The organism is Pseudomonas sp. B5(2017) (genome assembly GCF_002112825.1).
GTDB classification, from domain to species: domain Bacteria; phylum Pseudomonadota; class Gammaproteobacteria; order Pseudomonadales; family Pseudomonadaceae; genus Aquipseudomonas; species Aquipseudomonas putida_Z.
Genome location: NZ_NEIR01000017.1, coordinates 1 through 57,476 on the forward strand (window position 1 = coordinate 1; position 57,476 = coordinate 57,476).

The following is a 57,476-nucleotide window of genomic DNA, read 5'->3' on the forward strand; positions in this document are numbered from 1 at the left end:
ACCATGACCGCATCAGGCTGAAACTCAATGGCCTGAGCCCTGTCAGCTACAGGACTCAGGCCACGGGCTAAAACTGTCCAACTTTTCGGGGGCAGTCCAGGTACTGCACCGCCCTCAAGGCAGGTGCTATCCCTGTGGGAGCGGGCAAGCCCGCGAAGCAGGCGACGCGATTATTCCGAGTTGGTGTTCCACACCCGGAACAACGGCTCTGCCAGAAACAGCACGAACAACAAGCGCATCACCTGCAGCGCCGTCACCAGCGGCACCGACAGTTGCAGGGTCTCTGCCGTCAGGCTCATCTCGGCAATTCCGCCCGGCATCATCCCCAATGTCAGCGAGCGCAGATCCAGTGCGGTCATCACGCTCAATACCCAAGCGGCGCTGCCGGCAATCGCCATGCACAACGCCGTGGCCACCAGGGTACGCCCCAGGAACGACGGTGCGCGGCGGAAGAACGCGCGGTTGAAGTGGCAGGCCAGGCCACTGCCGATCAACCACTGGCCGATCTGGCTGGCGCCATTGGGCAGGGTTATCTGCAGGTTGCCCGCCAGGCTCACGGTGGCTGCCACCAGCAATGGCCCGAACAGCCACGGGTTGGGCTGGCGCAAGCGCTGCCAGAGCAGGGCGACGGCAACGCCCAGCGGCGCAATCAGCGCCAGCCAGCCCCAGCTCACACTGCCGGTGTGATTCAGCGGTACCCCGTCACCCAGCAGGAACTTGAACAGCGCCGGCACGCACAGTACTACCGCCAGCACGCGCAGGCTCTGCGCCGCCGCTACCTGGCTGAGCACCGCGCCGTTGCGCGCGCCAAGGTTGACCATCTCCCCCGAACCGCCCGGCATGCTGGCAAAGAACGCCGTGGCACGGTCTTCACCGGTGCGCCGCAACAGCCATACGCTGATCACGCTGGACAGGGTGGTGAACAGCGCGCCGAAGAAGATCAGCGCGAAATGGCTGGCCACCTGCTCGATCACCGCCGGGGTGAAGTGCAGGCCGATACCGATGCCGATGATCCACTGCCCGCATTTGCGACCATTGGGGATTTCCGGCAGCTGCCAGGGTGTCAGGCAGCGTACCAGGATGATCGCCAGCAACGAGCCGACCATCCACGGCAAAGGCCAGCCGACCTTGCTGGCGGCAAAACCGCCAGCGAGGCCGACCAGCCCGGTCGCGACAAACAACGGCAACGAGCGATCAGGCATCGGCCATCGCCCGGCGCTGCTGGCTGCGTTTGCGCCAGATGCGCAGCAGCGGCAGGGTCAGCATGCAAATGGTCAGTATCCATACCGACATGCTGATCGGGCTCGACCAGAGGATGCCCAGTTCGCCGTTGGAGATCGACAGCGCCCGGCGCAGGTTCTGCTCCATCAGCCCACCGAGGATGAAGCCGAGCAGGATCGGCGACAGCGGGAAGTCCAGCTTGCGCAGGATATAGCCCATGATGCCGATGCCGACCATCAGGAACAGGTCGAAGGTGGTGGCATGCACGGCGTACACCCCGATCCCCGTGATGATGGCGATCACCGGCACCAGCGCCCAGTTCGGCACGGCGAGGATGCGGGTGAAGATGCGGATCATCGGGATGTTGAGGATCACCAGCATGATGTTGGCGATGAACAGCGAGGCGATCAGGCCCCAGACGATGTCTGGCTGCTGTTCGAACAGCAGTGGGCCCGGGGTGATGTTGTACAAGGTCAGTGCGCCGATCATAACCGCGGTGGTGCCCGAGCCGGGTACGCCCAGGGTCAGCATCGGTACCAGGGCGCCACAGCAGGAGGCGCCGATGGCGGTTTCCGGGGCGGCCAGGCCGCGGGCGTCGCCCTTGCCGAACTTGCCCTTGTCACCTGCCAGGCGTTTTTCGGTCATGTAGGCCACGGCGCTGGCCAGTGTTGCACCGGCGCCAGGCAGCACACCCATGATGAAGCCCAGCAGGCCGCAGCGGATGTTGACCACGAATACAGAGGCCGCTTCCTTGAAGTTGAACAGCATGCGCCCGGTGGCCTTGATCGCCTGGTGGCCATGGTGGGTCTTTTCCAGCAGCAGGAGGATTTCGCTGATGGAGAACAGGCCCAGCACCAGCACCACGAACTGGATGCCGTCGGCCAGATGCACGCTGTCGCCGGTGAAGCGGTACACGCCACTGTTGGCATCGATGCCGACTGCCGACAGGAACAGGCCGATCAGTGCGGCAATGAAGGTTTTCAGCGGCTTGTCGCCGGCCATGCCACCGAGGGCGACGATGGCGAACACCATCAGCACGAAGTACTCCGCCGGGCCGAAGGCGATTGCCCATTTCGCCAGCAGCGGGGCGAACAGCACCATGCCGCAGGTGGCGATCAGCGCACCGATGAACGAACTCCAGGCCGACAGCGACAGCGCTACGCCAGCCAGGCCATTGCGGGCCATCGGGTAGCCATCGAGGGTGGTCATCACGGTCGAGGCTTCGCCGGGGATGTTCAGCAGGATCGAACTGATGCGCCCACCGTACTCACAGCCCAGGTACACCGCCGCCAGCAGAATCAGCGCCGACTCCGGCGGCAGGCCGAGGGCGAAGGCAATGGGGATCAGCAAGGCCACGCCGTTGATCGGGCCCAGGCCCGGCAGCAGGCCGACCACGGTGCCGATCAGCGTGCCGGAGAGGGCGGTGACCAGGTTGTAGGGGGACAGGGCGACGCCGAAGCCCTGGCCCAGGTAGCTCAAGGTATCCATGTGTCAGTTCTCCAGTACGCTCAGCAGGCCAAGGGGCAGGGGCACGTCCATCACGCGGTCGAACAGCCAGTAGAGGAACAGGCTCATGCCCACCACCACGATGGCGCTGTGCAGCCAGCGGCCGCCGTACAGGCGGGCCATGGGCACGCCGACCAGGATGGCGCTGAGGATGAAGCCCAGGGCTTCGAAGGTGCTGGCGAAAACGATCAGCAGGCCGACGCAGGCGGTGATCTTGATCAGGGTTTCGCGGTCCAGTTCCGGTTCGTCGTCCTTGCGCACGATGGGCGTGGGGCGGAACACCAGGTACAGCAGGCCCAGGCCAAGCAGGCCGAGCATCAACAGCGGGTAGGCGCGCGGGCCCACCGGTTCATAGGAAAACGCCGCCTGGTAAGGCCAGGCCATCACGGCCAGGGCGGCGCACACCGCCAGCAGGGCCAGGGCGAAGATGCGTTGCAGGATCATGAAGGAATCCTCGTTGTTCATCGGCAAGACGCAGATCCTTTGTAGGAGCGAACGGCGGTGGCGGCTTACTGGATCAGGCCAAACTCCCTGGCCAGTGCCTTGTAGTCAGCCACTTGCTTCTTCACATAGCCGTCCAGCTCTGCACCGGTCATGGCGAAGGGGAACAGTTCGCGCTGGTCACGCAGCTTGGCGAAGTCTTCCGAGGCCAGCATCTTGTCGAATGACTGTTTCCACCAGGCGTAGTCCTCGTCGCTCACCTTTGGCCCCAGGTAGAAACCGCGTACCACCGGCCAGACGATGTCGTAGCCCTGCTCCTTGGCGGTGGGGATGTCTTTCATCTCGGGCTCGTCCAGGCGCTTTTCCGAGAACACCGCGAGGATGCGCATGTTCCCGCTCTGAATGTGCGGCATGGAGTCGGAGATGTCGGTCGAGCCTACCTGGATATGCCCGCCCAGCAACGCCGTGGCGATTTCGCCGCCGCCTTCCAGGGCCACGTAGCGCAGGTCACGCGGGTTGATGCCGGCGGCCCTGGCGATCAGGGCGGTCTGCATCCAGTCCTGGCTGCCGACGGTACCGCCGGAGCCGATCACCACCTTGCTCGGGTCTTTCTTCAACGCCGCGACCAGATCGTCGAGGGTCTTGTAGGGCGAGTCGCTTTTCACTGCGATGGCGCCGTAGCTGGTGCCGACGGCGGCCAGCCATTTCACCGCGTTTTCGTCGAAGCGGCCGAATTTGCCCTGGGCCAGGTTCAGCAGCGAGCCGCTGGACCAGGCCACCAGGGTGCCGGCATCGGCCGGGCGCTGGGCGACCACGGCGTTGTAGGCCACCGCGCCGACACCGCCGGGCATGTAGGTGACGCGCATCGGCTTGGTGAGGATCTTTTCCTGCACCAGGGCGCTCTGCACCAGTTTGCAGGTCAGGTCGAAGCCGCCGCCGGGCGAGGCGGGGGCAATGCATTCGGGGCGTTTCGGTTCGGCAGCGAGGGCGTTGCCGGCCAGCAGCAGGCAGCCGGTAGCGAGGACGAGGCGGCGCAGTGAAAAGGTCATCGTCTATCTCCGTGAGCGTTGTTGTTATCAAGTTATCGCTATGGGGTTACCACAGCGCCACGCTGTAGCTCACCAGCAGCCGCACCTCGTCCGCGTCGCGGGCGAAGTTGGAGCGGAAGGTGGCGTTGCGCAGGCGCACGGCGACGTTCTTCAACGGGCCGCTTTGTACCACGTACTTCAGTTCGGTGTTGCGCTCCCACTCCTTGCCCTCGCCACCGGCCGCGCGGCTGACGTTGTCGCCACTGATGTAGCGAGTCATGAAGGTCAGGCCGGGCACGCCGAGTGCGGCGAAGTTGTAGTCGTAGCGTGCCTGCCAAGAGCGCTCGTCGGCGCCGGCGAAGTCGTTGATCTGGACGAAGTTGACCAGGTACGGGTCGGCACCATCGACGTACGGGAAGGCGCTGTCGCCGGACAGCTGCTGCCAGGCGGCGCTGACCTTGTGCCCGCCCAGGGCGTAGCTGAGCATGCCGTTGACGGTGGTGTTGTCGATGTTGCCGGCCTTGGCGGCGCCGGCGTCGTCACTCACTGCCAGGCGCAGGTCGGCGCCGAAGGTGCCCGGGCCCCATGGCTGGGTGGCGACCATGCCGATGAAGTGCTGGCGGTAGATATCGTCGAGCTGGGCAAAGTGGTAGCTGCCGGTGATGCGATCGGTGAACTGGTAGTCGAGGCCGGCCAGGTCCAGGTTGTCGGCGCTGAACGAGCCACCGAAGCGGCCGTTCTTGTTGTTCAGGGCCAGGTCTTCCCAGTTGGTATCGTTGCGGTCCTTGGCCTTGTCCAGTCGGCCGCCGGTGAAGGTCAGGCCCTTGACCTCCTTCGAGGTGAGCAGGCCGCCTTCGAAGGTTTGCGGCAGGATGCGCCCATCGTTGGGCTGCAGGGTCGGCAGTTCGGGGATCAGCGTGCCGATCTTCAGTTCGGTCTGCGACACCTTCACCTTGCCGGTCAGGCCGAGCTTGGAGTACTCGTCGGCGGCCTTGCCGTCATCGTGGGTCGGCAGCAGGCCGGTGTCGGTGCGGTCGGGGCTGGAGTCGAGCTTGATGCCGAGCATGCCCAGCGCATCCAGGCCGAAGCCCACGGTGCCATCGGTGTAGCCAGACTCGAAGTTGAGCATGAAGCCCTGGGCCCACTCGTCGCGCTTGGATTGCTGCGCACTGGTGCCGTCGCGGAAGTCGCGGTTGAAGTACATGTTGCGGGTTTCGAAGGTGGCCGTGCTGTCTTCGAAGAAGGCGGCCTGGCTCATCGGGGCGACACCGGCAAGCGCAAGGGCGCTGGCGATGGCGGAGGGGCGTGCGGCAAAGGAACGGGTAGGCGCGAACGCCTGCGGCTGCGATGACAGCATCACTGATGGCTCCGTTTATTGTTCTTATTCGTTGCACCTTGCTGGTGCTTTTTTCGGCGCGAAGGGCGACCGTGGTGCGATGCTAGGTAACCAACCTTTCGCTAACCTTTCAGCGTGAAAGGTTTGTCGACAGGGCTTCACAGGCCTGCCGACAGCGGTACACTCCGCGCCACCGTCCCACCCGAGCAGGGAGAATCCGATGCGTGTGCTGCTGGTCGAAGACCACCTGCAACTGGCCGAAAGCGTGGCCCAGGCCTTGAAAAGCCATGGCCTGACCGTGGATGTGCTGCATGACGGCGTGGCCGCCGACCTGGCCCTGGCCAGCGAGGAATACGCCGTGGCCGTGCTGGATGTCGGCTTGCCGCGCATGGACGGCTTCGAGGTGCTGGCGCGCCTGCGCGGCCGTGGCAAGACCCTGCCGGTGCTGATGCTGACCGCGCGCAGCGACGTCAAGGACCGGGTCCACGGCCTGAACCTGGGCGCCGACGACTACCTGGCCAAGCCGTTCGAGCTGACCGAACTGGAAGCACGGGTCAAGGCCCTGCTGCGGCGCAGCGTGCTCGGTGGCGAGCGCCAGCAACGCTGCGGGCCGCTGGTGTACGACCTGGACACCCGGCGCTTCGCCCTGGGTGGCGAAAACCTGACCCTGACCTCGCGCGAGCAGAGCGTACTGGAAGCGCTGATCGCCCGCCCGGGCCGGGTGATGAGCAAGGAGCAACTGGCCGCCCAGGTGTTCGGCCTGGACGAAGAAGCCAGCCCCGACGCCATCGAAATCTACATCCACCGCCTGCGCAAGAAGCTCGACGGCCACCCGGTGGCCATCGTCACCTTCCGTGGCCTGGGCTACCTGCTCGAGCACCGCGATGCGTGACAACGGCAGCCTGCGTGGGCGCTTGCTCGGCAACCTGGCCTTGTTGCTGGTGGTGTTGATGCTGGCGAGTGGCCTGAGCGCTTATTGGAATGGCCGCGAGGCCGCCGACACCGCCTACGACCGGACCCTGCTGGCCTCGGCGCGGACCATTGCCGCAGGCCTGTCCCAGCGTGACGGCTCGCTGAGCGCAGATGTGCCCTACGTGGCCCTGGACACCTTCGCCTACGACAGTGCCGGGCGCATCTACTACCAGGTGCTGGACATCCAGCAGCGGCTGATTTCCGGCTACGAGAACCTGCCAGCGCCGCCGCCGGGCACACCGCGTACCGACGATTACCCGGCGCTGGCGCGGTTCTACAACGCCACCTACCTGGGCCAGGACGTGCGCGTTGTCAGCCTGCTGAAGCCGGTGAGCGAGCCGAACATGAACGGCATGGCGGAAATCCGTGTGGCCGAGACCGAGGAAGCGCGGGTGCGCATGGCCCGTGGCCTGATGGCCGATACCCTGCTGCGCCTGGGGATGCTGGCGCTGGGCGCGCTGGTGATGGTGTGGTTTGCCGTGAGTGCCGCTTTGCGGCCGCTGGAGCGCCTGCGCACGGCGGTGGAAGAACGCCAGCCGGACGACCTGCGGGCCTTGCCGGTGGTGCAGGTGCAGCGTGAGCTGGGCCCACTGGTGCGGGCTTTGAACCATTTCACCGAGCGTTTGCGCGGCCAGTTCGAGCGCCAGGCGCAGTTCATCGCCGACGCTGCCCACGAGTTGCGTACCCCGCTGGCCGCGCTGAAGGCGCGGGTCGAGCTGGGCTTGCGTTCGGCCGAGCCGCAGGAGTGGCGGCAGACGCTGGAGTCCGCGGCCCAGGGCACTGACCGTCTGACCCACCTGGCCAACCAACTGCTGTCGCTGGCGCGGGTCGAGAACGGTGCGCGGGCGATTGCCGAAGGCGGCGCACAGCGCCTGGACCTGAGCCAGTTGGCTCGTGAGCTGGGCATGGCCATGGCGCCACTGGCGCACAAGCGTGGGGTGGCGCTGGCCCTGGAGGCCGAGGCGCCGGTGTGGCTGAAGGGGGAGCCGACGCTGCTCAACGAGCTGTTGAGCAACCTGGTGGACAATGCCTTGGCGCATACGCCGGCTGGCGGCAACGTGATCTTGCGGGTGCTGGCGCCGGCGGTGCTTGAGGTGGAGGACGACGGGCCGGGGATTCCCGAGGCCGAGCGTGAGCGGGTATTCGAGCGCTTCTACCGGCGCAGTGCGCAGGGCAGTGGGCTTGGCTTGGCGATTGTCGGCGAGATCTGCCGGGCGCACCTGGCGCAGGTGAGCCTGCATGACGGTGCGAAGGGCGGGTTGCGGGTGCGGGTGAGTTTTATCGCGGATTGATGTGTGGCCTCTACCAGCCCTTTCGCGGGTGAACCCGCTCCCACAGTGACCGCGCCGCTGCTGAAGGCTGCGCTATCCCTGTGGGAGCGGGTTTACCCGCGAAGAGGCCGGCACAGGCTGACACCGGTCAGCGCAACATGCTCCGCGCCTCGATCAGTTCACCTACTTCAAGCTCGGTGCCGTACGGCAGGCCCAGGTGGCGGTATGCCGGTAGTGCCGCCAGTGGCCGGTGGCGCCCGCGCTGGCTGATGCAGCGGGCGATCTGCACGATGTCGATGTAGTCGATCTTGTCAGTCTGCCGGTCCAGGTCCTGCACCTGGCTCGGCAGGTTGACCAGTTGCTCCGGAAACTCCCAGGCCTTGAGGATCTTGTCGCCCAGCACCGGCTGGATCTGCTCGATCACATAGTGCAGGCACACCGGATCGGACAGCAGTTCGTTGTGCTCTTCGGCATAGATCAGCACCGGCAGTGCGCCAATCTGGTTGACCAGCCCGCCGAGGGTGGCCTGGTCGGGCTTGAGTTGTGTAAAGCGGCGGCAAATTTCGTAGCTGATGCCCGCCACATCCAGGCTGTTGGCCCAGATATCACGTAACTTCTGCTCCACCGCCGGCGCCCGGGCGTGGAAAATCTGCTCGATCACCAGGCCAATGGCCAGGTTGCAGCTGTAGTTGATGCCCAGCCGCGTGATGGCGGTGTGCAGGTCGGTGACCTCGACCGCCGCGCGCAGCAGCGGGCTGTTGACGACCTTGATCAGGCGCGCTGAAAGGGCCGCATCGCGACCGATCACCTTGCTCAGGGCCGCTACGCTGATTTCGCTGTCTTCCGCCGCCTCGCGGATGCTCAAGGCAACCTCGGGCAGGGTCGGCAGGACCAGGTCATCCTTTTCGATGGCATCGAGCAACTGTGCTTGAACCATCTCGGCCAGCTTGTTCATGGGCGTGTCTACCGCAGTGGTGGTGCGGCCCCGCCACGTAGGCGGGGCAGGCTGGTCAACGCTGGATTTCCCGGTCGCGGTCCAGTTCGTAGGGCAGGGTCAGCACCTGCAGGCGTGGGCCTTCCAGGCTGCCCAGGTGCAGGTTGTCGTCTTCCACCGCTTCGGCGCTGAGCACGGCGAGCAGTTCGCAGCCTGTGCCGTTGCTGGCAGCGATGACCACTTCACCGACCGACGAACCATGGGTGGGCGAGAAGATCTCGGCGCCCGGGGCCGGAATGGCCTGCTGGTCCAGTGCCAGGCGGTACTGGCGGCGCTTGAGCTTGCCCAGGTACTGCATGCGGGCAACGATTTCCTGACCGGTGTAACAGCCCTTCTTGAAGCTGACGCCGTCGACGGCCTGCAGGTTGATCATCTGCGGGATGAACAGCTCGCGGGTCGGCCCCATTACCTGGCCGATCCCGGCGCGAATCTGCCCCAGCAGCCAGTCGCCGAGGCTACCTTCGGGCAGTGCGGCGGCCAGCGCCTGGCGAACGCTGTCGGCTTTGTCTGCCGGTACCCACAGCTCCACGCGGCCAGCGGACACGGCAATGGCGATCAACCCGTCGTGGCGCACGGTGCTGCCAGCTGCCGCAGGCACATCGAGCCCCAGGGCCTGCAGCGCCGCATCGCCGCCTTGCAGGCCGAAGCGTGCCCAGGCAGCGCTTTCATCGGTCAGCGTCGCCTTGGAGAACACGGCGTACTTCTTGAGGTCGGCCAGCTGGGCGTCGAGCAGCTCGCTGGCCATGGCCAGCAGGTAGCCGTTGCCTTCGGGCAGGATGCGGAAACTCGACTGCATGCGCCCCTTGACCATGCAGCGGGCGCCGAGGCTGGCGTGTTCCGGGCTGAGGTAGTTGATGTTGCAGGTCAGCTGGCCTTGCAGGAACTTGCCTGCATCGGAGCCGCGGACGGCGAGGATGCCCTCGTGGGACAGGGGGCAGAAGAAAGCGGAATCGGCCATGGGTCATCGCGGTGGCTAAAGACTGGCGGCCATCATAGAACGCCGGTAACAAAATAGGTAGGTGACTAGACCAACGCCCGGTGTCGCTTCGCTCGCCTGGCTGTATACTGGCGGGCCATTCGAGGAGGGCCCCATGGTCGAACAAACTGAACTCAACCGGCTTTTCTGGCACAGCCGCCGCGGCATGCTGGAACTGGACGTACTGCTGGTGCCTTTCACCCAGGAAGTCTACCCCACGCTCAACGAAACCGACCGCGAACTCTACGTGCGTCTGTTGAGCTGCGAGGATCAGGACATGTTCGGCTGGTTCATGGAGCGCACCGAGTCCGAAGACCCGGAGCTGCAGCGCATGGTTCGCATCATCCTGGACCGTGTCCAGCCCAAGTGAGTGCTTCGAGTGCCGCTGGCAAGGCTCGCGCCTGCTGGTGGCGGCCTACCTGGGGTGCCAGGTACTGGCGTGGTTCGCCGTATGGGCGAGCCCGCTGCCCGGGTGGTCGGCCCTTGCTGTTGTCGCCGCCTGTATTGCCCACGCTGGCTGGGCCATTCCCCGACGTATTCTGCTGACGCATGAGCATGCCGTTGTTGGCCTGCGCCGTGATGTGCGCGGCTGGCAGGTGTTCAGCCGTGCCCGTGGCTGGCAGCCGGTGCGCTTGTGCCGGGACAGCGTGGCGTTGCCGGCGCTGGTGGTGTTGCGCTTTGTGCGGGCGGGGCGCTGGTTGGGGGAGAGCCAATGCGTGCCACGGGATGCGCTGGGGGCTGATGAGCACCGGCGCTTGCGGGTGCGGTTGAAATTCAGCCGGCGCAGGTGGGCAGGGGTGAGCCGGGCATAACACCATACCGAGTTGGCTTCTTCGCGGGCCTGCCCGCTCCCACAGGTACTGCGCAAGCCTGCAAGGCAGTGGGATTCCTGTGGGAGCGGGCGCGCCCGCGAAGGCCGCGACACCGATTTCAGATCGGGCTGAGAATGGTGTCCTTGGCCTCGTCCAGCATCCCCGGGTAATCCAGGGTGTAATGCAGTCCGCGGCTTTCCTTGCGCTGCATGGCCGACAGGATCATCAACTCGGCCACCTGCGCCAGGTTGCGCAATTCGATCAGGTCGCGGCTGACCTTGTAGTTGCTGTAGAACTCGTCGATTTCGTCCAGCAGCAGGCGAATGCGGTGCTGCGCTCGCTGCAGGCGCTTGCTGGTGCGCACGATGCCGACGTAGTCCCACATGAAGCGCCGCAGTTCGTCCCAGTTGTGCGCAATGATCACGTCCTCGTCCGAGTCGGTGACCTGGCTGGCGTCCCAGCCGGGCAGGGCCTTGGGCATGACCACTTCATCCAGGTGCGCCTGGATGTCGGCCGCGGCGGCACGGCCATAGACGAAGCACTCCAGCAGCGAATTGCTGGCCATGCGGTTGGCACCGTGCAGGCCGGTGAAGCTGGTTTCACCTATGGCATACAGGCCCGGCACATCGGTGTGGCCGCGGTCGTCGACCATCACTCCGCCGCATGTGTAGTGCGCCGCAGGTACTACCGGGATCGGCTGGCGGGTGATGTCGATACCGAAGGCCAGGCAGCGCTCGTACACGGTGGGGAAGTGGCTCTTGATGAAGTCGGCCGGCTTGTGGGTGATGTCCAGGTACACGCAGTCCACACCCAGGCGCTTCATCTCGTGGTCGATGGCGCGGGCCACGATGTCGCGCGGGGCCAGTTCTTCGCGGGGGTCGAAGCGTGGCATGAAGCGCTCGCCATTGGGCAGGCGCAGCAGGGCACCTTCGCCGCGCAGGGCTTCGGTGACCAGGAAACTCTTGGCCTGCGGGTGGTACAGGCAAGTCGGGTGGAACTGGTTGAACTCCAGGTTCGCCACCCGACAACCGGCCCGCCAGGCCATGGCGATGCCGTCGCCGCAGGCACCATCGGGGTTGCTGGTATACAGGTAGACCTTGGCCGCGCCGCCAGTCGCCAGCACGGTGAAGCGCGCACCGAAGGTGTCCACCTCGCCGGTGTTGCGGTCGAGCACATAGGCACCCAGGCAGCGCTCGCCGGGCAGGCCGAGGCGACGTTCGGTAATCAGGTCGACCGCCACGCGCTGCTCCAGCAGCTGGATGTTCGAGCGCAGACGGGCCTGCTCCAGCAGCGTGGTGAAGATGGCTGCGCCGGTGGCGTCGGCGGCATGGATGATGCGCCGGTGGCTATGGCCGCCTTCGCGGGTCAGGTGGAACTCGAAGCCACCGTCGTCGACGCTGTAGTGCTCGTCGCGGGTAAAGGGCACGCCTTGCTCGATCAGCCACTCGATGGCTTCGCGGCTGTGCTCGACGGTAAAGCGCACAGCTTCTTCGTGGCACAGGCCGCCGCCGGCATTGAGGGTGTCCTCGACATGCGACTGCACGGTATCGGTATTGTCCAGCACTGCCGCGACACCGCCCTGGGCCCAGAAGGTCGAGCCGTTGGCCAGGTCGCCCTTGCTGAGCACGGCGACTCGCAGGTGGCTGGGGAGGTTCAGTGCCAGGCTGAGACCGGCGGCACCGCTGCCGATCACCAGGACATCATGTTGGAATTGTTGGCTCATGTCGGGACACTAGTATTCTTTGGAAGGGGCGCGGCACAATAGTCACGCGCCGATGGCATTGTGAAACTATCGTTAAAGCTGGCCGGGTTGCCTTTATAGCAGCCCCGGGTGGCCAATTTCCATGCCACTTGCCTGGTCGCGACAACCTTTGTGGGAACTTTCCGACATGGCCGGAAATCCTATGAAGGCTGCCCACGCGCCACAACTTTGCCGCGGCGACGCAGGGCGGCAGGCCTGTCCGGGCTGTCCCTGCGTACTCGAAACCTGATTATCGACGTAGCCGGCCGTGACCGTGCCGCGTCTTCCGTGCAACCCGACCAAGGGCTGCAGGAAACTTGCTTGGAGGGGAGAACTTTTGCGCAAAGCCCGAGTCTATGGTTGCAAGCCTGAACGATGGCTGTTGCAACGCTCCTTCGAGTTCACTGAGGAGTGTTCATGCTAACCCAGGAAGAGGATCAGCAGCTTGTCGAGCGCGTTCAGCGCGGTGACAGGCGAGCTTTCGATCTGTTGGTGCTGAAGTATCAGCACAAGATTCTCGGGTTGATCGTGCGGTTCGTTCACGATACCCACGAGGCCCAGGATGTAGCACAGGAAGCCTTCATCAAGGCCTACCGTGCGCTTGGCAACTTCCGCGGAGACAGTGCGTTCTATACGTGGCTGTACCGCATCGCCATCAACACGGCGAAGAACTACCTGGTGTCCCGTGGAAGACGGCCGCCAGACAGTGATGTGAGCTCCGAGGATGCGGAGTTTTACGACGGCGATCATGGTCTCAAGGATCTCGAGTCCCCAGAACGCTCGTTGTTGCGGGATGAAATCGAAGGCACTGTCCATCGCACCATCCAGCAACTGCCTGAAGACCTGCGCACGGCATTGACCCTGCGTGAGTTCGACGGGCTGAGTTACGAAGACATTGCCAGTGTCATGCAATGTCCGGTGGGTACCGTGCGCTCTCGAATCTTCCGCGCTCGGGAGGCCATAGACAAAGCCCTGCAACCTTTGCTGCAGGAAACCTGAGACAGCGGCGACAGCCAAGAGAGGAACCGCCATGAGTCGTGAAGCTTTGCAGGAATCGCTGTCCGCGGTGATGGATAACGAAGCGGACGAGCTTGAACTGCGTCGTGTGTTGAACGCCGTAGACGATGCTGAAACCCGTGCCACCTGGTCGCGTTACCAGGTTGCCCGCGCAGCCATGCACAAGGAGCTGCTGCTGCCCAACCTGGATATCGCCTCGGCGGTGTCTGCAGCGCTGGCTGACGAAGCCGTGCCGGCCAAGGCCAAGAAAGGGCCATGGCGCAGCATTGGCCGCCTGGCGGTAGCTGCCTCGGTCACCGTAGCGGTGCTGGCCGGTGTGCGCATGTACAACCAGGACGAGATCACTGGCGCCGAGCTTGCTGCCCAGCAACCTGCCCAGCAAGGCCTGACTGTGCCACAAGCACAAGGCCCGGCCGTTTTGGCAGGCTATAGTGAGAGCAGTGAGCAACCGACCGGGCCGATGGCCAACGGCGTGCTGCAGAACCAGGCCGGCTGGGACCAGCGTCTGCCAGGCTACCTGCGCCAGCATGCCCAGGAATCTGCGCTCAAGGGCACTGAAACCGCATTGCCGTATGCCCGCGCCGCCAGCCTGGAAAACCGTTAAGTAAGGAGGATCATGCGCGCGCTACCTCTCCTGTCGCTGCTGATTGGCAGCTGCATGACGGTGCCAGCATTGGCGGCCAATTCCTCGCCCGAGGCGAGCGAGTGGCTGAGCAAGCTGGCACAGGCCGAGCAAAAGCAGAGCTACCAAGGCTCTTTTGTCTACGAACGCAATGGCAGCTTCTCTTCCCACGAGATCTGGCACAGGGTCGACGACGGCAAGGTCAGCGAGCGGCTGTTGCAGCTCGATGGCGCCGCCCAGGAGATCGTGCGCGTGGATGGCAAGGTAGAGTGCGTCAGCGGGGCCTTGGCCAGTGGTGTGACAACGCCACCGGACACCGCGCAGCGTGTGCTTGATCCGCTGAAACTGATGGGCTGGTATGACTTGAGCGTGGCGGGCAAGTCACGGGTCGCCGGGCGCGATGCCGTGATCGTGACGCTCACCCCGCGCGACCAGCACCGTTATGCCTTCGAATTGCACCTGGACCGTGCTACCGGCCTGCCGCTGCGCTCGTTGATGGTCAACGACAAGGGGCAGTTGCTGGAGCGCTTCCAGATGACCCGTCTCGATACCGAAGCACCTAGCGACGACGACCTGCGCGCCAGCGCTGCGTGCAAGCCGGTGCAGCATGTGGCCGCTACCGCCAATGACACGGTCGCCGGCTGGCGTTCGGACTGGCTGCCGCCTGGCTTCGAACTGGTCAACAGCTCGGTACGCCGCGACCCCAAGAATGACAGCACGGTCAGCAGCCTGATGTACGACGATGGCCTGGCGCGCTTCTCGGTGTTCCTCGAGCTGGTAAAGGATGAGGGCGGGACCGACATGCGTACCCAGCTTGGCCCGACTTCGGCGGTCTCGCGTCGGCTGAACACGCCCAAGGGCAAGGTGATGGTCACTGTGGTCGGCGAGATCCCGCTGGGTACCGCAGAGCGTGTGGCGCTGTCGATGCGCCCCCAGGATGGCCAGGCGCGCCAGTGATGGCGAGCATTTGCGGGCCTGGCGTGCGGGCCATGCCAAGGCGTGCGGACATGCGTCTGAAATGAAATTAAAGCATTGTCATTTGCAATCCATCGGCAAATTTTCTATAGGTCAGGCTTCTTGGAGCCTGGCCTTTCCTGCTTTGTGCAGGGGCCTTTCTAAACTACCGCTCGTTGTGACGGGAGCCGTATGTCAATACCACGCTTGAAATCCTACCTATCGATGTTCGCCGCCGTGCTGATGCTCGGCCAGGTGCTCAGCGCCCAGGCCGAGGAAGCCCTGCCGGACTTCACTACCCTGGTCGAGCAGGCCTCGCCAGCCGTGGTCAACATCAGTACCAAGCAGAAGCTGCCGGACCGCCGCATGGCCGCCGGGCAGATGCCCGACCTGGAAGGCCTGCCGCCGATGTTCCGCGAGTTCTTCGAGCGCAACATGCCGCAGCAGCCGCGCTCGCCGCGTGGCGACCGCCAGCGCGAGGCCCAGTCGCTGGGTTCGGGCTTCATCATTTCCAGCGATGGCTACGTGCTGACCAACAACCACGTGGTAGCTGATGCCGACGAGATCATCGTCCGCCTGTCGGACCGCAGCGAGCTGCAGGCCAAGCTGGTCGGCACCGATCCGCGCACCGACGTGGCCCTGCTCAAGGTCGAGGGCAAGAACCTGCCGACCGTCAAGCTGGGTGATTCCGAGAAGCTCAAGGTGGGCGAGTGGGTACTGGCCATCGGTTCGCCGTTCGGCTTCGACCATTCGGTGACCAAAGGTATCGTCAGCGCCAAGGGGCGCACCCTGCCCAACGACACCTACGTACCGTTCATCCAGACGGACGTTGCCATCAACCCGGGCAACTCCGGCGGCCCGCTGTTCAACATGAACGGCGAAGTGGTGGGTATCAACTCGCAGATCTTCACCCGTTCCGGCGGTTTCATGGGCCTGTCGTTCGCCATCCCGATCGATGTGGCGATCGATGTCTCCAACCAGCTGAAGAAAGACGGCAAGGTCAGTCGCGGCTGGCTGGGCGTGGTGATCCAGGAGGTCAACAAGGACCTGGCTGAGTCGTTCGGCCTGGACAAGCCGGCCGGTGCCCTGGTGGCCCAGGTGCTGGAAAACGGCCCGGCAGCCAAGGGCGGCCTGCAGGTGGGTGACGTGATCCTGAGCATGAACGGCCAGCCGATCGTCATGTCGGCCGACCTGCCGCACCTGGTCGGCAGCCTCAAGGACGGCGAAAAGGCCAAGCTGGAGATCATCCGCAACGGCAAGCGCCAGAACCTCGACATCAGCGTTGGCGCACTGCCGGACGACGATGCCGACATCGGTACCGGCGCCGAAGGCAGCGCCGAGCGCAGCAGCAACCGCCTGGGCGTCTCGGTGGCCGACCTGACCGCCGAGCAGAAGAAAGCCCTGGAGCTCAAGGGTGGCGTGGTCATCAAGGAAGTCCAGGATGGCCCGGCCGCGATGATCGGCCTGCGCCCGGGTGACGTGATCAGCCACCTGAACAACCAGGCCATCGGTTCGGCCAAGGAATTCACCGAAATCGCCAAGGAACTGCCGAAGAACCGTTCGGTGTCGATGCGCGTGCTGCGTCAGGGCCGTGCCAGCTTCATTACCTTCAAGCTGGCTGAATAAGCGGCTTGGCAAGGAGAAAAGGGCAGCTTCGGCTGCCCTTTTTCATGAAAGTTCACAATTGCAGGGGCGAATGCTGTGTACAGCCCGATAGAGGAATCTCCCATATCCCGGCAGCTTAAGGTACAATTCCCGGCTATTTTTCGGCGGGCGTCCGGCTCGCAGCCTTTTCGAGTGTTGACCCGTGAGTGATTTGAGTCATATCCGCAATTTCTCCATCATCGCCCACATCGACCATGGCAAGTCGACGCTGGCCGACCGTTTCATCCAGATGTGCGGTGGCCTGTCGGCACGCGAGATGGAAGCCCAGGTGCTCGATTCCATGGACCTGGAGCGTGAGCGCGGTATCACCATCAAGGCCCACAGCGTCACGCTCAACTACAAGGCGCAGGACGGCAAGGTCTACCAGCTGAACTTCATCGATACCCCCGGCCACGTCGACTTCACCTACGAAGTCTCGCGTTCGCTGGCGGCCTGTGAAGGCGCGCTGCTGGTGGTGGATGCTGGCCAGGGCGTCGAGGCCCAGTCCGTAGCCAACTGCTACACCGCCATCGAGCAGGGCCTTGAGGTCATGCCGGTACTGAACAAGATGGACCTGCCCCAGGCCGATCCGGATCGCGTCAAGGACGAGATCGAGAAGATCATCGGCATCGACGCCACCGACGCCGTGGCCTGCAGTGCCAAGAGCGGCATGGGCGTGGACGAGGTGCTCGAGCGCCTGGTGCAGACCATCCCCGCGCCGGAAGGCGATATCGAGGCGCCGCTGCAGGCACTGATCATCGACTCCTGGTTCGACAACTACCTGGGCGTGGTCTCGCTGGTGCGCGTACGCCACGGCCGCGTCAAGAAAGGCGACAAGATCCTGGTCAAGTCCACCGGCAAGGTGCACCTGGTCGACAGCGTGGGCGTGTTCACCCCGAAACACACCCAGACCGCCGACCTGAAGGCCGGCGAAGTGGGCTTCATCATTGCCAGCATCAAGGACATCCACGGTGCCCCGGTCGGTGACACCCTGACCCTGTCCGCGACCCCTGAGGTCGAAGTGCTGCCAGGCTTCAAGAAGATCCAGCCGCAGGTCTACGCCGGCCTGTTCCCGGTCAGCTCCGACGACTTCGAGGACTTCCGCGATGCGCTGCAGAAGCTGACCCTGAACGACTCGTCGCTGCAGTACATGCCGGAAAGCTCCGACGCCCTGGGCTTCGGCTTCCGTTGCGGCTTCCTCGGCATGCTGCACATGGAGATCATCCAGGAGCGCCTGGAGCGCGAATACGACCTGGACCTGATCACCACGGCGCCAAGCGTGATCTACGAGCTGGAACTGAAAACCGGCGAGACCATCACCGTCGACAACCCGTCGAAGCTGCCAGACGTCTCGGCGGTCGCCGATTTCCGCGAGCCGATCGTCACTGCCACCATCCTGGTACCGCAGGAACACCTGGGCAACGTCATCACCCTGTGCATCGAGAAGCGTGGCGTGCAGCGCGACATGCAGTTCCTCGGCAGCCAGGTGCAGGTGCGCTACGACCTGCCGATGAACGAAGTGGTGCTGGACTTCTTCGACCGCCTCAAGTCCACCAGCCGCGGCTATGCTTCGCTGGACTATCATTTCGATCGCTACCAGTCGGCCAACCTGGTCAAGCTGGATGTACTGATCAACGGCGACAAGGTCGATGCCCTGGCATTGATCGTGCACCGCGACAACGCGGCCTACAAAGGCCGTGCGTTGACCGAGAAGATGAAGGAACTGATCCCTCGGCAGATGTTCGATGTGGCGATCCAGGCAGCTATCGGCGGCCAGATCATCGCGCGGACAACCGTCAAGGCGCTCAGAAAGAACGTACTGGCCAAGTGCTACGGTGGTGACGTCAGCCGTAAGAAGAAGCTGCTGGAGAAGCAGAAGGCCGGTAAGAAACGCATGAAACAGGTGGGTAACGTGGAGATTCCACAGGAAGCCTTCCTCGCCGTGCTCAGGTTGGATAGCTAGGTCCTATGTCGCTAAATTTCCCGCTGTTGCTAGTCATCGCCGTCTTCGTCTGCGGCCTGCTGGGCTTGATCGACCTGCTGTTCCTGGCCCCGCGCCGGCGTGCGGCAATCGCCAACTACCAGGGCAGCGTCAGCCAGCCCGAGATGGCGGTGGTCGAGCGCCTGGGCAAGGAGCCGTTGCTGGTCGAGTACGGTAAGTCGTTCTTCCCGGTGCTGTTCATCGTGCTGGTGCTGCGTTCGTTCCTGGTCGAGCCGTTCCAGATCCCTTCGGGGTCGATGAAGCCGACCCTGGAAGTGGGCGACTTCATCCTGGTGAACAAGTTCTCGTACGGCATTCGCCTGCCGGTGATCGACAAGAAGGTCATCGAGGTGGGTGACCCGCAACGCGGTGATGTGATGGTGTTCCGCTACCCGAGCGACCCGAACGTCAACTACATCAAGCGTGTGGTCGGCCTGCCGGGTGACCAGGTGCGCTACACCAGCGACAAGCGGTTGTTCGTCAACGGCCAGCCGATTGCCGAACAACTGGTGGGCACCGAGCCGGGCACCCTGGGCAGCGCCGAGCTGTACAAGGAAAAGCTCGGCGAGGCCGAACACCTGATCCGCAAGGAAATGAGCCGTTACCGCATGCCGCCGGACCAGCAATGGACCGTGCCGGCAGGCCATTACTTCATGATGGGCGACAACCGCGACAACTCCAACGACAGCCGTTACTGGGATGACCCGAACATCCCGAAGGAACTGCACGGCATGGTTCCGGACCGGAACATCGTCGGCAAGGCCTTCGCGGTGTGGATGAGCTGGCCAGAGCCCAAGCTCAGCCACCTGCCCAACCTGTCGCGGGTCGGTCTGATCCATTGATACCCATCGGCGCTGGCCAGCAGGCAGCGCCGAATGCATTTCTGACATAGGCTGTGTTCTCAGGGATCGGGAGATTCGCCGCACATCGCGGCGGGCCACAGCCAAACAGTCTTTCAGGATGTTGATTTGAACAACGCGTTGAACAACGAACGGGTGGCTGCATGAGTGCTCCCCTTGCCCGTCTGGAGCGAAAGCTCGGTTATACCTTCAAGAACCAGGACCAGATGCTCCTGGCACTGACCCATCGCAGTTACGCCGGGCGCAACAATGAGCGCCTGGAGTTTCTCGGTGACGCCATTCTCAACTTCGTCGCCGGCGAAGCGCTGTTCGAGCGCTTCCCGCAGGCCCGCGAAGGCCAGCTGTCGCGCCTGCGCGCGCGCCTGGTCAAGGGTGAGACCCTGGCCCGCCTGGCCCGTGGTTTCGACCTGGGCGATCACCTGCGCCTGGGTTCGGGTGAGCTCAAGAGCGGTGGCTTCCGCCGCGAGTCGATCCTGGCCGATGCCCTGGAGGCGCTGATTGGCGCTATCTACCTGGACGCCGACATGGAAACGGCCCGGGAGCGCGTGCTGGCCTGGCTGGCCGATGAGTTCGAAGGCCTGACCCTGGTCGATACCAACAAGGACCCGAAAACCCGCCTGCAGGAGTTCCTGCAGTCGCGCAGCTGCGAGCTGCCGCGTTACGAAGTGGTGGATATCCAGGGCGAACCGCACTGCCGGACCTTCTTCGTCGAATGCGAAGTGGTGCTGCTGAACAACAAGAGCCGTGGCCAGGGCGTTAGCCGGCGTATCGCCGAGCAAGTCGCTGCCGCGTCTGCACTGATCGCCCTGGGCGTGGAGAATGGCAATGACTGATAGCAACCCGACCCGCTGCGGCTACGTAGCCATTGTCGGCCGCCCGAACGTGGGCAAGTCGACCTTGCTCAACCACATCCTCGGCCAGAAGCTGGCGATCACCTCGCGCAAGCCGCAGACCACCCGCCACAACATGCTCGGCATCAAGACCGAGGGTGACGTGCAGGCGATCTACGTCGATACCCCCGGTATGCACAAGGCCAACGACAAGGCCTTGAACCGCTACATGAACCGCAACGCCTCGGCGGCCCTGAAGGACGTCGACGTGGTGATCTTCGTGGTCGACCGCACCAAATGGACCGATGAGGACCAACTGGTGCTGGAGCGCGTGCAGTACGTGACGGGCCCACTGATCATCGCGGTCAACAAGACCGACCGCATGGAAGAAAAGGCCGAACTGATCCCGCACCTGCAATGGCTGCAGGAGCAGTTGCCGAACGCCGAAGTGATGCCTATTTCCGCGCAGCAGGGGCACAACCTGCAGGCGCTGGAAGCACAGATCGCCAAGCACCTGCCCGAGAACGAGCACTTCTTCCCCGAAGACCAGATCACCGACCGCAGCAGCCGCTTCCTGGCCGCCGAACTGGTGCGCGAGAAGATCATGCGCCAGCTGGGTGCGGAATTGCCGTACCAGATCACCGTGGAAATTGAAGAATTCAAGCAGCAGGGCCATGTGCTGCACATCCATGCGCTGATCCTGGTCGAGCGCGACGGCCAGAAAAAGATCATCATTGGCGACAAGGGCGAGCGCATCAAGCGCATCGGCTCCGAGGCGCGCAAGGACATGGAGGTGCTGTTCGACTCCAAGGTCATGCTCAACCTGTGGGTCAAGGTGAAAGGCGGCTGGTCCGATGACGAGCGCGCCCTGCGCTCGCTGGGCTACGGCGACCTCTGAGCCTCGCACGGCCGGTCTCTGTAGGAGCGGCCTTGTGTCGCGACAGGGCCGCAAAGCGGCCCCGGATTTTCAGCTTCGCAGCATAAATTGCTGGGGCTGCTGCGCAGCCCTATCGCGACACAAGGCCGCTCCTACAAGGGCCAGTGCAACCCCTGGGGCACGTATTTTCCATGGAACAACCTGTCGGCCAGCCAGCCTACGTGCTGCACAGCCGTGCCTACAAGGAAACCAGCGCGCTGGTGGACTTCTTCACCCCGCAGGGCCGCATGCGCGCCGTGCTGCGCCGTGCGCGTGGCAAGGGTGGCAGCCTGGTGCGGCCGTTCGTGCCGCTGGAGCTGGAACTGCGTGGGCGTGGCGAGCTGAAGAATGTCGGGCGCATGGACAGTGCCGGCATCGCCGCCTGGCTGCATGGCGATGCCCTGTTCAGCGGGTTGTACCTCAACGAACTGCTCATGCGCCTGCTGCCCGCCGAAGCGCCTTTCCCGGCGCTGTTCGAGCACTACACCCTGACCTTGCAAGCCTTGGCCGCCGGTCGCCCGCTGGAGCCGCTGCTGCGCTCCTTCGAATGGCGGCTGCTGGACGAACTCGGTTACGCGTTTTCGTTGCACCACGACGTCAATGACCAGGCGATCGCGGTCGATGGCCTGTACCGCTTGCGTGTGGATGCCGGCCTGGAACGGGTCGAGCTGGTGCAACCCGGGCTGTTCCGCGGCACCGAACTGCTGGCCCTGGCCGAAGCCGACTGGGATGCCCCAGGTGCCTTGCTCGCCGCCAAGCGCCTGATGCGCCAGGCACTGGCGGTTCACCTCGGGGCAAAACCGCTGGTCAGCCGGGAACTGTTTCGCAAGCGCTGATCACGACGTATGCTGTGGGGCTAAATCTTCAGGAGAGCCTTTCGTGACTCACAGCAACCGCATGCTTCTCGGCGTAAACATCGACCACGTGGCGACCCTGCGCCAGGCCCGGGGCACGCGTTACCCTGATCCGGTCAAGGCTGCCCTGGATGCCGAGGAAGCAGGCGCCGATGGCATCACCGTGCACCTGCGTGAAGACCGCCGGCACATCCAGGAGCGTGACGTGGTGCTGCTCAAGGACGTGCTGCAGACCCGCATGAACTTCGAGATGGGCGTCACCGAAGAGATGATGGCCTTTGCCGAGAAGATCCGCCCGGCGCATATCTGCCTGGTACCCGAAACCCGTCAGGAGCTGACCACCGAAGGCGGCCTTGACGTGGCGGGCCAGGAAGCACGGATCAAGGCTGCGGTTGAGCGCCTGTCGCGTACCGGTGCCGAAGTGTCGCTGTTCATCGATGCCGACGAGCGGCAGATCGAGGCTTCGCGTCGCGTTGGCGCGCCTGCCATCGAGCTGCACACCGGGCGTTACGCCGATGCCGAAACCCCGACCGAAGTGGCCGAGGAGCTCAAGCGTATCGTCGATGGCGTGGCGTTTGGCGTGGGGCAGGGGCTGATCGTCAATGCCGGCCACGGCTTGCATTACCACAACGTCGAGGCGGTGGCGGCAATCAAAGGCATCAATGAGCTGAACATCGGCCATGCGCTGGTGGCGCATGCGCTGTTCGTCGGCTTCAAGGCCGCTGTGGCCGAGATGAAGGCGCTGATCGTGGCCGCGTCGCGCTAATCGTTGGTCGCCTGTACCGGCCTCTTCGCGGGTAAACCCGCTCCCACAGGTACCCCACAGGCCTTGAGGCTTGTGCAATCCCTGTGGGAGCGGGTTTACCCGCGAAGAGGCCGACACAAGCGATGTATTACTCGGCTGGAAACACCAGGGTAAACCGGGTAGGCCCAAAGGGGCTGCTGCTGACCTCGACCCGCCCGCCATGCAACTGCATGATCGATTTCACGATCGCCAGCCCCAACCCGGTCCCTCCCTCCAGCCGTGAGCGCCCGGAGCCCACCCGGTAAAACCGCTCGAACAAGCGCGACTGGTGTTCTTCAGCAATACCAGGCCCCTGGTTTTCCACCGAAAGCCGAACTTCGCTGCCCACGCGCTCGATACGCAGTTCCACAGGCTTGTCATCGGGGCAGTGCCGAATGGCATTGCTCAACAGGTTCGACAGTGCCCGCTGAAACATCAGCCGATCACCCTGCGCCGTCCCCCAGCCTTGCACACGCAACTCAACCCCTTTCAGCTCGGCACTGAACGCAAACAGCTCGACAACCCGCGCCGTCTCGTCGGCCAATGCCATGGGCTTGAGCGCGACCTGGGCCTGGGGTTGGCTGACCTGGGCGAGAAACAGCATGTCATTGATGATGCGGTTGAGCCGGGTCAGTTCTTCGATGCTGTCTTCCAGCACTTCCCGGTAATTCGCGTTGTCCCGTTCGCGGGCCAGCGTCACTTGCGCCTTGCCCATCAGGTTGCTCAACGGTGTGCGCAGTTCATGGGCCAGATCATCGGAGAACTGCGACAACTGGCTGACGCCCTGATCGAGGCGGTCGAGCATCACGTTGATGCTGCTGGCCAGCTCTGCCAGCTCCAGCGGCAGGCCGGTAGCGGGAAGACGATGTTGCATGTCCTGGGCCGACACCCGCCCGGCAATGCGCCGGAAGTGCCGCAGTGGTCTCAGGCCGCGCTGCATCAGCCACCAGGCACCGGCCCCGATCAGCAACAGCAGCAACGGCAGCGCGAGCAAGGTGGAGTGCAGGTAGGCCTGCAGCAGGGCGTTGTCGTCGGCGCGGTTGAGCGACATCATCACCTTGACCGGGGTGTCGTCGCGCAGGCGCATCAGCCGGGTCACGGTGAGTATCTGGTTGCCATTGCTGTCGCGCCACGCATGAAAGGCCAGACGGGCATCGGTGCGCAGATCGCCTACCTGCGATTCCAGCGCTGGCCCCAGGCTGAGCAGGTGCGGATGGCGGCCTTCGAGGGCCAGCACGCTGAGGCTGAGGTTGTCGTGCCCCATCACCAGGTCGAGCAAGGGATGGGCGCGGCTGCCCAGGTCTTCGCTACGCAGGTCGACCCGCAGGTTGTGCTCGACCTGCAGCATCTTGCGCGCCAGGTCCTTGCGTGCGCGGCTGTCCAGTTCGTGATCGAGGGCGAACACGGCCAGGCAGGCCAGCAGCAGCACCAGTGCAGCGCCCATCAGCGTCACGCTCAAGCCCAGGCGCAGTGACAGGCTGGCGTTTTTCAAAAGCGTGCCTCGAGCACGTAGCCGACGCCACGCAGGGTATGGATCAGCTTGTTGTCGAACGGGTCGTCGATCTTTGCCCGCAGGCGCCGTATCGAAACCTCGACCACATTGGTGTCGCAGTCGAAGTTCATGTCCCACACCAGCGAGATGATCTGGGTGCGTGACAGCACCTCGCCGGTCTGGCGCATCAGCAGGTGCAGCAGGGCGAATTCCTTGGCGGTCAGGTCTATACGCTGGCCGGCGCGGTAGGCGCGGTGGCGGCCAGGGTCCAGCTCCAGATCGGCGACGCGCAGGGTGCTGGGCTGCAGTTGCTGGTCGTTGCGGCGCAGCAGGCTGCGGATACGGGCCAGCAGTTCCGGGAACTCGAAAGGTTTGAGCAGGTAATCGTCGGCCCCCAGATCCAGGCCCTTGACCCGGTCGGCCAGGCGGCCGTGGGCGGTAAGCATCATGATGCGCGTGGCCGATTCGGCGCGCAGCCGCTGCAGCACGGTCCAGCCATCGAGTTCGGGCAGGTTGACGTCGAGGATGACCAGGTCGTAGGGCTGCTGGCGGGCCAGGTGCAGGCCATCGGTGCCGGTGTGGGCGCAGTCGACCACGTAGCCGTTCTCGCGCAGGCCCTGCTGCAGGTAGTCGGCGGTACGCAGTTCGTCCTCGATGATCAGTAGACGCATGGGTGGGCTCGGTGTGATGAAAGGGGGCGATTCTCGACCCTGTAGTGGCATCAGGGTCAAGGCGTGGGATGTTACGGCATGAGTAAGGACGCGCGGCGCAGATAACGGATTTGTAATCCTGGTGTTATCTGGCTGTCTGTTCGGGCCCTATCGCCGGCAAGCCAGCTCCCACAGGATCACCACAAGTCTTGAAAACTGTGCAGTACCTGTGGGAGCTGGCTTGCCGGCGATAGGGCCCGAACAGGCAAAACAGGGCCACATTGCAAGACTGTAATCCCCGCCTCACCTTGCCGTTAGCTAGCCCTCGCTAGGATGGCCCTGTCTGATCGGTTATCACGAGGCAACCACGATGAACCTGACCAAATACCTGCTGTTGGCCACCCTTGCCCTGGGCAGCGCCAGTGTTTACGCCGAGGGCGGTGCGGAACGTTCCAAACAATTCTGGCAAGCGTTCCGCGAAGACCAGCAGCGGCTGCACGGCGACAAGCAACAGGCCGTTGCCGAGCGTGAGCGCAAGGCACAGGAGAAGGCCCGCGAGTTGGCCAAGGATTGAGTGACAGCACCTGCGCCGTGACAGCTCCTCGGCGCAGGTGTATTCGGGCGCCCATCCGGGCGCCTTTTTTATTTGCGCGCCAGCAGGGTGGCGCGGCGTGGGGCCGGCAGGCCTTCGATGGTCTTGCTGTGGTCGTTCGGGTCAAGGAAGTCGCCCAGTGACTGGTAGCGCATCCACTCGGTGCTGCGCTGTTCCTCGACGCTGGTCACGCTTACGTCGACGCAACGCACATCGCTGAAACCGGCACGGCGTAACCAGCGCTCCAGGGCCGGTACCGACGGCAGGTACCAGACGTTGCGCATCTGTGCATAGCGGTCCTCAGGTACCAGCACCTGGTTTTCGTCACCCTCGATCACCAGGGTTTCCAGCACCAGTTCCCCGCCTTTGACCAGGCAGTCCTTGAGCGCCAGCAGGTGCTCGATGGGCGAGCGGCGGTGGTAGAACACCCCCATGGAAAACACCGTGTCGAAACCTTCGAGGTTGGCCGGCAGGTCTTCCAGGGCGAAAGGCAGGTGCCAGGCGGGCAGCTCTGGCAGGTATTGCTGAACGGCCTGGAACTGGCAGAAGAACAGCCAGTTGGGATCGACGCCAATCACCATGTCGGCGCCGGCACCGAGCATGCGCCACTGGTAGTAGCCGTTACCGCAGCCCACGTCGAGCACGCGCTTGCCCTTGAGGTCCAGGTGCGGGCCGACCCGGGACCATTTCCAGTCCGAACGCCATTCGGTGTCCACATGCACGCCGAACAGGTCGAATGGCCCTTTGCGCCAAGGGGACAGGCCCATCAGTGCCTGGCGCATCTGCGCGCGGGTGGCGTCGTCGCAATCGCAGTCCAGGCGCAGCCCGTTGACCAGGTCGATTTCGCTCGGTTGCAGGGCGGGCAAGGCTTCCAGAGCACCTCGCCAGCGGTCGAGGTCACCGTGACCCTTCTCCAGCTTGGCTTCCAGTTGCGCTTGCAGGCCTTGCGACCAGGAAGCCAGGGGCGTGCCCGCCAGGCGGCGGACGAGGGGGGACAGATCGATCATGGCAGGGCAATCAAAGAGGCGAAGTTAAGGCATTGGAACCAGGGCACCACCTTCGAGAAACCGGCTGCGCGCAGGCGCGCCTGGTGGGCTTCGAGGGTGTCGGGCCTCATCACGTTCTCGATGGCGCTGCGCTTCTGGGCAATTTCCAGTTCGCTGTAGCCATTGGCACGTTTGAAGTCCAGGTGCAGTTCATTGAGCAGGTCCTGCTGTTCATCATCGGCGAAGCGCAGTTTTTCCGAGAGGATCAGCGCACCACCGGGCAACAGCGCCTGGCGGATGCGGCCGAGCAGCTCCAGGCGCTGGTCGGGGGCGATGAACTGCAGGGTGAAATTCATCGCCACCACCGAGGCGGGCTCGAAGGGCAGGGCCAGGATGTCGGCTTCCAGCACCTGCACCGGCAGCAGTTCCTGGAACATCGAGTCCTGGGCGGTGAGGTACTGGCGGCAACGCTCGACCATCGCCGCGGAGTTGTCCACGGCGATTACCCGGCAGCCGTCACTGCGCACATGGCGGCGCAGCGATTGAGTAACGGCACCCAACGACGCACCCAGGTCGTACAGCGCGGTATGCGGCTGGGCGAAGCGCGCGGCCAGCACGCCGAGGTTCTCGACAATGGTCGGGTAGCCCGGAACCGAGCGCTTGATCATGTCCGGGAACACACGCACCACATCCTCGTTGAAGACGAAGTCGGGCACTTGCTCCAAGGGCTGGGCGAAAAGGCGGTCGGGTTGTTTGCTCACGGCGGGCTCGATACAGGGTGAAACGGAGGCGCATTTTAGCCAAAGGCCGCGATTCTTGCCATGGCAGCGCTTCAGGGGCGGGCGCTGAGGGACCTCTGCGCCTGCCTGGTGGGTGTGCAGGTTGCCTATGAGCGAAGCTGCGGACTTTAGCGGACGATGATCTTGCAGTCGAAGGTTTGCACGGGGGCGATATCTGCGGCCCACGGCTGCTGGTACACCAGCACCAACTGACCATCGCCGGTATCGCTGGCCTGGTAGCGCCAGGTGGAGACACCGGCGCTGCCGACCACGTCTTCCTCCTCGGGAGCGCTATACACCTCCGGGCCAAGGCTGCGCAGTACGTTGGAGGCAGGTGCTTCGACGCGCCAGCGGTAGCCGGTGGACGGGTTGCTGGGCAAGCTCAGGATCAGCGCCTGGCCAACCTGCAGGCGCGTCGGGCATTCGCTTTCGGCGTCCAGTTCGACGGGTTGCGTGGGCTGTTGGGCACAGGCGGAAATCAGGGCGAAGCTCAGGGGAACGAGCAGACGAGGGGCGGTCATGTTGGCTCCGGAGGCTGACGATGGCCTGAGGATAACCGATGATCGAGGAGATTTGTGTTGCCTGTGCCGGCCCTTTCGCGGGTAAACCCGCTCCCACAGTGATCTCACTGGGCTCAAGCCCTGCGCTATCCCTGTGGGAGCGGGTTTACCCGCGAAGAGGCCGGTGTTGGCTAGAACAGCACTTTGGCCACGTCGGCGAAGCGCTTGGCGAAATGCACGGTCAGACCTTCGCGCAGGTAGTCCGGCAGCTCCTCATAGTCCCCACGGTTAGGCTCCGGCAAGATCAGCTCGAAGATCTTCTGCCGCCGCGCCGCAATCACCTTCTCGCGCACACCGCCAATCGGTAGTACCTGCCCGGTCAGGGTCAGCTCGCCGGTCATGGCCACGCCCTTCTTCGGCGCCTGGTCTCGGGCCAGCGACAGCAGGGCGCTGGCCATGGTGATGCCGGCACTCGGGCCGTCCTTGGGCGTGGCGCCTTCGGGCACGTGCAGGTGAATGAACGCTTCGTTGAAGAAGCCAGGGTCACCACCAAACTGCTTGAGGTTGGAGCTGACGTAGCTGTAGGCAATTTCGGCCGACTCTTTCATCACATCACCCAGCTTGCCGGTCAGCTTGAAGCCGCGGTTGAGGGTGTGGATGCGGGTGGCTTCGATCGGCAGCGTGGCGCCGCCCATGCTGGTCCAGGCCAGGCCGGTGATCACGCCTTTGCCAGCCAGCACCTGCTCGCTGCGGAACACCGGCATGCCAAGCGCGGCTTCCAGGTCCTTGGTGCCGATCTTCAGTTTGGCCTCGGGGTTTTCCAGCAGCTTGACCACGGCCTTGCGCACCAGCTTGCCCAGTTGTTTCTCCAGCTGGCGTACCCCGGCTTCGCGGGCATAGCCTTCGATCACCGCGCGCAGGGCGCTGTCGCTGATGCCGAGGCTGGTCTTGGCCACACCGGCCTTTTCCAGCTGCTTGGGCCACAGGTGGCGCTTGGCGATGGCCAGTTTCTCTTCGGTGATGTAGCCGGACAGGCGGATCACTTCCATGCGGTCGAGCAATGGCCCGGGGATCGAATCCAGGGTGTTGGCGGTGCACACGAACAGCACCTTGGACAGGTCCAGGCGCAGGTCCAGGTAGTGGTCGAGGAAGTCGACGTTTTGCTCCGGGTCCAGGGTTTCCAGCAGCGCTGAAGCCGGGTCGCCCTGGTAGCTCTGGCCCATCTTGTCGATCTCGTCGAGCATGATCACCGGGTTCATCACTTCGACGTCTTTCAGGGCCTGCACCAGCTTGCCGGGCTGGGCGCCGATGTAGGTGCGGCGGTGGCCCTTGATCTCGGCCTCGTCGCGCATGCCGCCGACACTGAAGCGGTAGAACGGCCGGCCGAGCGATTCGGCGATGGATTTGCCGATGCTGGTCTTGCCTACCCCGGGCGGGCCCACCAGCAGCACGATCGAGCCGCTGATCTCGCCTTTCCAGGCGCCCACGGCGAGGAATTCGAGTATGCGCTCCTTGATGTCGTCGAGGCCGGCGTGGTGCTGGTCGAGGACCTTGCGTGCGTGCTTGAGGTCGAGCTTGTCCTTGCCGTACACGCCCCAGGGCAGGGCGGTGGCCCAGTCCAGGTAGTTGCGGGTGACGGCGTATTCGGGCGAGCCGGTTTCGAGGATGGCCAGCTTGCCCATCTCTTCGTCGATGCGCTTGCGTGCCTGGTCCGGCAGGGTCTTGCCTTCGAGGCGCTGCTCGAACTGCTCGAGGTCGGCGCTGCGGTCGTCCTTGGTCAGGCCCAGCTCCTGCTGGATGACCTTGAGCTGTTCCTTGAGGAAGAACTCGCGCTGGTGCTCGCCGATCTGCCGGTTGACCTCGGCCGAGATTTCGTTCTGCAGGCGCGCCACCTCGACTTCCTTGCGCAGCATCGGCAGGACCTTTTCCATGCGCTTGAGCATGGGTACGCAGTCGAGCACTTCCTGCAACTGGTTGCCGGTGGCCGAGGTGAGGGCGGCGGCGAAGTCGGTGAGCGGCGACGGGTCGTTGGGGCTGAAGCGGTTGAGGTAGTTCTTCAGCTCTTCGCTGTACAGCGGGTTGAGCGGCAGCAGCTCCTTGATCGCATTGATCAGCGCCATGCCGTAGGCCTTGACCTCGTCGGTCGGCTCGGCTGGCTGGCGCGGGTATTCCACCTCGACGAGGTACGGCGGGCGGTGGTGCTTGAGCCAGGTACGGATGCGTACCCGGGTCAGGCCCTGGGCGACGAACTGCAGCTTGCCGTTTTCGCGGCTGGCGTGGTGCACCTTCACCAGCGTGCCGTACTGCGGCAGCGCCGAGGTGTCGAAGTGGCGGTGGTCTTCTGGCGGGGTATCCATGAAGAACAGGGCCAGGCTGTGGTCTGGCGACTGGGCCACCAGGTCGAGGGTTTCTGCCCAAGGGTCTTCATTGACGATGACCGGCAGCACCTGGGCCGGGAAGAACGGACGGTTGTGAATCGGGATCACATAGACCTTGTCCGGCAGCTGCTGGCCGGGCAGGGCGAGGGCGTGGCCGGTTTCGGCCTGGGGAGTGGTGTGTTCGACTTCGCTGTGTTCGTCGGGATGTTCCGGGAAATCCTGCTGGTCGCTCATGGGGCACCTGCGTGAATGACTATGGTGCTTAGATGGGGCGGGGGGGGATGGGTTTCAATGGTAGATGAAGGGTGCAGAGAGGAGTGATGCCTGTACCGGCCTCTTCGCGGGTAAACCCGCTCCCACAGGTACGGCGCCGAGCTTGGGGGCAGCGCCGTACCTGTGGGAGCGGGTTTACCCGCGAATGCGGCAGCAGGTTCACTGCCGCATCTCTGGATTACTCAGCCAGTTTGTAAGCGATGATGTAGTCGCCCATCCTGGTGCCCAGCGAGCCATGCCCGCCGGCAGTCACCAGCACGTACTGCTTGCCATCCTTGCCGCTGTAGCTCATCGGCGTGGCCTGGCCACCCGCTGGCAGGCGGGCTTTCCACAGTTCCTTGCCGTTGTTCACGTCATAGGCGCGCAGGTACTGGTCCAGGGTGCCGCTGAGGAAGCCGACGCCACCGGCGGTGACGATCGAACCACCCATGCTCGGCACGCCAACCGGCATGCCGATCGGCACCGGGGTGCTGTCGCGGGTGGTGCCGTTCTTGTGCTTCCACACCACCTTGTTGGTGAACAGGTCGATGGCGGCGACATAGCCCCAGGCCGGGGCCTGGCACGGTACGCCCAGTGGCGACATGAACGGGTGCATGGTCACCGCGTACGGCGCACCGGTGTTCGGCTGCACGCCGCTGGTCTCGCTTTCGCGCTTGCTGCCCTCGGCCACCTGCTCACGCGGGATCATTTTCGACACGAAGGCCATGTAGTTGGGCGAGGTGAACAGCAGTTGGCGCACCGGGTCGACCGACACGCTACCCCAGTTGAACACACCGACGTTGCCCGGGTAGATCAGCGAGCCTTGCTCGGACGGCGGGGTGTACTGGCCTTCGTAACGCAGCTCGCGGAACTGGATGCGGCACAGCATCTGGTCGAACGGCGTGGCGCCCCACATGGCCTGTTCGGTCAGTTCAGGGCCGAGCAGGTTGAGGTCGGAGCGGGCCTGGGTCGGCGAGGTGTGGTCGCCCTTCACCGCACCTTGCGGGGTGGGGATCTCGCGGATCGGCACGATCGGCGTACCGTCGCGGCGGTCGAGCACGTACAGGCTGCCTTGCTTGGTCGGCACGATGATTGCCGGCTTCACGCCATCGTCGGTCTTCAGGTGGACCAAGGTCGGCTGGCTGCCGACGTCCATGTCCCACAGGTCGTGGTGGGTGAACTGGTAGTTCCAGCGAGCCTTGCCGGTGGCAAGGTCCAGGGCGACCACGCCGGCGCTGTACTTCTCGGCGCCTGGGGTGCGGTTGGCGCCCCACTGGTCCGGGGTCTGGTTGCCCAGTGGCAGGTAGATCATGCCGAGGTCTTCGTCGACGCTGGCGATCGACCACATGTTGGCCGAGTTGCGGCTGTACATCTTGCCGGGAGCCAGTGGCTGGGTGTCGTCCGGGTTGTTGCTGTCCCAGTTCCACACCAGGTGGCCATCGTGCACATCGTAGGCGCGGATCACGCCGGATGGCTCGTTGGTCGACTCGTTGTCGGTGACATGGCCACCGATGATCACCAGGTCACGGGTGACCGCGGCTGGCGAGGTGGAGTAGTAGCCGCCAGCGGTGAACGGGCCGATGCCGGTGGTGAGGTCGATCACGCCCTGGTTGGCGAAGCCTTCGCAGACCTTGCCGTTGTCGGCATTGATGGCGATCAGGCGGGCGTCCGCAGTCGGCAGGTAGAGGCGGCGAGGGCAGGCCTGGGCCACGGCCTGGCCGGCGTCGGTAATTTTCGGTGCCGGGCTGCCGTCGCGGCTGACGTAACGGTTTTCGTCATAGTACGAAACGCCACGGCAGGTCATGTGGGCGAAGCCCTTGAAGGTGCCGACCGGGCTCTTGACCTGCGGGTCGTAGCGCCAGATTTCCGCGCCGGTGTCCGGGTCCAGGGCCAGCACGCGGCTGTGCGCGGTGCAGGCATAGAGCATGCCGTTGACCTTCAGCGGGGTGTTCTGGTTGGTCAGCTCCACCGGGTCGTTTTCGGTCGGCAGGTCACCGGTGCGGATGCGCCAGGCCTCTTCCAGGCGGTAGGCGTTCTGCGGGGTGATCTGGCGCAGCGGCGAATAGCGGTCGCCGTGCTCGGTGCGGCCGTAGGCCTGCCATTCGCCGTCGGGCATGGCCGGGGCGGCGCTGGCCATTTCGCTGCTGTCGCGGCCCAGTTCGCCGAACACTTCACCGGGGTGGGTGAACTGGCTGCCCAGGGCGCAAGCGCCCGAAGCGACCACTGCAATGCCGAGCAGCGCAGTGTTGGCCTTGTTGGCCGGGCCGATCAGCGGGCGACGCGCCCAGGGCAGCAGCAGGACCACACCGATGGCAAACCAGATGGCCAGGCGCGGTACCAGTTGCCACCAGTCCAGGCCCACTTCGAGCAGGGCCCACACGGTGCTGCCCAGCAGTACCAGGCCGTACAGGCCCAGGGCGATGCGGCGCTGGGCCAGCAGCAGGATGCCCGACAGGGCAAAGCCGATACCGGCGATCAGGTAGTACAGCGATCCGCCCAGCTGGCTCAGCTTGATGCCGCCGGCCAGCAGGGCCAGGCCCATCAGCAACAGCAGCGCGCCGATCAGGCGCGGTAGCCAGCGGCTTCCATTGTTGGCACCTTCAGTGCTCATCGTAGGTTCTCCGTCAGGTCAAAAAGGGGGTTAGAAACTGCTCTGGATCTTCAGGCCGCCGATCAGGGCGCCATCGACCTGCGACACCCCGCCCGGATGGCGGATGTACTGCAGGTTGGGGCGGACCGTGAGCCAGTTGGCCAGATGGATGCCGTAGTACAGCTCGGCGCTGTACTCGGTGTCCTGCACCGGCAGGAAACCGGGGTTGTCGTAGTCGTAGAGGCCGGCGGCCTGGTTGGCCAGGCGCGCGTTCTTGCGATAGGCAGGGTTGACGTGCACACGGGCCAGGGCGAAACCGATGTCGTCCTTGGCGCGGGCGTCGAAGGGCCCTTTGTATACCAGTCCTGCCTGCACATAGTTGTCGATGGCATTGGTCTTCTTGTCGTGCACCGTGGCGTTGGCGAACAGGCTCAGGCCACGCGACTGGTCGGACGCCAGCGAAGTCACCTGCTGCTGGGCGCCGAGCCACAAGCCGTGCTTGCTCGAACTGCTGCGGTAGGCGGCGCCGCTGAGGGCTGCCGGCTGGCCGTTGCTGTCCTTGAGAACATCCTGTGCCTTGGCATTACTGTAGTAGTAGCCGGCGCGATATTCCCCTTTCAGGCCATTGATCTGTGGGCTCCACACCAATTCCACCGGCATTACCGCGCCTTGGGTGCCGCTGCCGCTGAGCTTGAAGCCGTTGCCCGACTCCAGGTTCGAGGGGTTCTGCTGGAACACGCCGACCTGGGCGTAGAGCGCGTCGCTGAGGTTGTAGCGCACGCGCAGGGCCCACTGGCTGACCGGCCAGTTGTACCAGATGCCACCCACCCAGTTGCCTACCTGCGAGCCGCAGAAGGCCAGGTTCTGGAAGTCGCAGGGGAAGCTGTTGAAGTCCTCGCCTTCGCCGAAACGGCCGAATTTCACGTCCAGTGCGCCGTCGAAGTACTTCTGCTTGATCCACATCTGCGTCAGCCGCCAGGTTTCGCCACGGCCCCAGACCTCCTGGGCCGAGGTGAAGCCGCCGACACGCGGGTCGTTGATGCGGTCGTTGCTGATGTTGTCGCCGTGGCGCTCGGTGATGGTCAGCTGGAATTCGGTGTCGTGCCAGCCAAGGATCTTCTCCAGGTCCAGGTGGCTGCCGAAGGTGAACTGGTCGCTGTAGCGCGCGGTGCGGTCGTGGTCGTAGCCACCATGCAGGTTGCTGCCCATCTCGCCGGTGTAGCCGAGGGTGAAGTCGTAGCCTTTTTCCAGCAGTTCGCTGCGGGTGCCACCCCAGTCGCCGAGCATCCAGGGGGAGTCGCTGGCGAACATCTCGCTGGCGCCGGTGGGGGCCGCCAGGGCGCTGAGGGCAAGGCCGATGTAACAGGTTTTGGGCAGTTGGAGCATGAGATAGCGCTATCTTTTGATTATTGAATAAACGGCAAGCGCATCGAAGGGCGGGCCCTTCAATGGATAAGGCGACAAGATGGTTTCGATGAAGCGATTCAGCTTGCGGCGGGGAGGATATAGGGGAAGTTGTAAGAAAAAAAGACAAATTGTCGCAGTGGATTGTTGCTTGTCTGGTAACAGTACAGATGAAGTTAGGTTAATACGGGATCTTGTGGGAGCGGGTTCACCCGCGAATGCGATGGTGGTCCTGGCATCGCATTCGCGGGTGAACCCGCTCCCACAGGAATCTCGTCAGCTTCAAGTCTTAAGTAAAACGGTTGATCCCAAAGGACCCGGTAGATCAGAAGGTGGTACGCAGACCCACTTCCACACTACGCCCCGGCGCCGGGGCGATATCGCGCAGGATCGAGCTGGCATAGCGCACGGTCTGGTCAGTCAAGTTCTCGCCGCGCACAAACGCTAGCCACTGGCTCTGGCCAACTTCAAAGCGGTAGCCAACACTGGCCCCCAGCGTGGTATAGCCATCGGTGCTGGTTTCGTTGGCCGGTTTGCGATGCTGCGACGCAGCATGCTGCACGTCGACCCGCGCCTGCCAGCGGTCCAGCTCCCAGACCAGGCCGCTGTTCAGGCGCAGTGGGGCGATGCGTGGCAGCGGCTCGCCACTGTCGAGGTTTTTCGCCCGGGTGTAGTCACCGGAGAGCTCCAGGGCAAAGCTGCCATAGCGGTTCTCGGCCAGTTGCCAGCGGTCCTGGGCCTCGATGCCATAGAAGCGCGCCCGCACGCCCTGGTACTGGTATTCCGGGAAACCGTCATGGTCGTGATCGTGGTCATGGTCATCCTCGCCATGGTCGTGGTCATGCCCCTCGCGGATGTTGCCGGTGCCGATCAGGCCGATGTAGTTGCGGAAGTGGCTGTAGAACACCCCGACACTGCCCTTGTGGGTGCCGTTGTCGAAACGCAAGGCCAGGTCGGTAGAAATGGCTTTTTCCTTGTTCAGGCTGGCATCGCCGACTTCAAAGGCTCCGGTGGCCACGTGGGCACCATTGGCATACAGCTCGTAGAAGGTCGGGGCGCGCTCGGTGTAGCCGAGGTTGGCGGCCAGCGACCAGATCGGGTCGAGCTGGTACACCGCCCCGGAAGACAGGCTGAAAGCGTTGAAAGTGCTGGCGCTGTCGGCGTCGGCGAAGTTCTCGTTGCCTTTGGCATCCGGGTCGACCCGGGTGTGCTCCATGCGTGCGCCCAGGCTCAGGTTCAGGCGCTCGGTGGCTTGCCACTGCTCCAGCATGAACAGCGCCAGGCTGTCGGTGTCGGTGTGCGGGACGAAGGCTTCCTCGCCCAAGGCGGAGAATTCGTTGCGGCTGACCTGGGCGCCGATCACGCCTTCTACCGGCCCGAGCGGTTGGTGGCGGGCTTCGATACGTGCCTCATAGCCCTTGTTCCTGAAGGTGGTGTGGACTTCGCCTTCTTCTATTTCACGGTGCTCGTAGTCGGTGTAGCCGGCATCGACCTTGACCGAAGTGAACGGGCCGTCCAGGTCACGCAGTTCGGAGGCGAAGGCGTAGTGGTCCTGCTTCATGTCCAGGCGCACACCTGGCTCGGCCACCGAGCCATAGTTGCTGTCGTAGCGGCTGTACGACAGGCCGGCGTAACCGTGGTCCCAATGGTAGGCGCCACCCACGGCGCCACCGTCCTGGCGGCCGTCGCTGTTTTCCAGGCGGTGCTTGCCGCCGGGTTCGTCGGCGTCGCGCACCTTGGAACTGCGCGCGTAACCGGGGATGCGCAGGTCGTTGAACTGGCGGCTGTTGGCATCCAGGTGCAGGGCGAAGGCACCGTTGCCGGCCTCCAGCTTGCCAGCGCTGCTGCGGGTGGTATCGGCGCCGCCGTAGCGCAGTTCACCGGCACCTTGGATGCCCTCGATGGGGGTATCCGGGATGCGATTGTCGAAGGTATTGACCACACCTCCGATGGCGTTGCCGCCGTAGAGCAGGGCAGCCGGGCCACGGACGATCTCGACACGGTCGACGGTCACCGGGTCCAGCGGCACGGCGTGGTCGTAGGACAGCGATGAAGCATCCAGGGCGCCGACGCCATTGCGCAGGATGCGAATGCGGTCGCCATCCAGGCCACGAATTACCGGGCGACTGGCGCCTGGGCCGAACCAGGTGGAGGCGACCCCGGGCTGCTTGTTCAGGGTTTCACCGAGGCTGCCGTGCTGCTGTTGCAGCAGGTTGTCGCCTTCGAGCACGGTGCTGGGTGCGGCCAGCTGGCTGTTGCCCAAAGGGTTGGCGGTGATGACCTGGGGTTCGAGTTCCACGGCGTGGCTGGGTGATGCGGCCAGCCACAGCGCGACGGCGAGGGGAGAGAGGCGAAGCGGTGTGTACAGCATGGGGATGGGGCGTTCCTTGGCAGATGCTTTTGTATTGTTACAATATAACATCTCTATTTCAGCACAGAGGTTTTGCGCCTGGCCAGCGGTTTTTCTGTCGACTCACCTGATCCCACCCACCACTACACTCGTGTAAGGTGCGCATCTTTCCTACGGAGCACTGGCATGAGCACGGCCCAACACAACGCGCTGCACGGCAAGACCCTCGAACAGATCCTCACCGAGTTGGTGGCGCACTACCAATGGCAGGGCCTGGCCGAGCGCATCGATGTGCGCTGCTTCAAAAGCAACCCGACCATCAAGTCGAGCCTGACCTTCCTGCGCAAGACGCCGTGGGCACGGGAAAAGGTCGAGCAGCTGTACGTGAAGCTGCAGCGCCAGGCCTGACATGCCGCGCCGTCCCTGGCTGACCGGCATGGCCGTGCTGGGTTGGTTCGGCCTGACCGTGCAGGTGTACCTGGTGCTGTTGGCGCGTTGGCAGGAACAGGCCAGTCTGGTGGGTGGCCTGATCAATGTGTTCGGGTATTTCACCGTGTTGACCAATACCCTGGTGGCAACGGTGCTCAGTTATGCGGCGTTCGGCCGGGAAGGCCGTGCCAAGCGCTTTTTCCTGTCGCCTGCGGTGAGTTCCGCGGTGGCCGCCAGCATCGTGCTGGTGGCATTGGCCTACAGCGTGCTGTTGCGTCACTTGTGGCAACCGCAGGGCTGGCAATGGCTGGCGGACGAGTTGCTGCACGATGTGATGCCCGTGCTATATGCCTTGTACTGGTGGTGCGAGGTGCCCAAGGGCAGGTTGCGGCTATGGCATCTGCTGGTCTGGGCGGTGTACCCGGCGATGTATTTTGCCTACGCGCTGTGGCGGGGGAGCGAGATTGGCGTGTATGCCTACCCGTTCATCGATGTGGCGAGCCTGGGGTATGGGCAGGTATTGCTCAATGCCCTGGGGGTGTTGGCTGGGTTCTGGGGGATTGGGCTGGTGTTGCTGGGGCTGGACAGGTGGCGGGGGCTGCACAGATTGGCTTGACCTGCACTGGCCCTATCGCCGGCAAGCCAGCTCCCACAGGAATTGCGCAGCCCTTGAACGCTGCGGGGTACCTGTGGGAGCTGGCTTGCCGGCGATAGGGCCGGGGCAGCAATAATCAATCATTCGTCGTCCGCAGTCCCGTCGGCACGCCAGTAGGCCACAGCCTTGAGCGCATCCTCAGGCAAACCTTTCTCCAGCAACAGTGCCTTGGCCTGGCGGGTCAGGGCTTTTTCCAGTGCCACCCAGCCATACAACCGGCCTTGCGGCAAGGTCAGGTTGTTCACCAGCGCCAGCAGGTCTTCCTGTTGGCGACGTACCCAGATCACTTCCACCTGTGCCTTGCTCGGCAGTGGCTGGCGTTCCTGCTCGTCTTCGATCTGGATAACCGCCAGTACCTGGCGGCCCGCTGGCAATTCCTCCAGGCGGCGGCCAATGGCCGGAATGGCGGTTTCGTCGCCGATCAGCAGGTAGCTGTCGAAGATGTCCGGCACCACCATCGAAGCCCGCGGCCCGGCAATGTCCAGGGTTTGCCCGGGTGCCGCCTGGGCTGCCCAGGTAGAGGCAGGGCCATCGCCGTGAAGCACGAAGTCGATGTCCAGCTCATTGGTCACCAGGTCGATGCGCCGTGGCGTGTATTCGCGCATGGTAGGCCGCGCGCCACCTTCTCGGCCCAGGTTACGAGCCTCTATGGCCCGCTGTTGCTCCGGCGTCTCGGCGAACAGCAGCTTGATATGGTCGTCGCTGCCCACGCTGGTGAAGCCTTGCAGCTCGGCTCCCCCAAGGGTGATGCGGCGCATGCGCGGGGTCAGTTCGGTGACCCGCAGCACCTGCAGGCGGCGTTGGCGGATTTCGTGGTTGACGCGGTGAATGGTGTCACTCATGGGGTGTCTCCCTGACAGGTTCGGCCGGCCCGGAGGCGATGGCCTTGGCGGTGTGGTTGAGCAGGTCGCGGACCCGCTCGATTTCTTCCGGTGTCCAGCGGCCACTGTGCATGTGCAGTGCGTGGCGCAGGTTGCCGACCGCTTCATGAATCTCTGGTGGGCGGTCGTGGCCGCGCAGGGCGCGCTTGCTGACTTCGATGCGCATGCGCACGCCGTCCAGTGCGACGGCCTGTTCGGCCAGGGCGGTGCGGCCGGCTTCGGTAATGGCGTAGAGGCGTTTGCTGCCCTGCACCTGGCCGCTGATCAGCTCGGCCTCCTCGAGGAAGTTGAGGGTGGGGTAGATCACCCCGGGGCTTGGGCTGTAGCTGCCGTCGAACAGGTTTTCGATCTGGCGGATCAGGTCGTAGCCGTGGCCTGGCTGCTCGGCGAGCAGGGCCAGCATCAGCAGCTTGAGGTCGCCGGGGGCGAAGACGCGCGGGCCGCGTTCGCCACGACCTGGGCGCCGCTCGAAGGGGTCATGGGGGGTATGTTCGCGCATGGGGGCAGGGCTCCGTCGTTTGCGATATATCGTAAGATATTACTCAAGATATATCTAAAGACAAGCCCTTAATTGCAGATGATTATCATCTAGTTGTTCGATGTATCCCCTTGCGGCGCGGCTGTGTGCATGGCCACCTGCGGCGCTTTGCACTCATTCGGATTGCCCGGTTGCAGGTATGGCATGAGGATCGGAGCCATGCCCTTGAGTACCTGCACCGGCAGCGCCGAGGTGAACTTGAAGGCCTCTGCCGAGCGCCCCGGCACGAACGCGGTCAAGGTGCCGAAGTGGTTGTCGCCCAGGAAGAACACGAAGGTGGCGGTACGGTTCAGCGAGCGCGAGCCGATCAGCCGGCCGCCAGTACCAAAGCTTTCGATGCGGTTGTCACCGGTACCGGTCTTGCCGCCCATCACCAATGGCGTGCCGTCCTGCAGCTTGAAACTGCCGGAAATACGCCGCGCGGTGCCCGCATCCACCACCTGCGACATGGCGCCTTTGAGGGCGCGCGCCACTTCGACCGGCAGAATCCGCACCCCCCGGTCCGGGTCGGTGACCAGCTTGGTCTCATAAGGCGTGTTGGCAGCGAAGTGCAGGGTGTCGATCCGCAAGGTCGGCAGGCGCACGCCGTCGTTCTGGATGATGCCGACCAGTTCGGAGAGGGCGGCGGGGCGGTCGCCCGAGCTGCCGATGGCGGTGGCCAGCGAGGGTACCAGGTGGTCGAATGGATAGCCCACGCGCTTCCAGCGCTGGTGAATGTCGAGGAACGCTTCGATCTCGACCATGGTGCGAATGCGGCTGTCACGGGCACCCTGATGGCGGCTCTTGAACAGCCAGCCGTATACCTCCTGGCGCTCGAAGCGGCTGGCATTGACCATTTCGGTCAAGGTAGAGCCGGGGTTCTTCAGCAGGTAACCCAACAGCCACAAGTCCAGCGGGTGCACCTTGGCGATATAGCCCTGGTCGGGCAGGTCGTACTTGCCCGGGCCGTAGGCGTCGTACATCTCCGACAGGCGGCCATCGGTCAGTTTGCCCAGGACGATCTTGTCACCCTTGAGGTGGGCGCGGACGAAGGCGTTGAAAGTTTCCTGGCCAGCCTCGGGGAACAGGTAGCGGTGCACGGCCGCCAACCGTTGCGGGGTTACGCGCATGCTGTCGAGGAAGGTGTCCAGGCGCTGCTGCGAGGTCTTGCGCTGGTATTTCTTCCAGAAGCGCATCAGGTAGTTGGTGCCTTCCTTGTCGGCGAAACGGGCCAGGTATTCCTGGCGGCGCGGGTCGGAGTCGTCCTTGAGCAGCGGCACGCGGTTGTATGGCTGCTGGTAGGTCACGTAGCGCACCAGGTCGCGCATCAGGCGGATGAACGGCAGGTTGATCGACTCGCGCAATGCATCCTTGAGGGTTGGGTTGCGGCTGTTGTCTTCCTTGCGGAAGTTGTTGAACACATGCATGCCGCCGCCGGTGAAGAAAGCTTCGCCGGTGTTGGCCGAATACTTGCGTTCCAGCGCCGCATCGAGCATGGCGTCCAGGCTCTGGTTCTTGCTGTTCTGCGCCAGCCATTCCAGCGACCACTGGCTGATGCGGTCGAGTTCGGCGACTTCGACTTTCTTCAACTCGGCGGCTGGCTTGCCGGCGTACTTGTCGTGCAGTTCGGCGATGATCTCCAGGTAGGTGGTGAGTACCCGCAACTTGGCGGTTGAACCCAACTCCAGCTTGCTGCCTTCGTTGATGTCGAAGGGCTGGTCGGTGCTGTCGGTCTGCACCCGCACCCGCGAGCCGTCAGCGGTGCGCTCGAACAAGGTGAAGCTGTAGCTCACCTGGTCGGTGGTCTTGGCGGTGAGCAGGCGTTCGCCGATCAGGCCGATCTGCGCTGCGAATTCAGGGTCGGCAAGGTTTTTCAGGTACTGGCTGACCTGCAGCTGCAGGTCGGACTGAAGGGTACTGGTGGCCGACACGTCGAGCCGGTCGAGGTCGTACAGCGGGCGGTTGAGCATGGCCGCCAGGCGGTTGCGTGCCAGGCTGATGCCCTTGTTGGTGACGATCGGCACGATGGTCGGTTGCGCCACCCAGTCGCGGTATACCGCCTTGCTGGCCAGTGCGGCGTCGGCCAGTGGCTGCTCGATGACCTTGTTGGCGGCCAGCACGCGGATGTGCGCGTCGGTCAGTTCGGCCAGTTCGAGCCGCCCCTTGGACAGGTAGTGCGACGGCCGGCGCTGGGCAATCATCAGTGACAGCACCTGGCGCAGGGCCAGGCCGCGTGCGGCCATGCTCTCGGGGTCGCTGGCGGTGGAATTCAGGGCCTGGTTGACTTGGTCGAAGTCGGCGCCGTACCAGACCCGCAGGCCTTCGGCCATGCCATGCACTTCGCCATGCCCAGGCACTGCCGACAGCGGCACGCTGTTGAGGTAGTCCCGCACGATGCGCTGGCGCGCCTCGGTGGTGTCAGGGCCGCCCTGGTAGGCGCGCACGCTGGCGGAAATCATCTGGCGGATCTTCTCGGCGCCGGAAACGGTCAGGCCGTCCGGTGAATGGCGGTACTTTTCCAGCTGCGTGGCCAGGGTGCTGCCGCCAGCGGACTGGCCGGGCAGGGCCAGGTACTTGGCCACCTGGCTGTAGGCGGCCTTGGCGAAGCGCGGCCAGTCCACGGCCGGGTTGTTGCGTGGGTCCTTGGTGTCGAGCAGGTCGCGGTTCTCGATGAACAGCAGGCTGTTGACGATCACCGGCGGGATCGCCGCAAAGTCCGGGTACAGGTGTTGCGGGTAGTTGTACTGGTACAGCATGTCGCCGCGGCAGTCGGTGATCGACAGGCCAGCCTGGATTTTCTCGATATAGGGGGCGAACAGCCCATGATCGACGTAGTTCATCAACGCCGGCGAGAACTTCACCTGCTCGCTGATCAGGTAGTCGCGCTTGAGCAGGCGCGGCAGGAATTCGCCCAGGGCGCTGTAGCCCAGGCGTTTGTCGAACGGCCCTTCGCCGGGGTAGACGATGGCATCGCTGGGGCCTGGTTGCAGCGAATAGGTGAGGGTGCTGGCCAGCTTGCTGAATTCCCGCGACTGCAGGTTGGAGGTGCGGAATTCGTCATACGCAGCGAAGCCGATGGCCACCAGCGCCACCAGCAGGATGAGGATGATCAGCCGCCACCATAGCCGACGCTGACGGGGGGACTTGGGTTGTGGCGTCTCGGCCGGAGGTATCTCGGGTGCTTCCGTTCTGCTTGGTTCCGATTGCCACAGTGCGCCCATAGTCTTCTATCCGGCCAGGTATTTTCGTCTTGCTTGTCTGAAGCTTAGACGTTGAGCGGGTCAGGTGAAAAATTTGTAAGAGACGGAGAAAGTGGCGTAGGGCTATGCGGCTTTGGTGTGGGTTTTTTCGTAAGGCGATATTGCTATGGTGGCCGGGCGATTTTGGGGCTGCTTTGCAGCCCTTTCGCGACACAAGGCCGCTCCTACAGGAGACCGAGCACGCTTGTAGGAGCGGCCTTGTGTCGCGAAAGGGGCGCGAAGCGGCCCCAGAGATCTTGCTGAATTTTCCTGTTTATACAGCGAAAAACCCTGCAACGGTCTTCCTATACTGCTCGCCCCCTTCGCCTTGCCGGGCGCTCTATTCCGGCACACGGGCCGGCCCACAAGGCCAGCTCGGCAAGCCAACGCCACGCCTATCGGCCTGGCCGGTGCTGCACGAAGGTCAAATCCAATAACAAAATGAGGTTGTATTGCTATGCCAGTCGGCAACCACCCTGCCCACGGCCAGGCCACCGAAGGCGGCCCGCTCAAGCGTGAACTGGGCGAACGGCACATCCGCCTGATGGCGCTGGGCGCCTGTATCGGTGTCGGTCTTTTCCTCGGTTCGGCCAAGGCCATCGAAATGGCCGGCCCCGCCATCATGCTGTCCTACATCATCGGCGGCCTGGCCATTCTGGTGATCATGCGCGCCCTTGGCGAAATGGCCGTGCACAACCCTGTCGCCGGCTCGTTCAGCCGTTATGCCCAGGACTACCTCGGCCCGCTGGCGGGTTTCCTTACCGGCTGGAACTACTGGTTCCTGTGGCTGGTGACCTGCGTTGCCGAAATCACCGCGGTGGCCATCTACATGGGCATCTGGTTCCCCGACGTACCACGCTGGATCTGGGCCCTGGCGGCGCTGGGCAGCATGGGGGCGGTCAACCTGGTGGCCGTCAAGGCGTTTGGTGAGTTCGAGTTCTGGTTCGCCCTGATCAAGATTGTCACCATCATCGCCATGGTCCTTGGCGGCATCGGCATCATTGCCTTCGGCTTCGGCAATGACGGCGTGGCAGTGGGTATCTCCAACCTGTGGAGCAACGGCGGCTTCATGCCCAATGGCGTGACCGGCGTGCTGATGTCGCTGCAGATGGTGATGTTCGCCTACCTGGGCGTGGAAATGATCGGCCTGACCGCCGGTGAAGCACGCAACCCGCAAAAGACCATCCCACAGGCCATTGGCTCGGTGTTCTGGCGCATCCTGTTGTTCTATGTCGGTGCGCTGTTCGTGATCCTGTCGATCTACCCGTGGAACGAAATCGGCAGCCAGGGCAGCCCGTTCGTCATGACCTTCGAGCGCCTGGGCATCAAGACCGCCGCTGGCATCATCAACTTCGTGGTCATCACTGCAGCGCTGTCGTCGTGCAACGGCGGCATCTTCAGCACCGGGCGCATGCTCTACAGCCTGGCGCAGAACGGCCAGGCCCCGGCGGCCTTCGCCCGTACGTCGAAGAACGGCGTGCCGCGCAACGCGCTGCTGCTGTCGATCGGCGCGCTGCTGCTGGGCGTGTTGGCCAACTACCTGGTGCCGGAGAAGGTCTTCGTCTGGGTGACTTCGATCGCCACCTTCGGCGCGATCTGGACCTGGGTGATGATCCTGCTGGCGCAGCTGAAGTTCCGTGCCGGCCTCACCACTGCCGAGCGCAAGGCACTGAAATACCGTATGTGGTTGTGGCCGCTGAGTTCGTACCTGGCACTGGCCTTCCTGGTGCTGGTGGTCGGCCTGATGGCGTACTTCGAGGACACCCGCGTGGCGCTGTACATCGGCCCGGCGTTCCTGGTGCTGCTGACGGTGCTGTACTACGCGTTCCGCCTGGCGCCGAAAGACGCGCAGGGTGTGGCCAGTACTGCTTCCTGATCTGAAATGGCTGGGGCCGCTTTGCGGCCCTTTCGCGACACAAGGCCGCTCCTACAGGCGACCGCGCCAGCTGCATGGGTCGCGGTCGCCTGTAGGAGCGGCCTTGTGTCGCGATGGGCTGCGTAGCAGCCCCAGGGTTCTATCAGGCTGCCACTTCGCTGTTCGGTTCGAAGCTGTCCGCCCGCGCCAGCTGCCACATGCGCGAATAGAACTGCCCGTTCACCTCGCCAGTCAGCAGCTCACCCGGCTTCAGGAACACATGCATCTGCGAGAACAGCTTGATCTCGGTGGCCGAGATGCGCCGTACCAGGTGCTTGGCCTCCAGCTGCGCCGGGTGCTCCAGGCCCGCTGCCGCAAGCATTTCGGCCAGGGCACGCAAGGTATTGTGATGGAAGTTCAACACCCGTTGGGCTTTGTCCGGCACCACCAGCGCCCGTTGGCGCAGAGGGTCTTGCGTGGCCACACCGGTCGGGCACTTGTTGGTGTGGCAGCTCTGCGACTGGATGCAGCCGATGGCGAACATGAAGCCGCGCGCCGAGTTGGCCCAGTCGGCGCCAATGGCCAGCACGCTGGCAATGTCGAACGCGCTGACGATCTTGCCGCTGGCGCCCAGCTTGATCTTGTCGCGCAGGTTCAGGCCGACCAGGGTGTTGTGCACGAACAGCAGCCCTTCGCGCAGCGGTACGCCAATGTGGTCGGTGAACTCCACCGGCGCCGCGCCGGTGCCGCCTTCCTTGCCGTCGACGACGATGAAGTCGGGCAGGATGCCGGTTTCCAGCATGGCCTTGGCGATGCCCATGAACTCCCACGGGTGGCCCAGGCAGAACTTGAAACCTACCGGTTTGCCGCCAGACAGCTCACGCAGCTGGGCGATGAACTGCATCATCTCGATGGGGGTGGAGAAGGCGCTGTGGCGCGACGGCGATATGCAGTCTTCGCCCATCAGCACGCCACGGGTTTCGGCAATTTCCCGGGTCACCTTGTGCTTGGGCAGGATGCCGCCATGGCCGGGCTTGGCGCCCTGGCTCATCTTGATCTCGATCATCCGCACCTGCGGGCTGCGCGCCTGGGTGGCGAAGCGTTCGGGGTCGAAGCGCCCGTCCGGCGTGCGGCAGCCGAAATAGCCGCTGCCCAGTTCCCAGACCAGGTCGCCACCGTGCTCGCGGTGATAGGGGCTGATGCTGCCTTCGCCGGTGTCATGGTGGAAATTGCCCAGCTTGGCGCCTTGGTTGAGGGCGCGGATGGCGTTGGCGCTGAGCGAGCCAAAGCTCATCGCCGATATGTTGAAGATCGACGCCGAGTATGGCTGGCTGCACTGCGGCCCGCCGACGATGACCCGGAAGCTTGCCGGGTCGGCCAATGGCGCCGGGCGCATGGAGTGGCCGATGAATTCGAAGCCGGACTCGTATACGTCGATCAGGGTGCCGAAGGGTTTGTCCGAGGCTTCGTTCTTCGCCCGTGCATACACCAGCGAGCGCTGGGCGCGGGAGAACGGCAGGGCGTCGCTGTCTGCCTCCAGCAGGTACTGGCGGATTTCCGGGCGAATGGCCTCGACCAGATAGCGGATGTTGCCCAGGATCGGGTAGTTGCGGCGTACTGCGTGGCGTTGCTGCAACAGGTCGAACAGGCCGATCAGGCTGAGGATGGCGGTGCTCAGGGTGAACGGCCACAACCATTCGTGGTGGGTGAAGGGCAGGCTCGCCAGGGTGAACAGCACACAGGCGGCGAAGAAGGCATAGCGGCTGAGAAGTGACAGGCTCATACAGGGTCCTTGCGATGGCGCGGTCAGGCTCAGGGCCTGGGGCAAACCCCGACCATAGCCAAGTTGCACGGCTGTGCAAATTAAAATCGGGGTAGCGAAAATCATTCTCGCCAAGCCTTGTGCTGGCTGTACTGGCCCTATCGCCGGCAAGCCGGCTCCCACAGGGATAGAGCATGGCTCAAGGCCGATGCGGTCGAGGTGGGAGCTGGCTTGCCGGCGATAGGGCCAGTACCGCAAAAAAGCGTTCAGATAGTGTCGCGCAGCAGCTTCTGCCGCCAGCTTTCCTGCTCTTGTACCGGCGCTTCGACCAGGTACGAATAGTGCCCGGCCACCCGCACCGCCACCGGCACCCCGTCGCGATACAACAGGCGGTTGCCGCTCACCGCCGGCACTTTCGCCCCCGGCAGCAACGACCCGACCAGGTTCAGCGGGTCACTGGCGCTTACCACCACCAGTGCCCCGTCCAATTCACGCTTGCGCACCTGCCGCAGCAGCCCCACCGCCTCCGGCAGGGCGAACTGTTCGCCGGCCAGCCCGGCAATGAAACGCCCGCCACGAATCTCGCCACGCGCTTCCAGCCTGTGATAGCAGCGCAGCAGTTCGCGCCAGGGCGGCAGCACATCGCTTTCGCGCTCCAGCAGGCGCCAGCACACCACGCCATAGCGCCGAAGCAGGGCCCGGGCGATGTGCTCCAGGCGCTGGCTGTCGTCTACAGCACCCCTGCGCAGCAAGGCCCAGCGCCCGGCATGGGACATGCTGCTGGACAGCGGCGGGTGGCCGCGTCGGCTGTTGCGCGATGTGCGTTTCGCCGCCGGGGTGATCAGGCTGCGCAGGCCGGTGAAGCTGTCGGCCCCCACCAGGCCTGCGCCTACCAGCTCTTGCAAGGCCGTTTCCAGTTCGCTGGGCAGCAGGTGGGCATCGTTTGTCAGCTCGTCGAAGAACAGCGCGCCATGTGCGTTCAGCACCTCGTGGACGCGTTGCGCCCGTGCGCCGAGGCTATCCAGGGTTGGCACGGGGGCAAGGCTGCGCCACAACCCAAGATGCTCGCGCGGCAACAGCACCAGCGGTGTGCTCGACAAGGTGTTGCTCGACACGGTCGTCGCCAGCCGGCTCCAGGCGAACTGCCCGCTACGGCAGGCATCGTCGAGCCAGTGCGGGCTGTAGTCCTTGATACGTGCCGGCAGCAGTTCGGCCTCCCAGGCTCCGGCTGCACTCGGGAACCCTTGCAACTGGCCAAGTACCTCGGCCACGGCTTGCGGGCCGCGCAGGCGCGTGTCGTCAGCCAGGTGCTGCCAGTCGAACAGAAAGCGCATGAAGTCCTGCAGGCTGACCGGCTCGATCTCCCGGCGCAGGCGTTTGACCGTGTAGCGGTGGATGCGCGCCAGCAAATGGCGCTCGCACCACTGCAGTTCGCTTGCGCCGGGGCTGAAATGCCCACGCAGCACATAGCCTTCGGCCTCCAGGCGGGCCAGGGCCTGTTCGATGGCCGGCAGCGGTTTGCCAAGTGCTGCCGCAATCTGCGCACGGGTCAGCGGGCCATGGCCGCTCAGGCGGGCTCGCAGCAGTTCGACCAGCGCAATGTCTGGCTCGATGGCCTGATCGAAGCCTGGCAGTGCCTGCAACGCAGGTTCCAGCCGGGAGCCGGGATACAGCACTTGCAGCAGGTTCAAACGCTCACGCGCCAGCCACAGCTTTTCATCCACCAGGCGCAAGGCCCGGCCGGCCTTGGCCAACTGCCTGAGCAGCAGCTCCCAGCTGGCATTGCCCTGTACTTCGTCCTGGCTGATGGCACCCAGGCCCATCAACGCTTCATGCATTTCGTCGGCATTGCCCGGTTGCGGCCAGGGCTCGGCTGCGACGGCGGCTATGGCATCGGCGTCCAGCGCGCCCAAATCGTCGCCGCTCTGCACTTCGCTCCAGCGCCGGTTGAGCACCGCCTGAGTGCGCCGTTCTTCCAGTGGCGCGTCATCCAGGAAGGCATAGGGCCGTGCATTGAGGATGGCCGCCGCCAGCGGCGAAGGGGCGGGCAGGTCGCGGCACAGCAGGCGTACCGTGCCGCTTTCCATACGCCGCAACAGCGCCAGCCAGCCTTCGCTGTCCATCGCCTCGTGCAGGCAGTCGTCGAGGGTTTGCTCGACCAGCGGATGATCGGGAATCTGCCGCTCGCCGACGATGTTCTCCAGGCAGGCGATCTGATCGGGGAATACGGCGGCAATCAGGTCTTCACTCTTCATCCGCTGGATCTGTGGCGCCACCTTGCGACCGCCGACAAAGCGCGGCAGGGCCATGGTCACGCTGGCGTTCCAGCGCCAGCGCACGCCAAACAGCGGCGCATCGAGCAGCGCCTGGACAAGGATCGGCTCGGCGCTGCGGCTGTTCAGGTAACGCCACACGTCGTCCAGTTCGAAACTGTGGCTGGAGGACAGCGACAGCACGATGGCGTCCTCGCTGGCCGCCGCCTGCAACTCGAAGTTGAAGGTGCGGCAGAAGCGCTTGCGCAGGGCCAGCCCCCAGGCGCGGTTGATGCGGCTGCCGTAGGGCGAATGGATGATCAGCTGGGTACCGCCGGACTCATCGAAGAAGCGCTCCATCACCAGCGTGTCCTGCGAGGGCAGGGCGCCGAGCACTTCGCGGGTGCGGGCCAGGTAGTCGAGCAACTGGCCAGCGGCGGCTTCGCCCAGTTCGAAAGTGGCCTGCAACCATGCCAGCACCTCGGCCTGGTTGTTGTCAGCCAGCTGTTGGTCGATCTGCGCCTGCAGCCGGGCCACCGCGGCAGACAGCTCGTCGCTACGCCCTGGCGCCTCGCCCAGCCAGAATGGAATGGTCGGTGGCAGGCCATGGGCATCCTCCACCCGCACCCGGCCCGGTTCGACGCGCAGGATGCGATAGGAAGCATTGCCCAGCTGGAAGATATCGCCGGCGATGCTTTCCACCGCAAAGTCTTCGTTGACGCTGCCGATGTTGAGCGCCTGCGGTTCGAGCAGCACGGCGTAGTCGGCGTTGTCGGGGATGGTGCCGCCGCTGGTCAGGGCGGTCAGCTGGCTGCCGCGGCGGCCACGCAGGGTGCCGCTCACCGCATCGCGGTGCAGGTAGGCACTGCGCACGCCCTGGCGGCCGTTGTAGCCCTCGGCGAGCATGCGCAGCAGGGCCTGGTAATGTTGCTGGTCGAGCTCGGCGTAGGGTGTGGCCTGGCGCAGGCAGTCGAACAGGGCCTGTTCGTGCCAGGGCTGGTTGCTGACTTCGGCGACGATCTGCTGGGCCAGCACATCCAGCGGCGCCCGGGGAATGTGCAGTTCATCCAGCTCGCCCCTGCGTATGCAGTCGAGCAGGGCCACGCATTCGATCAGGTCATCGCGCGAGGTCGGGAACAAGCGCCCCTTGGGCACGCCATCGACCTGGTGTCCGGCGCGGCCGACCCGCTGCAGCAAGGCCGCGATCGAACCTGGCGAAGCGATCTGGCAGACCAGGTCGATGTCGCCGATATCGATGCCCAGCTCCAGCGATGCAGTGGCCACCAGCACCTGCAGTTGGCCGTTCTTCAGGCGTTGTTCGGCATCCAGGCGTAGCTCCTTGGCCAGGCTGCCGTGGTGCGCGGCAACCGCCTCCTTGCCCAGGCGGTCGCTGAGGTGGCGGGTGATGCGCTCGGCCAGGCGTCGGGTGTTGACGAACACCAGGGTGGTGCGATGTTCGCGCGCCAGGGTGGCCAGGCGGTCATAGACCAGGCCCCAGACATCGGTGGCCATCACTGCACCCAGCGGCACTGGCGGCACCTCGATGGCCAGGTCGCGCTGCCGAGCATGGCCGACATCGACGATTGCGCAGGGGCGGCCGTTGCCGACCAGAAATTGCGCCACCCGCTCGACCGGGCGTTGCGTGGCCGACAGGCCGATACGCCGCAACGGCCGGTTGCACAGGGCCTGCAGCCGCTCCAGGGTCAGTGCCAGGTGGGCGCCGCGCTTGTTGCCTGCCAGCGCATGGATTTCGTCGACGATCACCGTGTGCACGCTGGCCAGGCCTTCACGGCCAGAAGCCGAGCCCATCAGCACGTAGAGCGATTCGGGGGTGGTCACCAGGATGTGCGGCGCCAGCTTGCGCATGGCGGCACGCTCCTTCTGCGGGGTGTCGCCGCTGCGCACGGCCGTGGTGATGCGCGGGGCGTTCAGGCCCTGGTCCGCGATGGCCTGGCTGATGCCTTCGAGCGGGGCTTGCAGGTTCAGGCGGATATCGTTGGACAGCGCCTTGAGTGGCGAAACGTAGACCACCTGGGTTTGCGCTGGTAGCTCGCCCTGATGCTCCAGGCCTTGGCGGAACAGTTCGTCGAGCACGGCCAGGAATGCACTGAGGGTCTTGCCCGAACCGGTCGGCGCGGCCAGCAGCATCGACTGGCCTGCATGGATCAACGGCCAGGCCTGGGCCTGGGCATCGGTCACCGTGGCGAAGTGGCGACGGAACCAGGTGCGCACGGCGGGGTGGAACAGCTCGAGCACCGGGTGGTGTTTGGCGGGCAGGTTCATGTGTTGGTTATGGAGGGTGTGGGGCGGGTTGGCAAGGGGCCGTTCGTCTGCCTGGTCGGCTATGACCTGTACCGGCCTCTTCGCGGGTAAACCCGCTCCCACAGGTACTGCGCCGCTCTCTGGCCTTGTGGTGCACCTGTGGGAGCGGGTTTACCCGCGAAGAGGCCGGCACAGGAAACACTGGCCTTGTCAGGCCAGGAACCCCATGGGATCCTCCCCGGCCATTGTTTCAGGTGAGCCCAGCCCATGCCCAACACCATCCGCATCGCCGCCGCCCTGCTGATCGACCCCCAGGGACGCACCCTGCTGGTACGCAAACGCGGCACCCAGGCCTTCATGCAGCCCGGTGGCAAGATCGATGCTGGCGAAACCCCGGTGCAGGCGCTGGTGCGCGAGCTGCATGAGGAACTGGGCCTGCACATCGACCCGGCCCAGGCCGTGCACCTGGGCCAGTTCAGCGCCCCGGCCGCCAACGAGCCGGGCTTCGAGGTACAGGCCGAACTGTTCCGCGTCGACAGCGCCGCAGCCGTGCTGCCGGCCGCGGAGATCGAGGAGGTGGTGTGGCTGGCCGCTGACCAGGCACCCGCCATGCAGCTGGCACCCCTGACCCGCGACCTGATCCTGCCGCTATACCGCCAGGCCGTCAGCGCACCGCGCTGACACCATCGAGGGTGGCGAACGAGGTGTCCTTCGCCGTCAGCAGGAAGTCGCGCATGTATGGCGCATCGAGCATGTCGGTGCGCACGGCGGCATAAAGCGTGGCGAACAGGCCTTTTTCACCCAGGCGCTTGCCCTTCACATACCCGCGCGAACTGTACTCGTGCAGCGCCCAGTGCGGCATGCCGCACACGCCACGGCCGCTGGCCACCAGTTGCATCATCATCACCGTCAGCTCCGAGGTGCGCACGGCGGCGGGCTCGATGTCGGCCGGCTCCAGGAAGCGGGTGAAGATGTCCAGGCGGTCGCGCTCCACCGGGTAGGTGATCAGGGTCTGGTCAAGCAGGTCCTGCGGCACGATGTAGGGCTTGCTGGCCAAGGGATGCTGGTTGGCCACCGCCAGCATCGCCTCGTAGGTGAACAGCGGTACGTAGGTGATGCCCGCCAGGTCCAGCGGGTCGGAGGTCACCACCAGGTCGAGGTCACCGCGGGCCAGGGCCGGCAGTGGGGCGAAGGCAAAGCCGGAGGCCAGGTCCAGCTCCACCTCCGGCCAGGCGTCACGGAACTGGTCGATGGTCGGCATCAGCCACTGGAAGCAGCTGTGGCATTCGATGGCCATGTGCAGGCGCCCGGCGGTGCCACCGGCCAGGCGCGCGATGTCACGTTCGGCGCCGCGCAGCAGCGGCAGGGTGGCATCGGCCAGTTGCAGCAGGCGCAACCCGGCGCTGGTGAAGCGGATCGGCTTGGTCTTGCGCACGAACAGCGGCAGGCCCAGGCGCTCCTCCAGCTCCTTGAACTGGTGCGACAGCGCCGACTGGGTCAGGTGCAGGCGCTCGGCGGCCTCCACCAGGCTGTCGGCCTCGCGCAGGGCATGAAGGGTTTTCAGGTGACGGATCTCCAGCACAGCTGACTCCGGTGTGTGGACTTGAGGAAACAGGGAATGAGTTGAGTTTCCCTCATGTTGCCGCGCCTGTCGACTGGGCGTACCGCCGCACCGCCTGGCGGGAGTCATCAAACTGTCACTGAACTGTGGCAGCGCGCCCGAACAGAATTCATCAGACTCGCGCTCTACTGGGGATCTGCATTCTGGTGTTTCTTTCATGCGGGCTTTTTGGCTTTTTCTTTTCTTTGTATTCGGCGTACCTGCGAGTTTCGCTGAACAGCGTTGTGACGCCCACGTGCCGGTGCAGCGTGCCGAACTGGGCGCGGTCAGCCTGGTGTATCAGAGCGTCGGTGCCCCACGCGACCCGGCCTTGCTGCTGGTGATGGGCCTTGGCGGGCAGCTGATCCACTGGCCGGACGACGTGGTCGAAGCGTTGTGCCGCCAGGGCTTTCGGGTGATTCGCTATGACAACCGCGATGTCGGCCTGTCACGCTGGAGCCAGCTGCCACCGTCGGCCAACCTGACGGTCGAACTGCTGCGCTACAAGCTGGGCCTGCCGGTGGCTGCGCCCTATACGCTGACCGACATGGCGGACGATGGCCTGCGCCTGATGGATGCGTTGGGCGTGCGCCAGTTTCATGTGCTGGGGGTGAGCATGGGCGGCATGATTGCCCAGCACCTGGCCGCCATGGCGCCCGAGCGCGTGCGCAGCCTGACGCTGGTCATGTCCAGTTCAGGGGCGGCGGGGTTGCCGGCGCCGGATCCGGCGCTGGTGCAGTTGCTGGCCCGGCGCAGCGCTCCGAACCGCGAAGTGGCCATCGAACAGCAGGCCGACCTGCTGGCGGCGCTGGGTAGCCCCGAGGTGCGTGACGACCGTGCGGCCTTGCTGCAGCAGGCGGCGGTGGCCTATGACCGGGCGTTCAACCCCGAGGGGGCCAAGCGCCAGATCATGGCGATACTGGCCGAGCCGAGCAGGGTCGAGTTGCTGAACCAGTTGCGGGTGCCGACCCTGGTGGTGCATGGCACGGCCGACCCGTTGCTGCCGGTGATGCATGGCGTGCATCTGGCGGCGCATATCCAGGGCAGCCAGCTGCGCTTGATACCGGGGTTGGCGCACCGCTTCCAGGAGCCGTTCAAGGCGCCGTTGCTGGGGGCGGTGTTGCCTTACCTGCAGGCACATCGGCAGGATGGCACGCATATCGCAGGGCTCTGAATTTCCATGCTTCAAGGCTGATGCGATCCCGTGTAGGAGCGGCCTTGTGTCGCGAAAGGGCCGCAAAGCGGCCCCGGCAATATTCGCGGCGAAGCTGAAATCGGGGGCCGCTACGCGCCCCATCGCGACACAAGGCCGCTCCTACACGGACCGCGTCAGCCGACCGGCCTCAGTGCATCCGCACCCACAAGGTCACCAGCACCGTCGCGGCCATCAGCCAGGCCACCGTGGCCAACGCCAGCGATGCCTCCAGGCGCATGCGGTCGACCAGTACATACAAGGTCGCCAGGTACACGAAGTACGGAATGATCGACCACATGCCGAACAGGATGGTGGTCTTCAGGTCGGCAATGCTGCGCCCCTTGCCGACGATGTAGTGGGCAATCAGGGCGAAGGTGGGGAACAGCGGCACCAGCCCGGCGATGTAGTAATTGCGCGTCTTCGACAGCACCGCCAGCAGCACCACCACGCCAGCGCCCAGGGCAGCTTTGAATACCAGGTCCACGTTGTCTTTCCAGGTTGGGGTTGAGGTCAGCCGAGGCCGTATTTCTTCACTTTGTCGAACAGCGTGGTCTTGGCCATGCCCAGCTCCTGGCTGGCCTGGCTCAGGTTGCCACCGGTGCGTTGCAGGGCATCGCCGAGCAGGTTGCGCTCGAACGCTTCCACCGCCTCGGCAAAGCCCAAACCTTGGCTGGCACCACCGCTGGGGCCTTTCTTGAACGCTGGCAGGCCGAGGGCATAGCGTTCGGCGACGTTGCGCAGTTCACGCACGTTGCCCGGCCAGTCGTGGGCCATCAGGCGCGACAAGGTCTGGCTGTCCAGCGCAGGCGTTTCGCGGTCGAAGCGCAGGGCCGACTGCTGCAGAAAGTGTTCGAACAGCTGCAGGATGTCTTCGCGGCGCTCGCGCAGCGGCGGCAGCTCCAGGGTCACCACGTTCAGCCGGTAATACAGGTCGCTGCGGAACTGGCCGCTCTGGCCCATGGCATCCAGGTCGGACTTGGTGGCCGCGATCACCCGGCAGTCCACTGGAATGCTCTGGTTCGAGCCCAGCCGCTCCAGGGTGCGCTCCTGCAGCACGCGCAACAGCTTGATCTGCAGGTTGATCGGCATGCTCTCCACCTCGTCGAGGAACAGCGTGCCGCCGTTGGCATGTTCGATCTTGCCGATGCGGCGTTTGCCGGCACCGGTGAAGGCGTTGGCCTCGTGGCCGAAAATCTCGCTTTCGAACAGGTTTTCCGGCAGGCCGCCACAGTTCAGTGCCACGAACGGCTGGCCCTGGCGGCGGCTGAAGTCGTGCAGGCAGCGGGCGACCAGTTCCTTGCCGGTACCGGTTTCGCCTTCGATCAGCACGTTGGCCGAGGTATCGGCGACGTTGGCGATCAGTTCGCGCAGGTGCTCCATGGCCGGCGAGCGGCCAATGATGCGCCCCTCCAGGCTGCTTTGCTCGGCCAGCTGGCGGCGCAGGGCCACCACTTCGCGCGACAGCCCGCGCTGCTCAAGGGCGCGGCGCACCACGTCGACCAGGCGCTCCGGGGAGAAGGGTTTTTCCATGAAGTCGTAGGCGCCATTGCGCATGGCGCCGACCGCCATGTCGATATCGCCGTGGCCGGTGATCAGCACCACCGGCAGGCTGCGGTCGCGGGCCTTGAGGCGGTTGAGCAGCTCCAGGCCATCGATGCCCGGCAGGCGGATATCGCTGACGACGATGCCGGCAAAGTCGTCGCCGATGCGTTCCAGCGCCTGTTCGGCGCTGCCTACGCCTTCGCAGGCGATGTCTTCCAGGGCCAACGCCTGTTGGCAGCCGAGCAGCACATGCGGGTCGTCTTCGACGATCAGGACGGTAAGAGGCGCTTGGTTCATGGGTGCTCTGCCGATTCGCTAGGGGGTGAGACCAGGGGCAGGGCCAGGACGAAGGCCGTGCCGCCGCTGGCGGGGTGCTCGACGTTGAGGCTGCCCTTGGCGGCGGCGGCAAGGCTCGCCGACAGGGTCAGGCCCAGGCCCAGGCCGTGTTCGCCCGGTTTGGTGGTGAAGAAAGGTTCGAACAGGTGCTTGCGCGCCTCGGCGTCGATGCCGTGGCCATTGTCGCGCACCTGCAAACGGTACTTGTCGCCCTGCAGCTCGCCTTCCAGCCACAGTTGCGGCAGCGGCTGGGCGGCCATGGCATCCAGGGCGTTGCCGATCAGGTTGACCAGGATCTGCTCCAGGCGGGTCTGGTCGATGGCCAGCTGCTGGTCCTCGAACTGATTGTGCAGCTGCAGGTGGCAGGCGCTGATGCGGTTGGCCAGCACCTGCAGGGTAGCGTCCACTGCCTTGGCCAGCGAGGCCTGGCCGCTGTCGTCACTGCGTCGGGCGAACGAGCGCAGGCTGGCGGTGATGCGGCCCATGCGGTCGATCAGGTCGTTCATGGTGCGCAGGTTGGTGCTGGCGGTTTCCAGTGCCCCGCGCTCGAGGAAGCGCACGGTGTTGCCAGACAGCGTGCGCAGCGCGGCCAGCGGCTGGTTCAGTTCGTGGGCAATGCTGGTGGACATCTGCCCGATGGCGGCCAGCTTGCCGGCCTGTACCAGTTCGTCCTGGGCGTGGCGCAGGGTCTGCTCGGCATGCCGGCGCTCGCGAATCTGGCCCTTGAGGCGTTCATTGCTGGCGCGCAGGTCGGCCGTGCGTTCGGTAATCCGTCGTTCCAGCTGGCTGTTGGCTTCCTGCAGGGCCTCGCGGGCTGCCAGGCGGGTGGCGATGACCTTGCGCCGTTCGTTCCAGGCAATGCCGAGGATCGCCAACAAGGCGAAGGCCACGCCCACCAGGATGCCCTGTACCATGGATTCGCGGCGCAGGTCCTGCAGCGGGGTCAGCAGGGTGAAATGCCAGGGTGTGTCGACCAGGCGCCGGGTCTGGGCCAGGTAGGCCATTTCGCGGGCCTTGCCCTGTGCGGTTTCGCTGTTGGCCGGGAAGGTCAGCTTTTCCACACCATCGGCCAGGGTTTCCCGGGCCAGGGGCTGCAGTTCGTTCAGCGGCCACCAGTAGTATTGCAGGCTACGGGCCAGGCGCTCCTTGATCTGCGGGGTCAGCGGGCGTACCGACTTCAGGCGCCGGGCCGGGTCGCTGGAGAGGATGATGATGCCGTTCTCGTCGCTGACGAACGCTTCCAGGCGGGCACGCTGCCAGCGCTCCTCGAGGGTGTCCAGGCGCACTTTGATCACCGCCACGCCAATGATCTTGCCGTGCTCCTCCAGGCCATGGGCCAGGTAATAGCCGGCCTCGCCGGTGGTGCTGCCGATACCGTAGAAACGCCCGGGTTCGCCGCGCACGGCGGTCTGGAAGTAGGCACGGAACGACAGGTCCTCGCCGAGGAACGAGTCGGCATCGCGCCAGTTGCTGGTGGCCTGGACCCGGCCATTGGTGTCGAGGACGAAGATGGCCCGGCTGCGGCTGCGCCGGTTCAGGCCTTCGAGGTATTCGTTGACGATCTGCCGCGAGCCGCCATCAGGGTCGGTGAGCAGGTGCGAGACGCTGTCTTCCAGCTCCAGCAGGCTCGGCAGGTAGGTGTACTTGCTGATTTCGCTCTCGACCGTGCGCGCGTGCAGCTCCAGCTGGCGCTCGCCGTTTTCGCTGAGGGTGCGGATACCGTTGCTCTCGCTGATCAGGTAGCCAGCCATACCCAGGCCGACCATCAGCAGGATGATCAGTGGCGGCAACAGCAATTGGCGGAGCAGGCGGGATTTCACGGCAGGCTTGGCAGGGAGAAGAAGCGAAGGATCGCATTTCATCACAGTGGCCTTGTCACGACCAGCGCCTGCTGCCCGAAAGGGCAGCGGCGCCGACCGCTTCAGTGAAGCAAAATCAGTGTTGCAGGATCTTGCTGAGGAAGTGCTGGGTACGCTCGTGGCGGGCGCTCGGGTTGCCGAAGAAGTCTTCCTTCTGGCAATCCTCGATGATGTTGCCCTTGTCCATGAAGATCACGCGGTTGGCCACCTTGCGGGCGAAGCCCATTTCGTGGGTCACGCACATCATGGTCATGCCTTCGTGGGCCAGTTCGACCATCACGTCCAGTACTTCGTTGACCATCTCCGGGTCCAGCGCCGAGGTCGGTTCGTCGAACAGCATGACGATCGGGTCCATCGAC

Annotated in this window: 47 protein-coding genes (1 of these 47 running past the window's edge); 20 read left to right on the forward strand and 27 right to left on the reverse strand. The window is 64.5% G+C overall.

From position 1 onward, the window contains the following. Positions 1-170 precede the first annotated feature (170 nt). The 5 genes from CAG00_RS23125 to CAG00_RS23145 form a co-directional block, all read right to left on the reverse strand. Positions 171-1,202: an AbrB family transcriptional regulator gene (locus tag CAG00_RS23125; protein ID WP_085590287.1), complete on the reverse strand. Its 1,032-nt coding sequence runs from the start codon at positions 1,200-1,202 to the stop codon at positions 171-173. After that, positions 1,195-2,709 (reverse strand): tripartite tricarboxylate transporter permease, encoded by a 1,515-nt coding sequence (locus CAG00_RS23130; protein ID WP_085665426.1) that lies wholly within the window; start codon positions 2,707-2,709, stop codon positions 1,195-1,197. The genes CAG00_RS23125 and CAG00_RS23130 overlap by 8 nt, the downstream gene beginning before the upstream one ends. Before the next feature lie 3 nt (positions 2,710-2,712). Beyond that, positions 2,713-3,171, reverse strand: coding sequence for a tripartite tricarboxylate transporter TctB family protein (locus tag CAG00_RS23135; RefSeq protein WP_046614795.1), 459 nt, complete (start codon positions 3,169-3,171; stop codon positions 2,713-2,715). A 65-nt stretch (positions 3,172-3,236) separates the two neighbouring features. Next, complete coding sequence (locus CAG00_RS23140) at positions 3,237-4,217, reverse strand: tripartite tricarboxylate transporter substrate binding protein (protein WP_085665427.1); 981 nt, start codon at positions 4,215-4,217, stop codon at positions 3,237-3,239. A 46-nt stretch (positions 4,218-4,263) separates the two neighbouring features. Further along, positions 4,264-5,553 carry an OprD family porin gene (locus CAG00_RS23145; protein WP_025340434.1) on the reverse strand — a complete coding sequence of 430 codons (1,290 nt, stop codon included), beginning with the start codon at positions 5,551-5,553 and terminating at the stop codon, positions 4,264-4,266. 199 nt (positions 5,554-5,752) lie between these two features. On the opposite strand from CAG00_RS23145, the gene CAG00_RS23150 reads away from it, so the two are divergent. Together CAG00_RS23150 and CAG00_RS23155 are read left to right on the forward strand one after the other, a co-directional pair. Further along, complete coding sequence (locus CAG00_RS23150; protein ID WP_025340433.1) at positions 5,753-6,424, forward strand: response regulator; 672 nt, start codon at positions 5,753-5,755, stop codon at positions 6,422-6,424. Beyond that, positions 6,417-7,796 (forward strand): sensor histidine kinase, encoded by a 1,380-nt coding sequence (locus CAG00_RS23155; RefSeq protein ID WP_025340432.1) that lies wholly within the window; start codon positions 6,417-6,419, stop codon positions 7,794-7,796. Before CAG00_RS23150 ends, CAG00_RS23155 begins: the two co-directional genes overlap by 8 nt. A 127-nt stretch (positions 7,797-7,923) precedes the next feature. On the opposite strand, the gene CAG00_RS23160 is transcribed toward CAG00_RS23155, so the two are convergent. Next, positions 7,924-8,730 (reverse strand): HDOD domain-containing protein, encoded by an 807-nt coding sequence (locus CAG00_RS23160; RefSeq protein WP_015271603.1) that lies wholly within the window; start codon positions 8,728-8,730, stop codon positions 7,924-7,926. A gap of 55 nt (positions 8,731-8,785) precedes the next feature. Next, positions 8,786-9,727: a folate-binding protein YgfZ gene (locus CAG00_RS23165; protein ID WP_025340430.1), complete on the reverse strand. Its 942-nt coding sequence runs from the start codon at positions 9,725-9,727 to the stop codon at positions 8,786-8,788. A gap of 133 nt (positions 9,728-9,860) precedes the next feature. Here CAG00_RS23165 and CAG00_RS23170 point away from each other — a divergent pair, with 133 nt between their 5' ends. Beyond that, positions 9,861-10,115, forward strand: coding sequence for a succinate dehydrogenase assembly factor 2 (locus tag CAG00_RS23170; RefSeq protein ID WP_003252043.1), 255 nt, complete (start codon positions 9,861-9,863; stop codon positions 10,113-10,115). Continuing rightward, positions 10,099-10,557, forward strand: a complete 459-nt coding sequence (locus CAG00_RS23175; RefSeq protein ID WP_085665428.1) for a protein YgfX — start codon at positions 10,099-10,101, stop codon at positions 10,555-10,557. Before CAG00_RS23170 ends, CAG00_RS23175 begins: the two co-directional genes overlap by 17 nt. Positions 10,558-10,675: 118 nt before the next feature. Here the strand turns inward: CAG00_RS23175 and nadB are convergent, their stop codons facing one another. Beyond that, entirely contained in the window at positions 10,676-12,280 is a 1,605-nt protein-coding gene (gene nadB, locus CAG00_RS23180; protein ID WP_085665429.1) for an L-aspartate oxidase, read from the reverse strand. Between the two features lie 435 nt (positions 12,281-12,715). Between nadB and rpoE the strand changes: the two genes are divergently transcribed. From rpoE to pdxJ, 10 genes are all read left to right on the forward strand, one after another. Next, the gene (gene rpoE / locus CAG00_RS23185) at positions 12,716-13,297 is read left to right on the forward strand and encodes an RNA polymerase sigma factor RpoE (protein WP_003252049.1); all 582 of its coding nucleotides are present in this window, start codon (positions 12,716-12,718) and stop codon (positions 13,295-13,297) included. Between the two features lie 31 nt (positions 13,298-13,328). Next, positions 13,329-13,919: a sigma-E factor negative regulatory protein gene (locus CAG00_RS23190; protein ID WP_075046173.1), complete on the forward strand. Its 591-nt coding sequence runs from the start codon at positions 13,329-13,331 to the stop codon at positions 13,917-13,919. 12 nt (positions 13,920-13,931) lie between these two features. Continuing rightward, complete coding sequence (locus CAG00_RS23195; RefSeq protein WP_085665430.1) at positions 13,932-14,894, forward strand: MucB/RseB C-terminal domain-containing protein; 963 nt, start codon at positions 13,932-13,934, stop codon at positions 14,892-14,894. 222 nt (positions 14,895-15,116) lie between these two features. Continuing rightward, positions 15,117-16,517, forward strand: coding sequence for a DegQ family serine endoprotease (locus CAG00_RS23200; RefSeq protein WP_371257967.1), 1,401 nt, complete (start codon positions 15,117-15,119; stop codon positions 16,515-16,517). Between the two features lie 181 nt (positions 16,518-16,698). Further along, positions 16,699-18,498, forward strand: a complete 1,800-nt coding sequence (lepA, locus tag CAG00_RS23205; RefSeq protein ID WP_013973995.1) for a translation elongation factor 4 — start codon at positions 16,699-16,701, stop codon at positions 18,496-18,498. A 5-nt stretch (positions 18,499-18,503) separates the two neighbouring features. After that, a complete protein-coding gene (gene lepB / locus CAG00_RS23210; RefSeq protein WP_003258486.1) occupies positions 18,504-19,358 on the forward strand; it encodes a signal peptidase I in 855 nt (284 codons plus the stop codon). Between the two features lie 161 nt (positions 19,359-19,519). Further along, entirely contained in the window at positions 19,520-20,209 is a 690-nt protein-coding gene (gene rnc, locus CAG00_RS23215) for a ribonuclease III (RefSeq protein WP_003258487.1), read from the forward strand. Then, positions 20,202-21,104, forward strand: a complete 903-nt coding sequence (era, locus tag CAG00_RS23220; protein ID WP_015271595.1) for a GTPase Era — start codon at positions 20,202-20,204, stop codon at positions 21,102-21,104. The genes rnc and era overlap by 8 nt, the downstream gene beginning before the upstream one ends. Positions 21,105-21,274: 170 nt before the next feature. Next, entirely contained in the window at positions 21,275-21,958 is a 684-nt protein-coding gene (gene recO / locus CAG00_RS23225; protein ID WP_015271594.1) for a DNA repair protein RecO, read from the forward strand. 61 nt (positions 21,959-22,019) lie between these two features. Further along, complete coding sequence (pdxJ, locus tag CAG00_RS23230) at positions 22,020-22,742, forward strand: pyridoxine 5'-phosphate synthase (protein WP_153670549.1); 723 nt, start codon at positions 22,020-22,022, stop codon at positions 22,740-22,742. Positions 22,743-22,869: 127 nt separating this feature from the next. On the opposite strand, the gene CAG00_RS23235 is transcribed toward pdxJ, so the two are convergent. Both CAG00_RS23235 and CAG00_RS23240 read right to left on the reverse strand, forming a co-directional pair. Beyond that, a complete protein-coding gene (locus tag CAG00_RS23235) occupies positions 22,870-24,252 on the reverse strand; it encodes a heavy metal sensor histidine kinase (protein ID WP_085665431.1) in 1,383 nt (460 codons plus the stop codon). Further along, on the reverse strand, positions 24,249-24,923 hold the full coding sequence (locus tag CAG00_RS23240) for a heavy metal response regulator transcription factor (RefSeq protein WP_003258489.1): 675 nt from the start codon (positions 24,921-24,923) through the stop codon (positions 24,249-24,251). The genes CAG00_RS23235 and CAG00_RS23240 overlap by 4 nt, the downstream gene beginning before the upstream one ends. A gap of 349 nt (positions 24,924-25,272) precedes the next feature. Between CAG00_RS23240 and CAG00_RS23245 the strand changes: the two genes are divergently transcribed. Further along, positions 25,273-25,476 (forward strand): hypothetical protein, encoded by a 204-nt coding sequence (locus tag CAG00_RS23245; protein WP_025340422.1) that lies wholly within the window; start codon positions 25,273-25,275, stop codon positions 25,474-25,476. 68 nt (positions 25,477-25,544) lie between these two features. Here CAG00_RS23245 and cmoB read toward each other — a convergent pair whose 3' ends face one another. The 7 genes from cmoB to CAG00_RS23280 form a co-directional block, all read right to left on the reverse strand. Further along, positions 25,545-26,501, reverse strand: a complete 957-nt coding sequence (gene cmoB / locus CAG00_RS23250; protein WP_025340421.1) for a tRNA 5-methoxyuridine(34)/uridine 5-oxyacetic acid(34) synthase CmoB — start codon at positions 26,499-26,501, stop codon at positions 25,545-25,547. After that, positions 26,498-27,241, reverse strand: coding sequence for a carboxy-S-adenosyl-L-methionine synthase CmoA (gene cmoA / locus CAG00_RS23255; protein WP_025340420.1), 744 nt, complete (start codon positions 27,239-27,241; stop codon positions 26,498-26,500). The genes cmoB and cmoA overlap by 4 nt, the downstream gene beginning before the upstream one ends. 146 nt (positions 27,242-27,387) lie before the next feature. Further along, the gene (locus CAG00_RS23260) at positions 27,388-27,780 is read right to left on the reverse strand and encodes a protease inhibitor I42 family protein (protein ID WP_075046169.1); all 393 of its coding nucleotides are present in this window, start codon (positions 27,778-27,780) and stop codon (positions 27,388-27,390) included. A gap of 170 nt (positions 27,781-27,950) precedes the next feature. Beyond that, on the reverse strand, positions 27,951-30,371 hold the full coding sequence (gene lon, locus CAG00_RS23265) for an endopeptidase La (RefSeq protein ID WP_085614225.1): 2,421 nt from the start codon (positions 30,369-30,371) through the stop codon (positions 27,951-27,953). A gap of 217 nt (positions 30,372-30,588) precedes the next feature. Then, positions 30,589-33,000, reverse strand: a complete 2,412-nt coding sequence (locus CAG00_RS23270; RefSeq protein WP_085665432.1) for a glucose/quinate/shikimate family membrane-bound PQQ-dependent dehydrogenase — start codon at positions 32,998-33,000, stop codon at positions 30,589-30,591. Between the two features lie 30 nt (positions 33,001-33,030). Then, positions 33,031-34,365 (reverse strand): carbohydrate porin, encoded by a 1,335-nt coding sequence (locus CAG00_RS23275; RefSeq protein ID WP_085665433.1) that lies wholly within the window; start codon positions 34,363-34,365, stop codon positions 33,031-33,033. Between the two features lie 343 nt (positions 34,366-34,708). Further along, the gene (locus tag CAG00_RS23280; RefSeq protein ID WP_085665434.1) at positions 34,709-36,754 is read right to left on the reverse strand and encodes a TonB-dependent receptor; all 2,046 of its coding nucleotides are present in this window, start codon (positions 36,752-36,754) and stop codon (positions 34,709-34,711) included. A 165-nt stretch (positions 36,755-36,919) separates the two neighbouring features. On the opposite strand from CAG00_RS23280, the gene CAG00_RS23285 reads away from it, so the two are divergent. Both CAG00_RS23285 and CAG00_RS23290 read left to right on the forward strand, forming a co-directional pair. After that, positions 36,920-37,141, forward strand: a complete 222-nt coding sequence (locus CAG00_RS23285; protein ID WP_003252112.1) for a VF530 family DNA-binding protein — start codon at positions 36,920-36,922, stop codon at positions 37,139-37,141. 1 nt (position 37,142) lies between these two features. Further along, positions 37,143-37,778, forward strand: coding sequence for a Pr6Pr family membrane protein (locus CAG00_RS23290; RefSeq protein WP_085665435.1), 636 nt, complete (start codon positions 37,143-37,145; stop codon positions 37,776-37,778). 119 nt (positions 37,779-37,897) lie between these two features. Here the strand turns inward: CAG00_RS23290 and CAG00_RS23295 are convergent, their stop codons facing one another. The 3 genes from CAG00_RS23295 to CAG00_RS23305 all read right to left on the reverse strand — a co-directional run bounded on the left by CAG00_RS23295 (position 37,898) and on the right by CAG00_RS23305 (position 42,436). Beyond that, a complete protein-coding gene (locus CAG00_RS23295) occupies positions 37,898-38,659 on the reverse strand; it encodes a siderophore-interacting protein (protein WP_085665436.1) in 762 nt (253 codons plus the stop codon). Further along, complete coding sequence (locus tag CAG00_RS23300; protein WP_046614772.1) at positions 38,652-39,197, reverse strand: PadR family transcriptional regulator; 546 nt, start codon at positions 39,195-39,197, stop codon at positions 38,652-38,654. Before CAG00_RS23300 ends, CAG00_RS23295 begins: the two co-directional genes overlap by 8 nt. An 89-nt stretch (positions 39,198-39,286) precedes the next feature. Further along, positions 39,287-42,436, reverse strand: coding sequence for a transglycosylase domain-containing protein (locus CAG00_RS23305; RefSeq protein ID WP_085665437.1), 3,150 nt, complete (start codon positions 42,434-42,436; stop codon positions 39,287-39,289). Between the two features lie 475 nt (positions 42,437-42,911). Here CAG00_RS23305 and CAG00_RS23310 point away from each other — a divergent pair, with 475 nt between their 5' ends. Continuing rightward, a complete protein-coding gene (locus CAG00_RS23310) occupies positions 42,912-44,330 on the forward strand; it encodes an amino acid permease (RefSeq protein ID WP_075046161.1) in 1,419 nt (472 codons plus the stop codon). Between the two features lie 142 nt (positions 44,331-44,472). Here the strand turns inward: CAG00_RS23310 and CAG00_RS23315 are convergent, their stop codons facing one another. Together CAG00_RS23315 and CAG00_RS23320 are read right to left on the reverse strand one after the other, a co-directional pair. Continuing rightward, positions 44,473-46,092: an FMN-binding glutamate synthase family protein gene (locus CAG00_RS23315; RefSeq protein WP_085665438.1), complete on the reverse strand. Its 1,620-nt coding sequence runs from the start codon at positions 46,090-46,092 to the stop codon at positions 44,473-44,475. Positions 46,093-46,337: 245 nt separating this feature from the next. Beyond that, positions 46,338-50,606 carry a DEAD/DEAH box helicase gene (locus CAG00_RS23320; RefSeq protein ID WP_085665439.1) on the reverse strand — a complete coding sequence of 1,423 codons (4,269 nt, stop codon included), beginning with the start codon at positions 50,604-50,606 and terminating at the stop codon, positions 46,338-46,340. 246 nt (positions 50,607-50,852) lie between these two features. Here CAG00_RS23320 and CAG00_RS23325 point away from each other — a divergent pair, with 246 nt between their 5' ends. Beyond that, a complete protein-coding gene (locus CAG00_RS23325) occupies positions 50,853-51,266 on the forward strand; it encodes an NUDIX domain-containing protein (RefSeq protein ID WP_003258026.1) in 414 nt (137 codons plus the stop codon). Here CAG00_RS23325 and metR read toward each other — a convergent pair. Continuing rightward, complete coding sequence (gene metR, locus CAG00_RS23330; RefSeq protein WP_003258025.1) at positions 51,250-52,167, reverse strand: transcriptional regulator MetR; 918 nt, start codon at positions 52,165-52,167, stop codon at positions 51,250-51,252. The genes CAG00_RS23325 and metR overlap by 17 nt on opposite strands. Positions 52,168-52,363: 196 nt before the next feature. Between metR and CAG00_RS23335 the strand changes: the two genes are divergently transcribed. After that, entirely contained in the window at positions 52,364-53,359 is a 996-nt protein-coding gene (locus CAG00_RS23335; RefSeq protein ID WP_085665440.1) for an alpha/beta fold hydrolase, read from the forward strand. Positions 53,360-53,528: 169 nt separating this feature from the next. Here the strand turns inward: CAG00_RS23335 and CAG00_RS23340 are convergent, their stop codons facing one another. The 4 genes from CAG00_RS23340 to CAG00_RS23355 form a co-directional block, all read right to left on the reverse strand. Further along, on the reverse strand, positions 53,529-53,864 hold the full coding sequence (locus CAG00_RS23340) for a GlpM family protein (protein ID WP_013973973.1): 336 nt from the start codon (positions 53,862-53,864) through the stop codon (positions 53,529-53,531). Positions 53,865-53,890: 26 nt separating this feature from the next. Further along, positions 53,891-55,219, reverse strand: a complete 1,329-nt coding sequence (locus CAG00_RS23345; RefSeq protein WP_046614764.1) for a sigma-54 dependent transcriptional regulator — start codon at positions 55,217-55,219, stop codon at positions 53,891-53,893. After that, positions 55,216-57,120, reverse strand: coding sequence for an ATP-binding protein (locus CAG00_RS23350; protein ID WP_025340401.1), 1,905 nt, complete (start codon positions 57,118-57,120; stop codon positions 55,216-55,218). The genes CAG00_RS23345 and CAG00_RS23350 overlap by 4 nt, the downstream gene beginning before the upstream one ends. 73 nt (positions 57,121-57,193) lie before the next feature. Continuing rightward, positions 57,194-57,476 carry the final stretch of an amino acid ABC transporter ATP-binding protein gene (locus CAG00_RS23355; RefSeq protein WP_003258023.1) on the reverse strand. 452 nt of this gene lie beyond the right edge of the window, so the window shows 283 of its 735 coding nt (coding positions 453-735); its start codon lies off the right edge, out of view; its stop codon occupies positions 57,194-57,196.

Excerpts from the sequence above, each read along its gene's own strand:
- CAG00_RS23320 (WP_085665439.1), bottom strand. The coding sequence starts at position 50,606 with ATGAACCTGCCCGCCAAACACCACCCGGTGCTCGAGCTGTTCCACCCC.
- CAG00_RS23280 (WP_085665434.1), bottom strand. The coding sequence starts at position 36,754 with ATGCTGTACACACCGCTTCGCCTCTCTCCCCTCGCCGTCGCGCTGTGG.
- CAG00_RS23300 (WP_046614772.1), bottom strand. The coding sequence starts at position 39,197 with ATGCGCGAACATACCCCCCATGACCCCTTCGAGCGGCGCCCAGGTCGT.
- CAG00_RS23285 (WP_003252112.1), top strand. The coding sequence starts at position 36,920 with ATGAGCACGGCCCAACACAACGCGCTGCACGGCAAGACCCTCGAACAG.
- cmoB (WP_025340421.1), bottom strand. The coding sequence starts at position 26,501 with ATGATCGATCTGTCCCCCCTCGTCCGCCGCCTGGCGGGCACGCCCCTG.
- CAG00_RS23295 (WP_085665436.1), bottom strand. The coding sequence starts at position 38,659 with ATGAGTGACACCATTCACCGCGTCAACCACGAAATCCGCCAACGCCGC.
- CAG00_RS23170 (WP_003252043.1), top strand. The coding sequence starts at position 9,861 with ATGGTCGAACAAACTGAACTCAACCGGCTTTTCTGGCACAGCCGCCGC.
- pdxJ (WP_153670549.1), top strand. The coding sequence starts at position 22,020 with ATGCTTCTCGGCGTAAACATCGACCACGTGGCGACCCTGCGCCAGGCC.
- CAG00_RS23245 (WP_025340422.1), top strand. The coding sequence starts at position 25,273 with ATGAACCTGACCAAATACCTGCTGTTGGCCACCCTTGCCCTGGGCAGC.
- CAG00_RS23195 (WP_085665430.1), top strand. The coding sequence starts at position 13,932 with ATGCGCGCGCTACCTCTCCTGTCGCTGCTGATTGGCAGCTGCATGACG.
- CAG00_RS23145 (WP_025340434.1), bottom strand. The coding sequence starts at position 5,553 with ATGCTGTCATCGCAGCCGCAGGCGTTCGCGCCTACCCGTTCCTTTGCC.
- CAG00_RS23165 (WP_025340430.1), bottom strand. The coding sequence starts at position 9,727 with ATGGCCGATTCCGCTTTCTTCTGCCCCCTGTCCCACGAGGGCATCCTC.
- CAG00_RS23270 (WP_085665432.1), bottom strand. The coding sequence starts at position 33,000 with ATGAGCACTGAAGGTGCCAACAATGGAAGCCGCTGGCTACCGCGCCTG.
- rnc (WP_003258487.1), top strand. The coding sequence starts at position 19,520 with ATGAGTGCTCCCCTTGCCCGTCTGGAGCGAAAGCTCGGTTATACCTTC.
- CAG00_RS23240 (WP_003258489.1), bottom strand. The coding sequence starts at position 24,923 with ATGCGTCTACTGATCATCGAGGACGAACTGCGTACCGCCGACTACCTG.
- CAG00_RS23345 (WP_046614764.1), bottom strand. The coding sequence starts at position 55,219 with ATGAACCAAGCGCCTCTTACCGTCCTGATCGTCGAAGACGACCCGCAT.
- CAG00_RS23290 (WP_085665435.1), top strand. The coding sequence starts at position 37,143 with ATGCCGCGCCGTCCCTGGCTGACCGGCATGGCCGTGCTGGGTTGGTTC.
- lon (WP_085614225.1), bottom strand. The coding sequence starts at position 30,371 with ATGAGCGACCAGCAGGATTTCCCGGAACATCCCGACGAACACAGCGAA.
- CAG00_RS23130 (WP_085665426.1), bottom strand. The coding sequence starts at position 2,709 with ATGGATACCTTGAGCTACCTGGGCCAGGGCTTCGGCGTCGCCCTGTCC.
- era (WP_015271595.1), top strand. The coding sequence starts at position 20,202 with ATGACTGATAGCAACCCGACCCGCTGCGGCTACGTAGCCATTGTCGGC.
- recO (WP_015271594.1), top strand. The coding sequence starts at position 21,275 with ATGGAACAACCTGTCGGCCAGCCAGCCTACGTGCTGCACAGCCGTGCC.
- CAG00_RS23310 (WP_075046161.1), top strand. The coding sequence starts at position 42,912 with ATGCCAGTCGGCAACCACCCTGCCCACGGCCAGGCCACCGAAGGCGGC.
- CAG00_RS23135 (WP_046614795.1), bottom strand. The coding sequence starts at position 3,171 with ATGATCCTGCAACGCATCTTCGCCCTGGCCCTGCTGGCGGTGTGCGCC.
- CAG00_RS23315 (WP_085665438.1), bottom strand. The coding sequence starts at position 46,092 with ATGAGCCTGTCACTTCTCAGCCGCTATGCCTTCTTCGCCGCCTGTGTG.
- CAG00_RS23305 (WP_085665437.1), bottom strand. The coding sequence starts at position 42,436 with ATGGGCGCACTGTGGCAATCGGAACCAAGCAGAACGGAAGCACCCGAG.
- lepB (WP_003258486.1), top strand. The coding sequence starts at position 18,504 with ATGTCGCTAAATTTCCCGCTGTTGCTAGTCATCGCCGTCTTCGTCTGC.
- CAG00_RS23160 (WP_015271603.1), bottom strand. The coding sequence starts at position 8,730 with ATGAACAAGCTGGCCGAGATGGTTCAAGCACAGTTGCTCGATGCCATC.
- CAG00_RS23275 (WP_085665433.1), bottom strand. The coding sequence starts at position 34,365 with ATGCTCCAACTGCCCAAAACCTGTTACATCGGCCTTGCCCTCAGCGCC.
- CAG00_RS23325 (WP_003258026.1), top strand. The coding sequence starts at position 50,853 with ATGCCCAACACCATCCGCATCGCCGCCGCCCTGCTGATCGACCCCCAG.
- CAG00_RS23190 (WP_075046173.1), top strand. The coding sequence starts at position 13,329 with ATGAGTCGTGAAGCTTTGCAGGAATCGCTGTCCGCGGTGATGGATAAC.
- CAG00_RS23155 (WP_025340432.1), top strand. The coding sequence starts at position 6,417 with ATGCGTGACAACGGCAGCCTGCGTGGGCGCTTGCTCGGCAACCTGGCC.
- CAG00_RS23335 (WP_085665440.1), top strand. The coding sequence starts at position 52,364 with ATGCGGGCTTTTTGGCTTTTTCTTTTCTTTGTATTCGGCGTACCTGCG.
- CAG00_RS23200 (WP_371257967.1), top strand. The coding sequence starts at position 15,117 with ATGTTCGCCGCCGTGCTGATGCTCGGCCAGGTGCTCAGCGCCCAGGCC.
- CAG00_RS23260 (WP_075046169.1), bottom strand. The coding sequence starts at position 27,780 with ATGACCGCCCCTCGTCTGCTCGTTCCCCTGAGCTTCGCCCTGATTTCC.
- CAG00_RS23350 (WP_025340401.1), bottom strand. The coding sequence starts at position 57,120 with ATGAAATGCGATCCTTCGCTTCTTCTCCCTGCCAAGCCTGCCGTGAAA.
- CAG00_RS23125 (WP_085590287.1), bottom strand. The coding sequence starts at position 1,202 with ATGCCTGATCGCTCGTTGCCGTTGTTTGTCGCGACCGGGCTGGTCGGC.
- CAG00_RS23150 (WP_025340433.1), top strand. The coding sequence starts at position 5,753 with ATGCGTGTGCTGCTGGTCGAAGACCACCTGCAACTGGCCGAAAGCGTG.
- CAG00_RS23140 (WP_085665427.1), bottom strand. The coding sequence starts at position 4,217 with ATGACCTTTTCACTGCGCCGCCTCGTCCTCGCTACCGGCTGCCTGCTG.
- nadB (WP_085665429.1), bottom strand. The coding sequence starts at position 12,280 with ATGAGCCAACAATTCCAACATGATGTCCTGGTGATCGGCAGCGGTGCC.
- rpoE (WP_003252049.1), top strand. The coding sequence starts at position 12,716 with ATGCTAACCCAGGAAGAGGATCAGCAGCTTGTCGAGCGCGTTCAGCGC.